This is a genomic window from Methanoregula sp. (assembly GCF_041663825.1).
GTDB lineage: Archaea > Halobacteriota > Methanomicrobia > Methanomicrobiales > Methanospirillaceae > Methanoregula.
Window position 1 is genome coordinate 1 of the sequence record NZ_JBAYLY010000015.1, and the last position, 57671, is coordinate 57671.

Annotated in this window: 41 protein-coding genes and 1 pseudogene (1 of these 42 running past the window's edge); 23 read left to right on the forward strand and 19 right to left on the reverse strand. The window is 52.0% G+C overall.

Annotated features, from left to right (window positions below; all coding sequences use genetic code 11):
- The first annotated feature begins 100 nt into the window (after nucleotides 1–100).
- Nucleotides 101–358 (forward strand): type II toxin-antitoxin system HicB family antitoxin, encoded by a 258-nt coding sequence (locus tag WCX19_RS08265; RefSeq protein WP_373007023.1) that lies wholly within the window; start codon nucleotides 101–103, stop codon nucleotides 356–358.
- 193 nt (nucleotides 359–551) lie between these two features.
- On the opposite strand, the gene WCX19_RS08270 is transcribed toward WCX19_RS08265, so the two are convergent.
- Nucleotides 552–1769 (reverse strand): FprA family A-type flavoprotein, encoded by a 1218-nt coding sequence (locus WCX19_RS08270; protein ID WP_373007025.1) that lies wholly within the window; start codon nucleotides 1767–1769, stop codon nucleotides 552–554.
- 112 nt (nucleotides 1770–1881) lie between these two features.
- On the opposite strand from WCX19_RS08270, the gene WCX19_RS08275 reads away from it, so the two are divergent.
- On the forward strand, nucleotides 1882–2658 hold the full coding sequence (locus tag WCX19_RS08275; protein WP_373007027.1) for a V4R domain-containing protein: 777 nt from the start codon (nucleotides 1882–1884) through the stop codon (nucleotides 2656–2658).
- A 91-nt stretch (nucleotides 2659–2749) separates the two neighbouring features.
- Here WCX19_RS08275 and WCX19_RS08280 read toward each other — a convergent pair whose 3' ends face one another.
- Complete coding sequence (locus WCX19_RS08280) at nucleotides 2750–3466, reverse strand: hypothetical protein (protein WP_373007029.1); 717 nt, start codon at nucleotides 3464–3466, stop codon at nucleotides 2750–2752.
- Nucleotides 3467–3618: 152 nt separating this feature from the next.
- Between WCX19_RS08280 and WCX19_RS08285 the strand changes: the two genes are divergently transcribed.
- Both WCX19_RS08285 and WCX19_RS08290 read left to right on the forward strand, forming a co-directional pair.
- Nucleotides 3619–4572: an aldolase gene (locus WCX19_RS08285; protein ID WP_373007031.1), complete on the forward strand. Its 954-nt coding sequence runs from the start codon at nucleotides 3619–3621 to the stop codon at nucleotides 4570–4572.
- Between the two features lie 234 nt (nucleotides 4573–4806).
- The gene (locus WCX19_RS08290; protein ID WP_373007033.1) at nucleotides 4807–5397 is read left to right on the forward strand and encodes an HdeD family acid-resistance protein; all 591 of its coding nucleotides are present in this window, start codon (nucleotides 4807–4809) and stop codon (nucleotides 5395–5397) included.
- Nucleotides 5398–5505: 108 nt separating this feature from the next.
- On the opposite strand, the gene WCX19_RS08295 is transcribed toward WCX19_RS08290, so the two are convergent.
- The 7 genes from WCX19_RS08295 to WCX19_RS08325 all read right to left on the reverse strand — a co-directional run bounded on the left by WCX19_RS08295 (nucleotide 5506) and on the right by WCX19_RS08325 (nucleotide 13560).
- Entirely contained in the window at nucleotides 5506–6069 is a 564-nt protein-coding gene (locus tag WCX19_RS08295; RefSeq protein ID WP_373007035.1) for a flavin reductase family protein, read from the reverse strand.
- A 162-nt stretch (nucleotides 6070–6231) separates the two neighbouring features.
- A complete protein-coding gene (locus WCX19_RS08300) occupies nucleotides 6232–8811 on the reverse strand; it encodes a calcium-translocating P-type ATPase, PMCA-type (RefSeq protein ID WP_373007037.1) in 2580 nt (859 codons plus the stop codon).
- A gap of 189 nt (nucleotides 8812–9000) precedes the next feature.
- Complete coding sequence (locus WCX19_RS08305) at nucleotides 9001–9816, reverse strand: ABC transporter ATP-binding protein (protein WP_373007039.1); 816 nt, start codon at nucleotides 9814–9816, stop codon at nucleotides 9001–9003.
- 435 nt (nucleotides 9817–10251) lie between these two features.
- Nucleotides 10252–11562: an STAS domain-containing protein gene (locus WCX19_RS08310; RefSeq protein ID WP_373007041.1), complete on the reverse strand. Its 1311-nt coding sequence runs from the start codon at nucleotides 11560–11562 to the stop codon at nucleotides 10252–10254.
- Nucleotides 11563–11721: 159 nt separating this feature from the next.
- A complete protein-coding gene (locus WCX19_RS08315; protein WP_373007043.1) occupies nucleotides 11722–12267 on the reverse strand; it encodes an META domain-containing protein in 546 nt (181 codons plus the stop codon).
- 129 nt (nucleotides 12268–12396) lie between these two features.
- Entirely contained in the window at nucleotides 12397–12744 is a 348-nt protein-coding gene (locus WCX19_RS08320; RefSeq protein ID WP_373007045.1) for a hypothetical protein, read from the reverse strand.
- 321 nt (nucleotides 12745–13065) lie between these two features.
- The gene (locus WCX19_RS08325; protein WP_373007047.1) at nucleotides 13066–13560 is read right to left on the reverse strand and encodes an META domain-containing protein; all 495 of its coding nucleotides are present in this window, start codon (nucleotides 13558–13560) and stop codon (nucleotides 13066–13068) included.
- Between the two features lie 273 nt (nucleotides 13561–13833).
- Between WCX19_RS08325 and WCX19_RS08330 the strand changes: the two genes are divergently transcribed.
- On the forward strand, nucleotides 13834–14058 hold the full coding sequence (locus tag WCX19_RS08330; RefSeq protein WP_373007049.1) for a hypothetical protein: 225 nt from the start codon (nucleotides 13834–13836) through the stop codon (nucleotides 14056–14058).
- Between the two features lie 7 nt (nucleotides 14059–14065).
- Here the strand turns inward: WCX19_RS08330 and WCX19_RS08335 are convergent.
- Nucleotides 14066–14190 (reverse strand): annotated as a pseudogene (locus WCX19_RS08335) (IS630 family transposase); the annotation flags it as partial.
- Between the two features lie 707 nt (nucleotides 14191–14897).
- Here WCX19_RS08335 and WCX19_RS08340 point away from each other — a divergent pair.
- Nucleotides 14898–15272, forward strand: a complete 375-nt coding sequence (locus WCX19_RS08340) for an ArsR family transcriptional regulator (protein WP_373007051.1) — start codon at nucleotides 14898–14900, stop codon at nucleotides 15270–15272.
- Here the strand turns inward: WCX19_RS08340 and rpiA are convergent.
- Nucleotides 15252–15965: a ribose-5-phosphate isomerase RpiA gene (gene rpiA, locus WCX19_RS08345; RefSeq protein ID WP_373007053.1), complete on the reverse strand. Its 714-nt coding sequence runs from the start codon at nucleotides 15963–15965 to the stop codon at nucleotides 15252–15254. The two genes, WCX19_RS08340 and rpiA, sit on opposite strands and share 21 nt — an antisense overlap.
- Before the next feature lie 453 nt (nucleotides 15966–16418).
- Entirely contained in the window at nucleotides 16419–17201 is a 783-nt protein-coding gene (gene surE, locus WCX19_RS08350; RefSeq protein ID WP_373007055.1) for a 5'/3'-nucleotidase SurE, read from the reverse strand.
- A 112-nt stretch (nucleotides 17202–17313) separates the two neighbouring features.
- Here surE and WCX19_RS08355 point away from each other — a divergent pair, with 112 nt between their 5' ends.
- Both WCX19_RS08355 and WCX19_RS08360 read left to right on the forward strand, forming a co-directional pair.
- Nucleotides 17314–18201 carry an ATP-grasp domain-containing protein gene (locus WCX19_RS08355; protein WP_373007057.1) on the forward strand — a complete coding sequence of 296 codons (888 nt, stop codon included), beginning with the start codon at nucleotides 17314–17316 and terminating at the stop codon, nucleotides 18199–18201.
- Entirely contained in the window at nucleotides 18198–19130 is a 933-nt protein-coding gene (locus tag WCX19_RS08360) for a hydantoinase/oxoprolinase family protein (RefSeq protein WP_373007059.1), read from the forward strand. The genes WCX19_RS08355 and WCX19_RS08360 overlap by 4 nt, the downstream gene beginning before the upstream one ends.
- A 111-nt stretch (nucleotides 19131–19241) precedes the next feature.
- On the opposite strand, the gene WCX19_RS08365 is transcribed toward WCX19_RS08360, so the two are convergent.
- A complete protein-coding gene (locus WCX19_RS08365) occupies nucleotides 19242–19817 on the reverse strand; it encodes a hypothetical protein (RefSeq protein ID WP_373007061.1) in 576 nt (191 codons plus the stop codon).
- Nucleotides 19818–20019: 202 nt separating this feature from the next.
- The gene (locus tag WCX19_RS08370; RefSeq protein WP_373007063.1) at nucleotides 20020–21060 is read right to left on the reverse strand and encodes a histone deacetylase family protein; all 1041 of its coding nucleotides are present in this window, start codon (nucleotides 21058–21060) and stop codon (nucleotides 20020–20022) included.
- 549 nt (nucleotides 21061–21609) lie between these two features.
- Here WCX19_RS08370 and WCX19_RS08375 point away from each other — a divergent pair.
- From WCX19_RS08375 to WCX19_RS08385, 3 genes are read left to right on the forward strand one after another with little or no spacing between them, the layout of a single operon-like run.
- Complete coding sequence (locus WCX19_RS08375; protein ID WP_373007065.1) at nucleotides 21610–22488, forward strand: formate/nitrite transporter family protein; 879 nt, start codon at nucleotides 21610–21612, stop codon at nucleotides 22486–22488.
- Nucleotides 22489–22512: 24 nt separating this feature from the next.
- On the forward strand, nucleotides 22513–23037 hold the full coding sequence (locus tag WCX19_RS08380; RefSeq protein ID WP_373007067.1) for a nucleotide-binding protein: 525 nt from the start codon (nucleotides 22513–22515) through the stop codon (nucleotides 23035–23037).
- 41 nt (nucleotides 23038–23078) lie between these two features.
- Nucleotides 23079–23924 carry a hypothetical protein gene (locus WCX19_RS08385; RefSeq protein ID WP_373007069.1) on the forward strand — a complete coding sequence of 282 codons (846 nt, stop codon included), beginning with the start codon at nucleotides 23079–23081 and terminating at the stop codon, nucleotides 23922–23924.
- 1333 nt (nucleotides 23925–25257) lie between these two features.
- Here the strand turns inward: WCX19_RS08385 and WCX19_RS08390 are convergent.
- Together WCX19_RS08390 and WCX19_RS08395 are read right to left on the reverse strand one after the other, a co-directional pair.
- Nucleotides 25258–25887, reverse strand: a complete 630-nt coding sequence (locus WCX19_RS08390) for a TMEM175 family protein (RefSeq protein ID WP_373007071.1) — start codon at nucleotides 25885–25887, stop codon at nucleotides 25258–25260.
- A gap of 262 nt (nucleotides 25888–26149) precedes the next feature.
- Nucleotides 26150–30793 (reverse strand): PAS domain S-box protein, encoded by a 4644-nt coding sequence (locus tag WCX19_RS08395; RefSeq protein ID WP_373007073.1) that lies wholly within the window; start codon nucleotides 30791–30793, stop codon nucleotides 26150–26152.
- 378 nt (nucleotides 30794–31171) lie between these two features.
- Here WCX19_RS08395 and WCX19_RS08400 point away from each other — a divergent pair, with 378 nt between their 5' ends.
- From WCX19_RS08400 to WCX19_RS08420, 5 genes are all read left to right on the forward strand, one after another.
- Nucleotides 31172–32401: an exonuclease SbcCD subunit D C-terminal domain-containing protein gene (locus tag WCX19_RS08400; RefSeq protein ID WP_373007075.1), complete on the forward strand. Its 1230-nt coding sequence runs from the start codon at nucleotides 31172–31174 to the stop codon at nucleotides 32399–32401.
- Nucleotides 32402–32413: 12 nt separating this feature from the next.
- Nucleotides 32414–36109 (forward strand): AAA family ATPase, encoded by a 3696-nt coding sequence (locus WCX19_RS08405; RefSeq protein WP_373007077.1) that lies wholly within the window; start codon nucleotides 32414–32416, stop codon nucleotides 36107–36109.
- Nucleotides 36110–36141: 32 nt separating this feature from the next.
- The gene (locus WCX19_RS08410; RefSeq protein ID WP_373007079.1) at nucleotides 36142–39321 is read left to right on the forward strand and encodes a PD-(D/E)XK nuclease family protein; all 3180 of its coding nucleotides are present in this window, start codon (nucleotides 36142–36144) and stop codon (nucleotides 39319–39321) included.
- Nucleotides 39322–42657 carry a UvrD-helicase domain-containing protein gene (locus tag WCX19_RS08415; protein WP_373007081.1) on the forward strand — a complete coding sequence of 1112 codons (3336 nt, stop codon included), beginning with the start codon at nucleotides 39322–39324 and terminating at the stop codon, nucleotides 42655–42657.
- 168 nt (nucleotides 42658–42825) lie between these two features.
- The gene (locus WCX19_RS08420) at nucleotides 42826–44184 is read left to right on the forward strand and encodes an ATP-binding protein (protein WP_373007083.1); all 1359 of its coding nucleotides are present in this window, start codon (nucleotides 42826–42828) and stop codon (nucleotides 44182–44184) included.
- 864 nt (nucleotides 44185–45048) lie between these two features.
- On the opposite strand, the gene WCX19_RS08425 is transcribed toward WCX19_RS08420, so the two are convergent.
- From WCX19_RS08425 to WCX19_RS08435, 3 genes are read right to left on the reverse strand one after another with little or no spacing between them, the layout of a single operon-like run.
- A complete protein-coding gene (locus tag WCX19_RS08425; RefSeq protein ID WP_373007085.1) occupies nucleotides 45049–47745 on the reverse strand; it encodes a DEAD/DEAH box helicase family protein in 2697 nt (898 codons plus the stop codon).
- A 1-nt stretch (nucleotide 47746) separates the two neighbouring features.
- Complete coding sequence (locus WCX19_RS08430; protein WP_373007117.1) at nucleotides 47747–48565, reverse strand: KilA-N domain-containing protein; 819 nt, start codon at nucleotides 48563–48565, stop codon at nucleotides 47747–47749.
- Entirely contained in the window at nucleotides 48565–50817 is a 2253-nt protein-coding gene (locus WCX19_RS08435; protein ID WP_373007087.1) for a site-specific DNA-methyltransferase, read from the reverse strand. Before WCX19_RS08435 ends, WCX19_RS08430 begins: the two co-directional genes overlap by 1 nt.
- A 367-nt stretch (nucleotides 50818–51184) precedes the next feature.
- On the opposite strand from WCX19_RS08435, the gene WCX19_RS08440 reads away from it, so the two are divergent.
- The 7 genes from WCX19_RS08440 to WCX19_RS08470 form a co-directional block, all read left to right on the forward strand.
- A complete protein-coding gene (locus WCX19_RS08440) occupies nucleotides 51185–54913 on the forward strand; it encodes an SIR2 family protein (protein ID WP_373007089.1) in 3729 nt (1242 codons plus the stop codon).
- Between the two features lie 255 nt (nucleotides 54914–55168).
- Nucleotides 55169–55324, forward strand: a complete 156-nt coding sequence (locus WCX19_RS08445; RefSeq protein WP_373007091.1) for an antitoxin AF2212-like protein — start codon at nucleotides 55169–55171, stop codon at nucleotides 55322–55324.
- A gap of 220 nt (nucleotides 55325–55544) precedes the next feature.
- Nucleotides 55545–55673 (forward strand): hypothetical protein, encoded by a 129-nt coding sequence (locus WCX19_RS08450; RefSeq protein WP_373007093.1) that lies wholly within the window; start codon nucleotides 55545–55547, stop codon nucleotides 55671–55673.
- Nucleotides 55674–56114: 441 nt separating this feature from the next.
- Nucleotides 56115–56672: a helix-turn-helix domain-containing protein gene (locus tag WCX19_RS08455; RefSeq protein WP_373007095.1), complete on the forward strand. Its 558-nt coding sequence runs from the start codon at nucleotides 56115–56117 to the stop codon at nucleotides 56670–56672.
- Entirely contained in the window at nucleotides 56650–57105 is a 456-nt protein-coding gene (locus tag WCX19_RS08460) for a HEPN domain-containing protein (protein WP_373007097.1), read from the forward strand. The genes WCX19_RS08455 and WCX19_RS08460 overlap by 23 nt, the downstream gene beginning before the upstream one ends.
- Before the next feature lie 99 nt (nucleotides 57106–57204).
- Complete coding sequence (locus WCX19_RS08465; protein WP_373007099.1) at nucleotides 57205–57330, forward strand: hypothetical protein; 126 nt, start codon at nucleotides 57205–57207, stop codon at nucleotides 57328–57330.
- A 167-nt stretch (nucleotides 57331–57497) separates the two neighbouring features.
- Nucleotides 57498–57671: the beginning of a 3'-5' exonuclease gene (locus WCX19_RS08470; RefSeq protein WP_373007101.1), read on the forward strand. Its footprint extends 270 nt past the window's final position; the window shows 174 of its 444 coding nt (coding positions 1–174); its start codon is at nucleotides 57498–57500; its stop codon lies beyond the right edge, outside the window.

Here is a 57671-nt window from a genome sequence, read left to right on the forward strand (position 1 = left end):
TATGTGGAACCCGACGGAGTACTAAAATTGCTAATATGAATGACGAATTACGAAAAATTCTCCAGTTGCTTGGGCAGGAGTACGAAAAATATTACTCTTGATGAAAGTACTGCGGAATGTGGGATATACCGTCATCATCGAAACCGGGAAACACAACTGTTCTGCGTACTGCCCGGATCTTCCCGGGGTAATCGCTACCGGGCGAACCCAGGAAGAGACCTTTGAGAATATGAAATCCGCAATAAAGTTCCATCTTGAAGGACTGCTGGAAGACCACCAGGAGATCCCGGACCCGGTATCAAAAGCAAAAACCATACGCATTGCCCGCAAGCATCTCTGCGATACCGTGCCGGCATAATCCTTTTTTTGGCAATTGCGCGGAAGCACATTCCCTCCCGCAGCTTACTTCATCGCAGATGTTGTCGTTATCAGAAAAAATCCCGCAATCAAAACAAAAAAAAGATGCCGTGGCATTGGCATCAGGCCGCCGGTGCAATGCAACCGGCACAAGAGATGGGGCATGTGCATTTAGTGTGAAGGAAAAAGGATGATTACATTGCCTTGACGCGGCGTGCAACATCCTGCCCGAGTTCGTAGCATTTTTTGAGCTCGGCCGCGTCGGGCTTGTACAGGACTTCATAGCCGTCGTTGATCGTCTCGATGCCGGCTTTCTTGAGTCCTTCCGTCATGATCCTGATCGCGCCGCCCTGGCCTCCGTGCGAGCCAAACGCACACCCGATCTTCTTTGCGGTCAGCCGGCCGGGCCGGATACCGTGCAGGTAGCTGAGGAAGTCTGCCACGGTCGGGTAGACTTCGTCCTGGAGCGTGGGGGAACCGACAAGGAGCGCTTTTGAATCGAGGATCTCGGTGACTACGTTGCTCCGGTGCGTCCCTTCAAAGCGCCCGTCCTTTAACAGGCAGATTTTTACCGCGACGCCCTCGGCCATGACGCCTTCCGCAATCATCTGCGCCATGAGATCGGTCGAGTGGTGCATCGTGTCGTAGACGATCGTCACCTTGTTCTTCGCGACACCGTTCGACCAGTTGATGTACGCGTTGATGATATCGCCGGCATACGATCGCCAGATAACACCGTGGCTCGGGGCGACCATGGCGATCGGGATGCCAAGCTTCGTGACCTCGTCGAGTTTCTTCAAGACCTTGGGCGCGAGCGGGACGATCAGGTTTGCAAAGAACTTCTGCGCATGGGCGAGCGCAACCTCTTTTCCCAGTTCGTCATCGAAGCGCTCGCAGCTCGCGATGTGCTGGCCGAACGCGTCGTTCGGGAAGAGGATCTTATCCTCGGCAAGGTAGGTAAACATGGAGTCCGGCCAGTGGAGCATCGGGGCTTCGACAAAGACAAGGGTCTTGCCGCCAAGGTCGAGCTTGTCGAGGCTTTTGATGGTCTTAAAGTTCCAGCCGGTCGTATCGTAGTGCTTGCCAAAGCCGGTGACCGCAGCTTCGGTACAGTAGATCGGGACATTAGGCAGCATTTTCGTGAGCATCGGGAGTGCGCCCGAGTGGTCCTTTTCCACGTGGTTTGCAACGATGATGTCGATCTTTTTCGGGTCGATGATATCCTTGATCCGTTCCATCATCTGGAACTCATGGCCGGGGTACGTATTGTCGATTAAAACCGTGTGCTTTTTCCCGACCACAAGGTACGCGTTATAGGTCGTGCCCGGCAGCGTGTAACCGTGGTAGTCGCGCAGGTTCCAGTCGATGGCGCCAACCCAGTAGACGCCTTCTGCAAGTTTTGTAGCCTTCATGGTAGTTCACCATTTGTCCGGAACTATACGAACATTCTATTTGTTACGAACAGATTATATATCTAGTTTGCGTTTATTGTTATAGGAATCAAGAAGACGGAGATCTTGTCTCATGCCGCCGCAAAGGAAACAATCCCGGAAAAAACAAAACCCGCCAGCCGGGGTCGGGCTGTTTGCAACATCATCCGGTGTCCGGGCCGTGCAGTCGCCGGCGCGTGCACAGATCCTTGCCGTACTTGCGGAACACGAACTCCCGTTTGACGAGATCGTGAAGTGCTCGGGAAAGGCGAAGTCCACGGTCTCGGTCCACTTAAGCGGCCTTGAGCGCGAGGGGATCATTGCCGGGAAACCGGACCCGGCAGATTCCCGGAAAAAGATCTTTTATCTCCGGTCGGAGCGCCTCGGCGATCTTGCCGGGAAAAGACCGGTGTTTCAGGATAACAACGAGATCCTGAAAAAACTCGCCGCTGACCCGGACCCGTTCAAATTTTACCGGCTGATGTTCCGGACGATCCGGGTCTCGCTCTTAAATGAGGGGATCAATATCGACCCGGTGCTCCAGAAGGCCGGCTATCACGTGGGCGAGCGCGTCTACTCTGCGATTGCCGCCCCGGACCTTGCCGATATTCTCGATAAAACCGCAGGGTTCTGGAAGACGAACAGCCTCGGCGTCCTTGAAGTCGAGAGCACGGCCCCGCTGGTCCTCAAAGTCTACGACTGCTTTGAATGCGGGAGCCTGCCGCAGCTGGGCCGGCCGGCCTGCGCATTCGCCTCCGGCATTCTCCAGGCAATCTTTACCCGCCACTACCGGCTGCCGCAACAGGTGACCGAGACTGCCTGCTACGCGATGGGTGACGATCACTGCCGGTTCGTGATCGTGCCAACTTAAAAGCTGACAAAAAAATAACAGGCCGCAAAAAAAATAAAAAACGGTGAACCGGTATCAGATACTACCGGTCTTTTTATCGTGCCAGAAACGTTCAGCGTCTCATGCGCGAAATGGCACCTGCAACAAGTGCGAGGCCGGCAAGAGCGGTTATGATCCCAAAGCCGGGGGCCGGTGTGGGTGACGGCGCTGCTGAGGTAGCGGCAGGTGCCGGAGTCTCTTCTGCGCGGGTTGTCGTGTTAATGGTTATTGCGGTCCCGGTCTTTTCTTTCCCGGTCGCGGTCACGACCGTGTACGAGAGGGTGGCCGAAGGGTTTTCGATGCCCGCACTCCCCATCGCCTTTGTGATCACGGCCGCCTCTTCGCGGTCAGAGGGATTGCTCCGGCTCCAGTTTACGATCACAGTTTTGTTGGCGGCATAGTACAGTGTCCGGCCGGCCTTGTCATAACCAAACCCGAACGTGCCGTCCGGACCGGGGAATGCAGCGATCACCGTATAATTTCCCGGTTCCGCGGTGGAAAGATCCGTGTAGGTAAAGGATGTACCGTTCACCTTCGCGGTCGTCACGTCCGCGCCGCAGCTTGCCGGAACGGACATGATCCCGATAACCTTGTAGCAGGTGAGCGTCCAGACCTGCATCTCCTCGGCACCATCGGGAACAGTGCCCGAGAGCGTGATTGGTGTGCCCGGGGTCACGCGGTCTTGTGAGAGCGAAGCGTTAACGGACACGGGTGCAGCACCCGCGGCGCACGGCAGCAGGATTACTACGAGAAGAACGAAAAGAACAAAAATCCGGTGGTGAAATGTCATACAAGTAAAATTGTCGTATAATGGGATAAAATACGTCGACTGGTCATCCCGCGTTAACCAGCCCGGACCCGGGTTTTGTGCCGGCCGAAAACATCCTTATGCCGGCGCGGATGAATATCACATGAGAATTTTATCCTTGGCGGAGCCGACCCATGCCGTACACCATCTCCCTTATCACTCCTGAAGAAAAAGAGCAGCTGGCAAAGCGCTGTGCCCCGGGGGTCAGGTACGAGATCAAATCCGAGATCTTCGGCTGCTGCATCAAGCTGTTGTCCGACGACCGGGCGCTCCTTGAGACCTGGCAGGAGAACTTCTCCCCGATGTCCCAGAACATCCGGTCGCACGGCCGGCTCTATGTCTTTAAGGATCCCTCCTGCGGCGAAAACACGGTGCAGTTCGACCCGTATTCAAAGACCGCGTTCCTCTTCAACTTCTCGTACTATGGCTGGATCAAATCGATCGCGCTCGGGCTGTGCGGTGACATTCTCGAAGACGAGCATGGTATCAGCTCGGTTCACGGCGCCTGCGTGGATGTCGCGGGAAAAGGGCTTGCCATGGTCGGAACATCGGGGGCCGGCAAGACCACGCAGACCTACGGGCTCCTTCGCGACCCGCACGCCCGGATCATCTCGGACGACTGGTTCTTTGCCCGGGTCTTCGGCCCCGAGATCCTCGCGTACGGCTCGGAAAGGAATTTTTACATCCGCCAGGATCTCTCGGCCATCTGGAAAGAGTTTGGCGGCCTCGTTAACGCTGATGAGTACGACGCAGATGGGCGGGCGGTCGCTGATATCCGGTGGGCTGTGGGCAAAGGCCGGCTGCTGCCGCTCTCCACCTTAAACACGATCATCATCCTCAAACGGGACGCAGCCGACCCGCAGATCCTTACTCCCCTTGAAAATGATGAAGCACTCCGTCTCTTTACCGAAAACGGTTATTTCAACCCGCATCTTCTCGTTAAAAATCCCCGCAAAGATGCACTCCGGAACCGGTACATCGTCGAGCTCATCGAACGGACAGACTGTTACCTGCTCAACACGACCGGGACGCCAAAAGAGACGCAGAATGTGATCCGCGCAATCCTCAAAATGCCGGAAACAGGATAATCCGGCCGGGATTTTCATAAAAAACCCGCATGAAGTCAAAGACTTCGCACCAAAGCAATGAAAATTTTGCACTCCAAACTCGAATTTCCATTTCTCTGCTCTATCGACTGAAGTTTTCAAAATTTTCATGACAATCTCCGGGCAATGCACACTCACCTTACCGGGACCTGCACGAAAAAGCAAGCGTTCAAATACCCCTGCGGCAGATTTTAAATATATAATTTGAGGTATTTTATGGCTGAAACAACTGCAACTCCGGAACCGTGCGGGTGCTCGTGCGGGTGCAATATTGCACCCGGGCTTTTTCCCTGGTGGCTTGTTCTTATCTGGGGATTCCTTGCCCTGATAATCGGGATAATGTTCCTTACAACACCCGGCATGACGACGGTAATCTTCATCACCTTCCTTGGCGCGTACTGGCTTGTGGGAGGTATCTTCTCGCTTGCGAGTCTTGCCGTTGACCGGACAAACCTGGGATGGAAAATTGTCCTTGCGATCTTAAACCTTCTTGTGGGTATCATTATCCTTGCCCATCCGCTGTACAGTACCGTAATCCTGTTGACGTTCCTTATCATCATCGTTGGTTTCTGGGCGTGCTTCACCGGGTGTGTCCACCTGTTTGAGGCGTTCACCCGGAAGGATGCAGGAAACGGTATCCTTGGGATCTTCAGTATTATTTTTGGGATCCTGCTGCTCATCTTCCCGCTGATCTCTGCTGCACTCCTGCCGTTTATTGCCGGGATCTTTGCCATCGTTATCGGTATCGCTGCCATTGTGACATCGTTTGCAGCAAAAAAGGCGACACCGGCAGCACCGGCCCAGTAAAACAGTCTAATCTTTTTTTAATTTCTCCTGCGAGCGTTTCCCTTTTCAGGCATCACGATAGGGTAATATCAGGCAGGTTGTTTTGAGCGTGCGACAAGCAAAAAAAGATCAGGGTTTTTTTATGAGCGCCTTTCCCGTCGAAAAGGCCGCGCCGGCAACGCCCCCGAGTTTCCGGTACGAGTGGCCGGCGAGCAGGAGCGGGTCGATCTTTTTTGGATCGGGAGTGTTGTCCGTAAGGCAGGGAGTGTCCACGTAATATTCGACAACCTCGCCGATGAAGACATCGTTGCTGGGCAGTTCCACCGTTTTTACCACTTTGCAGACTGCATTTACCGGGCACTCCCGAATCATCGGGGCGTGTTTTACCTTCCCGAAGAATGTTGAAAATACCGTGGATTTGTCAGTGTCACGTCCCGAGACAAGCCCGCAGTAATCGGTTTCTTTGACAAGGCCGGCGGAGGGCACGTTGATACTGAAATACCCGGTCTCTTTTATGCCGGCGTTTGTGAAGTGGGCTTTCATGGACGAGATATAGACAAGCGGAGGCTGCATGGACATGATGCCATACGCGCCAATCGCAAGATAGTTCTCCTTTCCCTTCACAAGCGCGCCGGCGATTACGACAGGCATCGGTGCTGCGGGTGCCTGGTTTGGTAACTGGATTTTTTCCATGGTCAACCTCTTATCCCGGACCGGTTCCGGAATCATCAATGTCCGGACTATAAACCCGGGTCGTTACTGTAACGTAATGTCAGAGCAGTATTTACCGATACCGTCAGGACCGGTGCAATCATTCCGGGACGCACCGGTAAAAAAGCGGAACGTTTCCTGCCATTACGTGGTGGCAGGGAATTTTTTTACCGCACGATGCAAGCCAAATGCCCACCGGACCACAAACCCGATGACCAGCACCGGTACCGCCGCTGCAACCGCAACTATCGCCCATTCCGTGGCGGTAAGGGGCACCGTGCCGAAGATTACACCGCCGAACTGGATAATGAGAACCTGGATGAGCACGATCCCGCCCATGACCACAAAAAACGTCGGGTTGCCTTTGAAGAACCGGGGCATCTTCCCATCCATCGCCCGGCAGTTGAACCCGTTTACGACAGCAGCGATGATGAATCCTGCAAAGAAGACCGTGCCAATCTCCGCATCAGTTGTCCCACCCAGGAACCCGGTGCCGAGCTGGAGGAGACCGCCAATGATCAGGAATGCACCGGTGGCGATGATCGAGACCCACATAAACGGCGTAATGATCGGAGCATCGCGCGGGACCGGTGACCGGGCGAGCAGGCCGTGGTGCGGTGCCTCCGAGCAGAGCGCAAACGCGGCAAGCGTGTCCATGATGATGTTGATCCAGAGGATCTCGATGATGCTAAACGGTTCCGGGTACCCAAGGATCGGCGCGATAAAGACGAGGAGACAGGCGCAGAAGTTAATCGTGAGCTGGAAGAGGAGGAAACGCTGGATGTTCTCGTACAGCGACCGGCCCCACCAGACTGCGCTCGTGATCGATGCAAAGGAGTCGTCGAGAAGGATGATGTCGCTTGCCTCCCGGGCCACCTCGGTCCCGGCAATACCCATTGCAAGGCCCACGTCCGCGTGCCTGAGCGCCGGGGCATCGTTGGTCCCGTCGCCGGTCACGGCAACGACTGCCCCGGTCTTCTGGAGCGCCTGCACGAGAAGGAGCTTGTCCAGGGGTTCGGCGCGGGCCATTACGTCAAGTTTCTTTGCGGCAACAACCTGTTCTTCAGCAGAAAGCGTCCTGAACTCTTTACCGGTCATGATCGTTCCGCCCTGCATGATACCGGCCTCCCGGGCGATGGCCTGCGCGGTGACCGCGTTATCCCCGGTGACCATCCGCACCCTGATGCCGGCATGCTGGCAGCGGGCAACAGATGTGGCGATATCGTCCCGCAGGGGATCGCGGATACCGACATACCCGTCCCAGACAAGCCCGGTCTCGTTCTCATCTGCCCCGGTAATTTCCCGGTGGGCAAACGCGAGTGTCCGCATCTCGCGGGAGGCAAGCACGCCCACGCCAGAGAGATCGGGGGCCGTGGTGCAGAGGCCGGACAGGATCTCCGGCGCGCCCTTGACAAGCAGGAATTTGTGCCCGTCTATGTCCACCACTGTCGACATCCGCTTGCGCTTCCCGTCGAAAAGTTTCTGGCGGATTGCCGGGATCTCTTTACGGAGTTCCCGGTAATCGATCCCATGGGCCCGCAGCCACCGGAGGAGCGCTCCTTCGGTCGAGTTCCCGATCACGATCACCCGGCCCTCCTCCCGCTCTTGGAGATGCGCGGTACCGTTGACGGCCGCGTTGAGCGTGATCCATTCAGCCGGGGTTTTCGGGACCGGGGCTGGTCGGGCAGGAGTTGTAACCGAAGCCTCGGCAACTTCCATCTGGTTTTTCGTGAGCGTCCCGGTCTTGTCGGTGCAGATCGATGTCGCCGACCCGATGGTCTCGCAGGCAATAAGGCGCCGCACGAGGCAGTTGGCCCGGGTCATCTTGCGCATCGCAAGGGAGAGCGAGAGCGCAACGCTCATCGGCAGCCCCTCGGGCACGGCGGCAACAACGATCACGACCGCGAGCATGAAGTACTGGAGCAGGAAATCTGCCGTAGCAAGGTTCAGCCCGGTGAGGTCTCCGACAAGGAGGCCCCGGATGATGAGCGTGCCGCAGATGAGGGCTGCCATCACATACCCGAATTTCGAGATGAGTGAGGCAAGGGTTTCGAGCTTGGCTTCGAGCGGGGTCTTTGTCGCATGATCGATCCCGAGCGTTGCGGCGATCACGCCCATCTCTGCTGCATCGCCGACCGCCCCGGCAATCATCCGGCCTTTCCCGGCGGTGACAAAACTTCCTTTGAGGACCTTGTTGCCCGCTTCCCTCAGCACGGGTTCGCTCTCGCCGGTAAACGCCGATTCATCGCAGGAGAGTTCGTCCGAGAGAAGGAGCCAGCCATCGGCCGGGATCGCATCGCCGGCTTCAAGGAGGATAAGGTCGCCGACCACGATATCCCGTGAGGGTACGAGCGTAGGGTTACCGTCCCGGATCACCTTGATCGCCATGTCATCGCGGTGAGCATTGAGGATATCAAACTCCCGGCTGCTCCGGTACTCGTTGTAAAAGGAGATGCCGGTGGCAAGCAGGATTGCAATGATGATCCCGACAGTATCTAATAGCCCGCTTCCTGTCAGGAACGAGACGATGGCCGAGAGCGTAACGGCAAAGAGCAGGATCTTGATAATGGGGTCGTTGAAATTTTCCAGGTACTGTTTCCAGAGCGGCTCCCGTTCCGGCGGCGTCATGACATTTGCGCCATATTTCTTCCGGCTTTCTTCTGCTGCGGGCGACTTTAGCCCGTCTATCCCGGCATATTCCCTGATCTCGTCAAGTGTGAGCATGTATCTGGTTCCTAGAGGGGGATGATATTCATCCCGGATGTGAGACTAGTATTGGTGCTTCGAGACGATAACACCGTATTATGGTCTTTGGTCCCGGGTCGCCCGGCTTCAGAGATTCCTGTGGCAGGTTATCATGGAGCGCAACCGTGATTTTTTCAGGGTAATTATGGAGCCCGTGGGAAGGAGTTTTTAGTATCCTGTGGCATAATACCAGCCGTTCTCTTCTCTTACATGCACCGGTACCGAGAAGAGCCGGCCGATCTTCTCATCGGTCAGCATCGCCGGTTTTGTGCCATCGCCATAGACCTGCCCCCTGTCCATCATGACAACCCGTGAGATCTCCGGGATGATATCGTGGAGCTGGTGCGTGACAAGGATGATGCCGGTTCCGGACTGCGCGATCGTCCGCAGGGTCTGGCGAAACGTGTGAAGGGCAGAGAGATCGAGACTGTTGGTCGGTTCGTCAAGGATGAGCGTGGCCGGATCGAACACGAGAGCCCGCCCGATCAGAAAGCGCCGCGCCTCCCCCGATGACATCTCGTTCATGGGCCGGTCAGAGAGCCGGTCGATCTGGAGAAACCGGAGGATCTCATCTGTCTTATCTTCCATTGCCGGGGTGACTGCCCGGTTAAAGAGCCCGATACTGGAAAAGAAGCCGGAGACGATCACCTCCCGGCCGGTGATGGTCCGGTTGAAGGTGTACTGGAGATCGTTTGAGACGATGCCGACAAACGACCGGAGATCGAAAACGTCCCATGCGTCTTTTCCCCGGAACGTAAACGTCACCGGACCTTCGGAAAGGACCGGGTAATACTCGCGGGTGATGGCTTTTACGAGCGTTGATTTTCCCGCGCCGTTTGGCCCGAGGATGGCAACATTCTCACCTTCGCCAAGGGAGAGCGTGATATGATCGAGCACCCGTTTGTCGCCCCGGATCACAGAGACGTTATTAAATTCAAAAAGCGGGGGAGCGGTATTCCTGTCGGGTACGACGCGTGCTGGCATGATTTCACGAAATATGAGAGAATTGTTTCCTTTTACCGGCTGATATCAATTCCCTTTCAGTGATGCAACCCGTCCGGCCCGTGATTTGAACAATTATATCCTCAAAAGGGCTATACGGGGCCGGTTCACAAAGCGCAAGCATAGCCAGATCCTATGCCGCTCCCTTCCGGTACAGGAGGGGGATTTTTTTTAAAGCAGACGAAATACCCGTGCCCGGGCAGGTCAGACCCTATGAAAGGGGTACCTCAAATTGCCGCAGGAACTTCTGGCGGACTCTAAAACACTTACATCACGTCAGTACTTGACAACCGGGATATCGGGGGGATCTTTCTTATCCGGCAGGTAACTGACGCGGTCACGTACTAGTACGAGCAGGGAAGAAATGTCCTGACCGTAACAAAAAAAAGGAAAACTGCGGGGCCTTGAAATTATTGTTCAGGGCTCCCGGATGATATCCTGGATATAGGCAACACCGATCTTTGCCCGCCGAAGCCGGGTGCTGTCCAGCAGGTGGCGCATATCCACGAACGTTGCATCGCTTACTATCTTTTTTACCTGTGAATTCAGGTCAAGCGATGCGTCGTAGGGCACACCCCTGAATACAACGCCATGGTTGTGGAGGTACATCACTTTTGAGGCGCCCTTGTTCGCCGGGTTTGCGTAGTACAGGGTCTCAAGGTCCTCTTTTTTGTAACCGGTAAGGTCGTTTCCGAGGTCAATCCCGATCCCGAAGCTCACCAGCGTGTCCCCTTTGTAAGACATGCCGGTATCGGATGCCATCCACGTGGCAGACTGTGCAGGGTCCATGATCGAGGCACCTTTGGGCAGATTTGCACTGGCGACCGGTGCTTTTTTGATGCCCGAACTGGCAAGGCCAACGATCACGCCCCAGATGGTGACCGCAATCACACCCTTGTATGTCTTGACGTTACGGTTTTTAGCACCGGTAAAGATCATGCGGTAGATGTCGGTGATACTGATACCCTGCGGATCCTTTGTGTCGAGAGTCAGGTATTCGTTAAACGGCCCGTCCAGCGTGATATTGAATCCCGTGTAAACCGGCACGTCCGTTTCTGTGTCAAGTGGTGTCAGGAAATCCGGGGTGTTGTTCCCGTCCGTCGGCAGCCAGACCATGGAGCCGTACAGGGTGATCATCTCGCCGAGAACCGGCATTGCCTCTTTTTTATCCGCCCCAAGTGCGCCAAGACCAAGCGAGTACGTGATCTCGGAGAACTTCCGCGTCTTAATATCGGCTTCAGTGAGCTGTGCATACAGGAGCTTGTGGAGATCGCCGGTGATATGTAGAGTGGGGGGATTCGTCATCCAGCCCGGTTCTATGGTAAGTGTGACTCCCTCCTCTTCGATCTTCTTATAAAATATTTCGTTAAAGAGCGTCGGGTTCTTGCGCTTTTTCCTGATGTCTTCAACTGCCGCATCGGTATTTGGGAAGATCTCCAAAATTGTCGTGAACCCGGCCATGTCGAGTACTTTTTTTGGGTACTCTCCGACTCCTGCGAGGGCAAACCTCCCGTTCCTGCGTTTCATCTCCTTTTTTAAAATGTTAAACGTCCGCAGACCACCGCTCGACAGGTACGTGGAACCTGACAGGTCGAGCACCAGTTCCTTGTCGTCGTCATGCAGTGCTCCTTTTATCCACTCGTCAAGCTGCTGTGCGCCGAATGCATCCAGCCTGCCATTGATAAAAAAGACGAGTACGCCATCCATTCGTTCGCTTCTGGCTTCCATGGTCCCTTCTTTAAGCTCCTTGATACTATTTCTTGCACCTGCCTTTTTTTAATGTTCGTATTTATTGCCAGTTGCCTCTTTTCGTGCGGCATGGCAGCTGTTTTCCCGGGCATGTCCACGGACCTAAAATTACGTGAGTGGTTAAAAAAAGTACCTGATTTAAGTTTTTGTCTGTTCAAAGATGAGGAGAGGTTTGTCTGCGGTATCGTAGAGGTACAGGTGATCGCTCCGGAATTTCACGGTGGTGGAATTTTCCAGATTGTGCAGGTACGTGGACTCGACCTGCATCACGCCGGGAGCCGTGCAAAACATTTTGGTGGTCACTCCTGAACCACGTGCCAGGGAGAGTGTGGAACTTGTACTCGTGTAACTATAACTGTACCAGTTGCAGCCTGAATGCCCGCCAATGATGGTGCCGTTTTCCCGTCCGAACCGGATTGTTACATCCGTCCCGTTCGTCACCGGGACCATCGTACCATTGTCATTAACATAATAGGTCAGTGTCCAGTTCGTTCCGGTCAGGTTTACCGATACGGGTTTTGTAACGCCCTGAACCTGGGCATATATAATTAAGAGGATAAGCACACCGATAAGTGCCATCACTGCCCAGAACCCCCGACCCATGGGCGCCGCCGGCAGGGGAACGGGATCCGGGTTTACCGGTACATCGGAGCCAGGTGTAATCTCCGCAGGTTCATCATCCATACCTGTACAAAGTTTTAGAGTAAGATAAGCATTCCCGGGCAGGGAATCTTGGTAAAAACCGGGGCGTTTTGGGAAGAAAGGATGTGCGGATCCCGGCAAAATACTTCATTACGGGGGAGGTACCCGGGATTATTCCTCCATCTCATCAATGAGGTTCTCGACAAACGGCTGGATGCGCGGGAGCGTTTCTGTACAGATCTTCCAGATAATCCTTGGCCGGGTAACCGCGTCTGCCAGTTCGACCTCTTCTTTGAGTGCCTGCAGTTCTTTTGACGGCATAAACGCGTATTTCACCTGGATAATCGTTGGTACCTGGTGCGCCATTTCATGGATGGACCTGATGCTCGCCGTAACCTTTGCACAGGTTGGTTCATCCCGGTAAAAATCCTCATACTGATATCCTTCAATCAGTTTGGATACTTTTGTTATTTCGGCAAGAATCCTGTGAAGCAGTTCGATGGTGTTTCGTCCCGGCATATATCTATCCTCCCGTGATTGCCTGCATCATGCCCGTGTTTCCATGCTTTTTGGCAGGAAGTGTCCAGCCGGTATAGTGCAGGAACTCTAAAGAATGATGGAGGGGGTCTTTCGAGAGATTTGCAGGGTGGCCTCAAATACTTTCTTACAGCAGGACGACCCGCGTCAACATCACCCTGATGAGAGGATTTTGATTAACCAGCAGAAATGCAGGATTCACTGTAATACCTGCGACGGGAAAATGAATCGTAGATCGTACAACAAGAGGTTTTTTTAAAATCCTCTTTAAAAAAATGGAAGGGTATTGTCGCACTTCCATGCTCACGCTTTCCGGAAAACAAGGAGGGTATTTCCCTGTGCATCAAGGACGTTTATCTCCGAGGGCCAGGTCTTCTGCGATGCAGCCTTTGCGAGATTATCATAATAGGTCGTTTCCTGCTGCATGACGCCGGTATCCGGGCAGACCAGAGTTGTGTGCTGCGGGTAAGTGATCCTCATCTGATTCCCGTTTTCAAGATACGCTGCGACATACTGGTTGCATCCGGAAAAGCCGGTAACCTTGCTGTCACCTTCGAACCGTGCCGTAATGTCCCCGTAGTTGATAACCGGGATTAGAATACCGGTAGTATCCCGGTACGACATGAGCATCCAGTTCGGGGTAGTACGTAGTGATGAGGGTTGTGCTGTCAGGCCAAAAAGAAAGACCAGTACCAGGACAACTGCAATTACAATAAGTGCGATACTTGCGACTGTCTTAAACCGGTCGGGGGCTGGTTTGTTCTCATCCATCAGGTACACAAAAGCCTTGTACGCCATAACCATTTCGCTCCGATAAAAAACCTATAAAATGAATTTTGTCATGAAAATTTTGAAAACTTCAGTCGATAGAGCAGGCAAATGGAAATTCGAGTTTGGAGTGCAAAATTTTCATTGCTTTGGTGCGAAATCTTTGACTTCATGCGGGTTTTTATAGCAATATACGGGAAAAGAATCATCCCGGGCACCTGTCTTTTTTATAAACATGTTCATGGTTTGAATCCCACAACGCGGTTTTGAGGGTTTTAATACGTAAGAAATCCAACTATCCATATGGACTCTGCTGATATCAAAAAATGGGTGATATTCTTTCTGGGAATCCTCTGTGCCATCATTATCGCAAATTGGATTTCGACTAAAATTGTGGTCTATACAGGAATGACCGGCTGGACGAATTTTGTCGTGAGTTTCATATTGTATGCCCTGCTCTTCTTTGGCATCCTCTATGCGATGGAGAAACTTTTCAAGATTGAATTTTTCGGTTTCGGGCGTACCTGATCTCTCGTCAACTTTTAAGTGTCGGATAAAGTCGGCGTAATTTTATCCTGGCCTCGCCAGTCGTAAATTGCCAATAAACCGTTACACTTTTATTTTTTTTAATTTCTGCCATGCTGCCAATTCTTCCCTGACCGTTTTTTTATATCCAGTACTTCTCTAAAATTTTTCTTTACAAACATCAGAATTTTTTAACAGAACCTGCCGAAGCGATTCCCGGTTCATTGGGGGGTACCCCCATCTGCCAGCCCGGGCTGGCACCCCCGCTTCCAAAAATGAGAGGTACCCCCACACCCCGACCAATTTTTTAAAAGCATGATCCCCCCACCCCCCTGTCCGGGCATAAGAGGTGGCCTACCCCCCTTTCATGCATTTTCAAAACCTGTGCTTCGCGTGATTTTATCGTCTGAATGAATATTTTGCCGGTCGATGACTTGGGGGGTAGGGGCCACTTTTCCTGTAAAGGGGTACCCCCCACTCCCAAAAAGGAGAGGTACCCCCCACTCCCAAAAAGGAGAGGTACCCCCCACTCCCAAAAAGGAGAGGTACCCCCACACCCTCTTGTAGCCTGGGAGGGGGGTGCCTCCCAACGGTCAGGAAAAACGATCGGCCGGGTCTCGCTTTGCTTGCTGGCACTTCCAAGGGGACGGTATTTGTGCCGGAGTGTGCTCCTCGAACCGGCCAGATAATTTTAAATCTTTAACATTTCAATGATTTTAACTGCCATAAAATAACACATATAAAACAAACGTCTATTGCACATCAATAACAGACCCTATATATATCGATTGCAAGATAAATAATATATAAACATCAGAAAAAAATATTGTGGTGTCGATTTCATGAGAACAGAAAATGTAATGTATTTCACAGAGAAGGAGGAAGAATTTGCCAACCTTCTCATCGAGATCGGAACAAAGAAGAACGTGGCAAAGGTGCTGGTGTTTTTAGCTAACATTCCCGAAGCGACCTCACGTGCGATCGAGCGCGGGACCGACCTGCGCCAGCCCGAAGTAAGTATTGCGATGCGCTACCTGATGGATCAGAACTGGATCTCAAGCCGCGAGAGCAAGGCTGAGAGCAAGGGACGCCCGGTCAAGATCTACGAACTTGCCAAACCCATCACCGATATTATGGACAGCATTGAAAAAGAGAAAAAGAAAGAGGCGACCAACCAGCTCGCCATGATACAGAAATTACGGAACTACATCAGCTGATGTCAGTACCTTACACTTTTTTTCATTCCCGATAATAACGGTTGTATTATTAGAGAAACGGGTAAAGAGTCCGCTCTCAATGACACCCGGTATCATCACTATTGCCGCTTCAAGCGCGGCAGGATCGACAATCTCATCAAACTGGCAGTCGATAATAAAGTTCCCGTTGTCTGTGATGACCGGCCCATCCTTTTTTACTGCTTCACGGATAAACGGCCGGCAGCCCAGTCCGCGCAGCTGCGCCATCGCAGTCCGGGTCGCAAAAGGTAGTGTCTCGACCGGCACCACGCCAGAGAGCCGGGGGACCATCTTTGCATCGTCAGCAACCACAATAATCCGGAAGGCTGCAGCGGCCACGCATTTTTCCCGGGTAAGTGCTGCACCCCTTCCCTTGATCATCCGGAGCTGCGGGTCAATCTGGTCGGCGCCGTCAATGGCGAGATCAAGCACCGGGTTGTCGTCAAGCGTTGTCAGGGGAACCCCGTACTCCCGCGCCCTCATGGCGGTCTGGTAGGATGTCGGGACACCCGCAACCGAAAGCCCGTCCCTGATCCGGCCAGAGAGACACTCGATCATGTAAAAAACCGTGGAGCCGGTCCCGAGGCCGATCACCATATCGTCCTCCACCATATCTGCTGCATGATATCCGGCCGCACGTTTTGCTGCGGCAACTGATTCTGTTGTGCCAGCCATGTCAATGATAGATTTCGGTGCCGGGATAATTAAAACTGGTGAATATTTTATGCCGGGAAAATTCCTGTTTTTGGCTCTTCGTTGAAATTACGCGGGTAAATTCATTCCCCTTCATATAAGTTCACATGGGTTGACGTCCCCCAACCCCCATTACGATGGACTCCACTGCCACCCTTGTGGGTTGCCTATTGGCTGATCAGTAACCAATTCTTAAAAAAGGTCATCGTGCCCGCTGTGTCCCGGAAAGGCCCTGATGCGGGATCTATCTCGTTTTGGTTTCACTCATTTCAGGTACGGAAGCGAGAGTCTATGGTCATGCCCGGTTCTTCCGTGCTTCAACATGAATAATCCGGGCTGATGCATCAGATCTCCCTGTATACCGGGAATAAGAATCATATTTGCCCAATCGCTAAAAAAAATCGCTGAAAAACTCCCGACCCCGCCCGGCATTATTTAGTCCAAAAAGATCTTCTTTGTCTCATTCTCGGCCGCATACGCAGTGCAGTCAAGGGTAATGGGTGTAATCGAGACGTTCCCCTTCCGGACCGCATGCACATCCGTGCCCTCTTCGGCATCTCCAAGGAGCGGGCCGTTGATCCAGAAGTATGGACGGCCTCTTGGATCAAGCCGTTTTTCGACACCGGTATTGAAGAGCTTGCGGGCAAGCCGGGTCACTTCGTAGCCTCCGCTGACTTTTGACGGGATGTTCACATTGATCACGTCAGCATGCGGGCAGAATCCTGATTCAAGAATGCGGCTGACCACGTCACGCACGACCTTCTTTGCCTCATCAAAACTCTGCGCAGACTGGCCAGGGTCATCAAACTTGTCCCCTTGATCTTCTACCTGTAAGGAGAATGCAATACCCTTGGTACCCTGGTTGGACGCTTCGAGCGCCGCGCCCATCGTGCCCGAAGTCATGATGGATTCATAGGAAAGGTTCTCGCCGATATTTATCCCGCTCACCACAAGCGCCGGTGCAAGTTTAAGCGCGTACAGACCGATGATTGCCGCATCGGTTGGCTTACCTGCGACCGCCCACGCGGGGATGCCGTTGATTTTGATCCGGTTTGCCCGGATGGGTTCAAAGATCGAAATCGAGCGGCCGACTGCGCTCTGCTGGGTTGCCGGGGCAACAACCGTCACATCCGCGATCGGGGCGAGCGCTTCGTAGGCCGCCCAGATGCCAAGGGAGTTCACACCGTCATCATTGGTGAGCAGGATCGCGGGTTTCATAACACGGTACTCTTTAGCGCCGCCTTATCAAATAACTCACCGATCGATCGCAGGCACGAAAATGGTGGAAACGGATAGGGTAATTTTATGCGGGTGCAAATAAGTACTTGCGATGAAAGTCCTGCTAGCCGAGTATGCAACCGCCCGTGATCCTGTCCTTGCCCCCGAGGGGGCAGCGATGCTTGATGTCCTGCACAAGAGTTTTGCCCGGTGCGGCCATGAAGTGGTACTGCCGGGCACCGGGGATTTTTACGATGAGATAGTACGGCTCGCTCCTGCTTGCGGGATGGGTCTTGTGATTGCACCCGATCCCCTGCTTGCAAAATTTACCCTCCCGGTTGAACAGCACTCCCATAATCTCGGCTGTGGCAGCATGAACATAGCACTCTGTGCAAACAAGGTAACGACGGGAAAACTCTTAAAAAGCCACGGAATTCCGGTGCCGGCAGATGCTTCCGAAGGCCGGCATGTAGTAAAACCGGTGAGCGGCTGCGACGCGAAGGGCGTGCGACTCACGACGGATGCTCCGGGCAAGGGAGAGTTTGCCCAGGAGTATATTAAAGGTGAGCATTTCTCGGTCAGCCTTGTCATGAGCCGGGTCGTGGGTGAGGCCTGCCTGTATTTTTCAGGCAACCCGCCGCTTGTCCTTGCCATAAACCGGCAGTTTGTTACCCTTGGTGCCGATGGTGCATTTACCTACTCCGGGGGGGAAACCCCGGTCTGCCACGCACGCGGGCAGGAGATCATCGATACCGCAGTAAAAACAGCGACCGTGCTTGGCTGCCAGGGATACTGTGGTATCGACGTCGTTGTCGCGGACAAAGTCTATGTCGTGGATGTGAACCCCCGGATCACGACAAGTATTGTCGGGATCGCTGCCTGCATGAAAGAGGAGATAGCGGCGCTCCTCGTGGAAGCTTCGCATGGCAACGCGCCAAAAGAGGTTCATCTCACCGGGAAAGTACGGTTTGACACGCACGGGACGGTAAATCCGGCATGATCGGCATTGACGTCGGGGGCGCAAACCTCAAGGTTGTTGACAAAAACGGTGTCCACATCCACTACTGCCCTCTCTGGACCGGTGCCCCGATACCAGAACTGCTCCGGCAGTACGCAAATGGCAGCGATGACGAGGCAGCAGTCGTCATGAGCGGCGAACTTGCAGACTGTTTTGAAAATAAGATTCAGGGGATTACCTTTATTGCAAACGCGGTGCGGGAGGTCTTTTTGTCTGCCCGGTTCTACGGCACCGATGCAAAATTCCACGACGGCCCGGTACCGGCGCTTGCCGCCGCAAACTGGCTGGCTTCCGCAGATTTTTTACAGACGAAGTACCCGGATGCGGTGTTGCTCGATATAGGAAGCACGACGGCTGACATCATCCCCCTTTCCCGGTTCCCCTCGCTCATGGGCCTTTCGGATCTTGTGCGGCTCCAGAAAGGTTACCTCGTGTACACCGGCATGCTGCGGACGCCGGTGGCAGGTATTCTTTCATCAGTGAACCTTGCGGGGACTGCAACGCCGGTCAGCACGGAATATTTTGCCGCAAGTGCCGATGTCCACCTCGTACTAAACCATATCACACCGGAGGAGTATACCTGCGACACACCGGATCACAAGGAGAAGACGCCTGATGCATCCCGCCGTCGGCTCGCGCGGGTGGTGTGTGCAGACCTTGAAGAGATTGGCAACACCGGGGTCATGGAGATCGCTGAAGCGTTCTGGGACCGGCAGCGGGCGCTCGTCTGCAACACCGTGCGTCGTGTGACAAAAGAAAGTGGAGCTTCGTCAGTTATTGTAGCGGGTATCGGTGCTTCACTCTTTGCCCGCGAATGCGGCGGGATAAATCTCATGCAGGCACTTGGGCCGGCTGCAGATGCATTACCGGCCTATGCAGTCAGGGAGATCGCATTACGGACGCAAGGGTAATACACCTTATCCTCCTTTCAGGTTGCCTGGCACTTGGCATCACAGCGGTATTCTGGTGTTTTAGGTGCCGTCCTTTTTCTCTTTTCTTCATCATTTGGGTCTTCCCGGTTTTTAGGGGGAAGCGGCAGGTGAGGCACGGCCCGGTTTTTTGGACGGGAAACCACAGGCAGCAAGAACGTCTGCCCCTTCAACGAGAGAATGTTGTCCGGCCCGGGCTCCAAGGGTGGAGAGTGAAACCACGGAACTCGGAATTTTAATACCGAAGAGATCGGTCATGGGGATTTGCCGGGGATGCTTACGGACGTACAGCCGGCAGCTGGTCCGGTCCACGATCACGCCCATGGCGTCAAGGTAAGCTGCCGTGCGGTTCACCGGCATCGTGGTGGCAAGGGTGAGACAGAGATCGATAACCGGCGAACCTATCCGGGTACGGGGATAGAATGGTTCATCGGCGTTAATGATGTGATCGCAGTTGCGGCAGAAAAACCGCTTTACCGTTACCCTGATGATGCGTTCCTCCTCCTCTTCACGGATGATCGCAAACACTTTCTTTTTTGTATCGTATCCCGATACCGGCCCTCCGCAGACCGGGCAAGCTCCAAGCTCACAAAAGCACACTTTATCGACTGCCACAAGCCCGGTCTGGACAACGGTGGACAGCATCGGAAGGACGCGGGGGGGTTTCATAGTACCTGGTGGAAATTTGCGGGACAGGAACGAGGCATGGAACCGTTCATGGTCATCCTGCCATCCCGGGTTTTATCTAACATTTTTGTGCCGGTATGTAGGATTCGTAAATATTCATTCGCGATCGCCATCGGGGAGTTTCCCGTCATTTATGGCAACACCTGTCCTTGTGCAACGTCATAGATCCTCTCTTATAGGTCCCTCATCGGAGGCCATGTAGTTTCCGTAACATCTGCACCCGCTCCCGGGCCCCGGCTGAGGGTTCCGGCACCGGCCCCGAACTTCGTTTTCCACTCACCGCCGCGAAGATTGCGTTGATGGCGGCAGGCTGTGACGGGCCGTACCCGCCTTCAAGCACGAACGCAGGTGGCAGATCGAGTGCATCGAGGAGCAGCCCGGCAAGCGTGCCGTAATCGGCCGGAAGAAGACTCATGCCACTGACCGGATCGTCCACGAGCGCATCCTGCCCGGCAGAAACGATAACAAGATCGGGATGCTCCCGTTCGAGCAACGGGAGAAAAACATCAGAAAAAATATGCACGTAATCCCCGATAGTGCTCTTCTGCGGCAGCGGGGCGTTTGCCGTGTATCCTGTGCCGGCCCCGGTCCCGGTCTCGGTTACTGCACCGGAGTGGGGAAAGAAATCCTCCGCGTGGACAGAACAGTACAGCACCCGGTCATTCCCGTAGAAGATCTCCTGCGTCCCATTCCCGTGGTGCACATCCCAGTCGACGATCGCCACGCGATCCACGGATGTGAGCGCCTTTGCTGCTGCTATCGCTGTATTGTTGATGAGGCAGAAGCCCATCGCCCAGTCAGATGCGGCGTGGTGGCCCGGGGGCCGGACAAGCGCAAAACAGCTCTCGCCATCCAGCGCACGCTCCGTTGCGGCAATCGCCGAGCCTGCCGCAAACGTGGCAACTTCGTATGACCGGGGGTTGATGTAAGTGTTTTCATCCAAAAATCCCGACACATATGTATTCCCGGTGAAGTACCCGCCGGTGCACCCGTATTCGTCAACCGTATCGTACTCGCTATGGATGGCGCATTGCCGGTGGAGCCATGAAAGATAACCGGGCTGGTGGACACGTTCAAGATCTTCATCTGCCGCAGCCACCGGGGCGCGGACAGGTATACCTTCCGGTAACTGTGCGGTAATCGCGCGGAGGCGGTCGTAACATTCGATATGACCCGGACGGTTGTGATATTCAAAGACCGGCCCGGTGATGAGAGATTGTTTCAAAGGAAAACCCGGTTTATGATTGTAATAGTAGAGTATCAACCGATTCACCAGATGAACATTATGGACAAGGACCAAAACATTCCCGGACACATGGCGGATAGAAATGGCCCCGGGTTTGTCCTGAAGAAACAGGTGTTACCAGGATTCCGGTTTATTTTAAAGAAATGTAAACTACCCCTTGTCAACCGGGGATTTCCTGAACGTAACGCGCATATGGTCCCTTCCCAATCCTGCTTTTTAAAGATACAATATATTTTTTATAGTGGTTCAGGAACCAAACTCCCTTTTACCGGGGTAAAGTAATTTTTTTAATGAGTGTTTTTATCACCGGGGCACTGGTAAAACACCCGGGACAGTGATCGGAAACATATTTTATAATCAAAGTATTCTCCGGCGTGAGCCTACCGGAAAGCATTTAGAAAGGTATTAATAACGACAAAAATGATTATAATTTCAGCCTATATCGAGCAATGGTGATACTCTCTGGTTATGATCAGATGATACCGGTTGCTTGAATAGGTTGAAACGTTTCAAGAGGTGTGTAAGAGAATGGTGTTTCATCCTCCGGTCGCAATTGTCGCCAAAGCCGGCGACGCCGGAAAATACAAAGTAGGCTTGCCCACATGGAACATGCTCGTCCGTGGATTTATGTCCGGGGCGTACATCGCGATGGGTGGAGCTCTCGCAACCGTGTGCAGCACAGGGATTCAGGCAAGTGACGCCGCACTTCGGTACGGCACGGCAAGCGCCGGGTTCTCCCAGTTAATTCTGGGTGCGGTCTTCCCGGTTGGGCTTATCATCACTGTGCTGACGGGTGCAGAACTCTTCACCGGTGACGCAATGCTCGCTCCGATGGCAGCATTCATCCACAAGATCAGCTGGATGCAGGTCATCAACCTTTGGGTATGGGTGTATATAGGGAACCTTATCGGCTCCATTGTATGGGCATACATCTGTGCGAACGGACCGTTCGTCTCGTTCGACGCTGCCGGCGTTGGTACGGTCACCGCGTTTGGGACACGTGCTATAGCAATCGCCACGGCAAAGACCAGTTATGTAGGCATGATGGGATTCTATTCGGCATTCCTCAAGGGTATTGCCTGCAACTGGCTTGTCAACCTCGCTATCCTGCTCGGGATATGCGCTGACGATCTTGTTGGCAAGTTCTTTGGGATCTGGTTCCCGATCATGGCCTTCGTTTCGAGCGGATTCGAACACTGTGTCGCAAACATGTATTTCATCCCGGCAGGTATCTTTACGCAGGGATTCATCGCCGATGCGACCAAGCACGTAGCAAGCGTGAACTGGGTCACGATGTGGACAAGCAACCTTATACCGGTCACGATCGGAAACATCGTTGGCGGCTTGTTCTTTGTTGGTGTCGTCTACTGGGTTGCGTTCAGGAAAGAGATCGCAGCACTGAAGTAGATAGACTCACATAACTCTTTTTTAATGAAGATTGGTAATGTTGAAGTGAAGGTCTCAATCCTCTCGATTGGGGTTTTTGTGGTCTTCACTATCTTTTTGCTGGTTGCTTCCGTATACAGTGCTGAAGTACGGTCGCAGCTCATCTGGCTGATCCCGGGACTTTTCATGTTGCTTGTGATCCCTATTGCGCTCAACTACATGAGCCGCAGAGAGTACGCGGATATTACCCCGGCCTACGAAGCAGAGGCAAAGACCGTCCGGGTCAAGCTGATAAACGAGAACATGATCGGAAAACCGGTCCGGATTGAAGGTGTTGTCGAGAAAGTGCGTTTCCGGTTCCTGAACCGGCCGCAGTTTATCGTTGCCGATCGGTCGGGCGAAATATCGTGCAAGATGTTCACGAATCCTATCGAGGATATTCATGAACATGACGTGGTGGAAGTGCTCGGCATGGTGATCCACCGTTATGTTGCAGTTGGCGACCCGGTGATCAACTGTGTCTCGATCAAAAAAATTGAAAGGAAGTCCGGGCCTGAAAAAGAGCGCTGACGTGCGTTTTTTGTGCGTTTATTCTTTTTAAGGAGATTTTTATGTCACAAACTGATATCCCGACAAAGAAAGCTGCGGTCACTCCGGCATCCCTGGAATGGGCCGTGCCAGTGTTCTCATTTGGTGGCGCGGCGGTTGCGATTCTCATATGGATGTCCGGGATTGTAATCGACCTGCGCTTTACTGCAGTCGGTTGCGTGATTGCGTCGGTTGTTCTCGCGTATCTCGCATGGATCCGGCCAAAGAAGGATATCGTCGCGCTGACAACCCCCATCTATGCCATCATCTTCTTTGCCGTGCCGCTTGATGATGCGGTGGCGACGCTTGTCCTTGAACTGCTCTATGCAGTGAGCCTTTCGATCCTGCTCGTGCGGCTGAAGTCCCGGTTCGGCGCTGCCGCTGTTATCCCCCAGGATGGCACCCTTTCCGGTCCGCTCGGGGATTATGTTGAGAAAATACTGCCCGCCTGCACCAGCCTGCCACCTGCAGCGGCGCACAAGGCTGCGGTGACATTTATGAGATATGCGGCCGGTGAATACGGCGATGTGCAGGATGAGGCCCGCGAAGGGCGCTTTGCGCTTGATGGTTCGGGCAGTGCACCGGCCTTCTCGACGGCGTTTGAGATCCTCGCTGAGCAGGCAGAAATCACGGAAAAGTCCCGGCCCCACACGGAGTGGTACAAGCAGTTTACATCGGCTGATGAGGCGCTGCTTGCCCGGCCGGTGCCGCCCCGGAAGAAAAATGATGAGGGATTCGATGCAGGATTCGATGCGGCGCTCGACAACGCACTGCTCCTGCTCTATGCCGCTGCGTGGAATGCCTCGTCAGCAGATCGCCCGCACCTGCGTACGGCAGAGACGTTTGCGGCGAAGGTGATTGAGGGGTAACCTTCGTCACCGGATTTATCCTTTTTTAGAGATGCGATACACGATCTTCACCGCTAAATCGTTAAGACCGGTGAAAATGCTGGTTTTTCCCGTATCAGGGCCCCCTTTCGTGATACGTCACAAGGTTGAGTCCCGGTTTTACCCGTTTTTATTTGCCGGGCTGACCTGTCGCCATGGTATCATGCCGGGAGCCAGTACTTCTCTAAATTTTCCTTTGTAAACATCAGAATTTTTTAATAGGACTTGCCGAAGCGATTCCCGGTCTCTTGGGGGTACCCCCTCCTGGCAAGCCCTGGGTGGCACCCCCCACTCCCAAAAATGAGAGGTACCCCGCCCCCCCAACCGATTTTTTAAAAGCGTGATACCCCCACCCCCCTGTTCGGGCATAAGTGGGGCCCTACCCCCCCTTTTCCAGCATTTCCAAAACCTGTGCTTCGTGTGGAGTTATGGTCTGAAGGTATATTTTGCCGGCCGATTGCTTGGGGGGTAGGGGCCTCTTTTCTTGCTAAGGGGACCCCCCGCTCCCAAAAAGGAGAGGCCCCCCCACACCCCGACCTATTTTTTAAAAGCATAATACCCCCACCCCCCTCTTGTGGCCCGGGGGTGGGGGGTGGCTGTCAAAAAAGATACTTCCGCTTCCAGATCTGGCTTATACGAATTTTTGGTGGTTGTTCATCCAACTTGAAAATAGGGAAGTACTGGGAGTGGGAACATTACCTGCCGGTCAGGGATATCGGGTCCGGGCTAAAACCTCACTTATAACGATGGGCCGGACCGACCGTATCCGGGGGTCCATTCTCCGACGAAAGAGTATCCGGGTCGGTACCGGATCATGACATCTCCCGTGGAAATGGTGCCAACACGTTCCACGAATGTTGTTATTAACCGGTATTTTAGGAAACGGGCCGTTTTAATCAGGAAAAAACCGTGCAATTTAGCGGCCTTCCTTTGGTCGCGAAAAAACCGGCTACAACCTTTCCGGAAACCCGGCCGGGCCCGGAGCCCTACTAATGCCAAAAAACAAAGGGTTTTTTTAATAACGCAAGGGATCTGCCACGGGTATCATTTTGTGGTGACAAGGAGGGCATCCGGGTACCGGGGGTGAGTGAAGTTTTACGGTTACTCCTCCTCCACAGGGGCTTCCTGCCGGGGGCGGTGGCACTCATCACTCGTATGAGGGAGATGACGATCCTTCAGGGTATCCTCGCAATTGCCGGGGAAAGTTCAGGGAAATTTGCCAGACGATTTTTTTGGATTTAAACTTCCTGAAGCAAGAATGCCGGGGTCCCGGCCATGTTTTCTCCTCATAAAAAAGTATTGCGCGACCGCACGATCACGCCAGATTCTTCCAGTACAGGAATGCCATGATAATTGGGGCAAGAATGTAGATGCCAACACTCCCGGGAATGTGAATGAAGGCAAGAGCGATCCCGCCAAGGGATAGCAGGGGAAAGACGAGCGACCAGGTGATCTCACGGTTGATGTGCGCCAGGTTGAATCCGGGGATGAGGTATGTCGCCTTGTTCCGGATATACATCCACTGGGCAAAGGCGATCATTCCGATTGCAAGGATGTTGATCTCAAAAATAATGGATCCAAGGGTATCGAACGGGTAGTCACCGGCAATGTTGGTGGAGAAAGGGATCAGGCAGACAAAGACAAGACTTGCCATGTTCATACAGAGAAGCGGGCGGTCGAGATGACGGAGATACTGGAACCGCTGGTGCTCGAAGTACCAGAGAATCGCAAGCATGACAAATGCAATAAAAAAGTGGATAAGATCCGGGATGATGGCGAGCATGATCGAGTGGACGGGTGCGATGTCATGCGCATGCTCGTATTTTGAGGGGATATCAATGGTGACAACGAGCAGGGTCATGGCAAACGCGTAGATCGCGTCGTTGAGGGTACAGATCCGGTCTTTTGGGAGGGGGTTGCAGGAAGGATTCTGGGGTTCGGTCATGGAATTTGTGCCCGCTTTTGTTATTATAAAAAGAGATTAAGATGGCGATGTTCTTAAAGCCGGGTGATTCGTGCATCCGGCATGGGATTTTGGACCGTGACCCGGAATTTTGGATCGCCGGTAGTCCTTTTCCTGACGAGGTCTTTAAAAAGGAGAGGGAAATTCCGATTACCGGCAAAAATGCAGGATTCGCTGTAATATCTACGCCGGAAAAAACGAATCACAGATCAAAAAAGGATTATTTAAAAATCCCCGTTAGTATTCATTCTCCTTTGGAGTTTCGCCACGCCTCCTTTGGCACGTTGATCTCAAAGCGTGCTCCCTTACCCGGCTCGCCGGTCTCGGTGATGGTGATGTTTGTTATGGAGAGGATCTCCCGGGCAAGATAGAGGCCCATTCCGGTATTCTTCCCAAATCCCCGATCAAATATCCGCTCCTTGTCTTCAGGTAAAATCCCCACCCCGTCATCCTCGCAGATAATACAGCAGCCATCAGCAGATTCCTGCAGAGAAAACTGTATTTTAGAGATCTTTACGCCATATTGGTGGGCATTATCGACCAGGTTGTAAAAGACCTTGACAATCAGAGGATCGGCAAACACTTCGGTATTTTCGGGAAGATCGTTTTTCACGAGCACGTTCCCGGGCAAGATATCTTTTACTGCAGTGTCTACGAGCGTCCGGCAATTCTGCCAGACCGGGGCACTCACGCCAATTTGTTCATAATGTTTGGTGAACTGGATCATGCCAAATATCCGGCTCCATGCTTCTTCGATCCGGGTGAACTCTTTCTCATAAGCAGGATCCGGAATTTTCTGGTGTAATATCTTAAGAAACCCACGCGCTACCAATAGTTGGTTGTTAATATCATGTCGGGTGATACCGGAGAGCAGGTTCAGTTTTTTGTTTGCCTGTTTGTAGGCAGCCTGGGCCCGGCTGAGTTCGGCTGTTCGTTCACTAACCCGCTTATCCAGTTCATCGTATAACGTCTGGAGTTCGCCTTGTACCTGTTTCTGTCCAGTCATGGCTCCTGCGAGTTTCAGGTTACTATAACTGAGCCGGGATATGAAACCGGATAATTTTACCAGGTAGTCCATCAGGCGATTAATCTGTTCGTGGCTGAAACGGGGGACAGCACGTAAGGCTGCCATATATTTTTCCCGGTCAAACCCGAACTCTTCTGCCTGGGCAATAAAGACCGTGTCTTCGATGATCTCATCATCATAAAAGAACTGTCCCGTATAAACATTGCCGACATGCTTGTCACCGATAAAGAGCGGGGTCACAACGTCACGTAAGTTATTCCTGCACTTGTATTCGACATATTGGCCGGGTTTAAGATTCCGGGCTAAATAGAGGTCACATTCTATGCAGAATCCTGCCGATTGTTTATTGATACGGTGGAATTTTGTGCAGATATCCTGCCAGCCTGATGATTCAATCACGTTTCCCTTCAGATCAACGATTGCAGTTACCATACAGGTCAGCCGGGAAAAATCATCCATCATTGACTGGATTTTCGGGATATCGAGGATGTTGATAAGTTCCAGGTCACTGATATCCGTATCGGCCATTAAAATTGAATCCAGTTTTAACTTCAGTCTTTCCTCGCTCTCACGCAGAGCTGCGGTCCGTTCCTGCACCCGGATTTCCAGGTCGTCATGGGCTTTTTGCAAATCCTCATCCGCGCGTTTGCGCTCGGAGATATCTCTGATTGATCCGATATTTACCCTGCGGCCATTCCAGGTAAAAAAACTGACCGTGATTTCCACCGGGAAGACGGTACCGTCTTTTTTCCTGTGGTACCGCACCGGTACCTTCACACGGTCCTCCGAATCGATTGCCATGATCCCCAGTGTTTTTTCCGGCTCGGCCGAGAGATCGCTGTTGCACAACGTGAGCAGTTCGTCATGGGAATACCCGTACATTCTCGTAGCTGCCTCGTTGACCTCGATGATTTTCCCGGTCACGTTCTCCGTGACAAACAGGGCGTCACTACTAATCTCGAACAGCTGCCGGTACTTCTTCTCGCTCTCCCGCAGGGCCTCCTCCACATGCTTCCGTTCTGTAATGTCCCGTGAAATTCCGAGGATGCCCGTGGGCCGGCCGGCAGCATCCCGCAGAAGGGCCACGGAATTCTCTACGAGGATGGTTGAGCCGTCCCTGCAGTACTCCTCGGTCTCAAACGAGACCCTGCGATGGGGATCTTTAGTCCCGGACTCTTCTTGTTCTATCTCTTTTTCAAACAGGCGCCGGACGGCCGCAAGGGAATCGGGCGTCATATGCCGGTCAAGGGGCAGTGCCATGGCTTCCTCGACCGTGAAGCCCCGCATCTTTTCAATGGACGGGCTTATGTACCGGAGCCGGAAGTCCATGTCGAAGATCCAGATGGTGTCGGTAGTATTGTCTGCAATGAGCCGGTAGTTCTCCTCGCTCTTCCGCAGAATCTCCTCCGCTTTCTTCTGTTCGGTGATGTCGCGGGCGATACCATAAAAACCCACGATTGTACCCGTTTCATCCTTCAGGGGAACAGCACTTGAGCTGTGCCAATACCATGTCCCGTCTCTATGCTTTACGCGGTACTCGATTCCCTCTTGTCGTTGTCCCTTGAGGATCACAGAGCGAAGGAATGCCATGCACCCGGGAATATCATCCGGATGGACAAATTCCATGAATGGGTGTCCGGTTACCTGCGTTACCGGGTGCCCTAAGAGGTTTGTCCATGCAGGTGAAACGAAAATAAAGACGCCTTTTGCCGTGAGTGTGTAGATGATGTCATGGCTGTTCTCAACAATGAGACGGAACTTCTCTTCGCTCTCCTTCAGGGCCTCTTGTGCCCGCTTCATTCCGGATATATCCCGTATCGTGATAATCAGGTATTCCGTCCCACGGATATGGATCGTTGATGCGGAACATTCAGCATGAAAATTTTCTCCGTTTTTTCTTCGGAGAATAATCCCGAAACGGTCAACACGCCCTTCCTTTTGGATCCTCTGTGTCAAAACGGTTCTGTCCTCCGGGTTCACCCAGATTCCGAGATTAAGAGAGTTCCTGCCAATGAATTCCTCACGGGTATACCCGAATATACGTTCTGCGGCATTATTCACATCGATAAACCGGCCGGATTCCAGTTCGCTTATCCAGATGACGTCCGGGCTCTGGAGATAGATCGTAGAGAACTTTTCCTGGGCGGCTCGAATTGCGTCCTCATCCATCTTTCGCCGGGTGATATCCCGGAAGAACCATACCCTCCCGAAATATTCTTCCTCTTCCCCAAGCATCGGGGCCGAAAACCATTCCAGTACCCTCCCGTCCTTAAGCAGCAGATCTTCGAAACTCTTCGCTACTTTTTGATCGTAGACATCCTGGACCCGGGTAAGAAATGTATCAGGATCGGCTACCTGTCCGGCCATATGCCGGAGAACAGGCTCATTTGTTCCGGTTGCAAGAAGATCAAGGGGAATTTTCCAGATCGCGACAAAAGTCTGGTTATAATTGAGGATCTTTCTCTGTTCGTCAACAGTCAGGATCCCATCCGGGGAGATTTCCTGCTGGGTCTTTAAGATCATATTGGAGCGCCGGATTTCTTCCTGTGCCCGTTTCCTGACCCGGATCTGCCACCAGCCCTGCATCAGGAGCTGCAGCTCGTGAACATCTCCCTCGTTGTAATTCGTATCTTTGTTACCCACCCCGGCAACGGCAACGATATGATCCCCCTCAAAAACAGGAATATTCATATGCCGCACAAGAGGAACATGCCCGTTGGGCATACCATGTTTCAGCGGGTTTTTGGCAGCATAATCTTTGGTTATCACAGGCTTACGCTGGCGGACTGCTTCGCCCCACAGGCCGGTTTTTTCCACGGAATACACGATCGGTTTATTGATAATTTTACAGGATTCATGCGCAGATGTGGACCAGTTCTGCATGGTTATGACGGATTCATCGTCATTTACTGTGGTGAGGTACCCGATAGTACTCCCGGTCAGCCGTATGGCATCCTCGATAACCTGCGCGGATATCTCTGCATCGGTCCTCGTCTCCATCCGGTTGAGGGAGAGCAGGGACTCGATGCGCTGTTTCTCCAGGTTCAGCGCCTCTTTCGCCCGTACGCGTTCGGTAATGTCCCGGATAGATTCGATTGCACCCGTAAGATTCCCGGCGGTGTCATAGAGCGGGGATGCGGTAAACCAGAGATGTGCCCCCCTGCTTTTATTGAAGTGGGGGATATAGATCTCTGAGAACAGGGAGCTGCCGTCCTTTTTCATGACCGGATATTTTTCAATAACGGACGGGTCATCGTGAAGGACGAGATCGACCGTGACCGGACGCCGTTCGTGGTAGAACGGGAGAGCATATTCATAATCGGCTTTCCCGATAATCTCCCCAACCGGAACACCGGTCATCTCCTCAATGGCACGGTTCCATGCAATCACTTTTCCATGGATATCGATAGCAAACGTTGCATCCGGCAGGAAATTGATAATCTCCGCTTCACGCCGCTCATGGTCGCGTATCATGAGCTCGGCCTGTCTCTTCTGGACGGATTGCCGGATCTTGTGCGCGAGTTCGGCAAACTGCGAAACCGGTTCCCCGCCTTTCTGGAGGTAGAAATCCGCCCCTTCGTTTAAAGCCTGGATGACAACCTCTTCACGTCCCCGGCCGGTGAAAAGGATGAAGGGGATGGTATTTCCTGAGGTCCGGACCTTCTTGAGAAACCCGATACCGTCCATGCCCGGCATCTGGTAGTCCGAGATGACGGCATCGTAATGTGCCGATGCAAGGAGATCCAGACCGGCGGACGCAGAGAGACTGGTGTCTACACTGAACTGTCCTTTCTCCTCCAAAAAAAGTTTGCCGATCTCAAGGAGGGCCGGCTCGTCATCGACATAGAGGATGCGGTACATAACAGGTAAGTTAAGCTTACGTAGCATCGTCTAAAAAATGTATTTGTTGATTCGTGGATGACGATCTTTTCTACCACCTGTTACAAAGGTATGAAAGATAACAGGGAATAATTAACGGGCGATAAAAACAAGCGCCCGATGCGCTCTTTTGACCCGGTACCGGGATATCACGTATTCTCACGGATACGGCTCTGCGTTATCTTGTGCCCATCTCGATTATGAGCGTGTTCGCAAACCCGCCCTGCATCTCCGGAATAATGATAACACTGTCCCGGTTGAGTCAGATGGAGTTAACCGCGTATAAAAGGGATAAATAATTCACCAGTAACGATCAACTACCATTTGTAGCATATTTTTCCTGCCAAATGTGTTGTCCCCATGAAAATCCTTCATACTTCCGATTGGCACTTAGGCAGCTCGCTTTACGGGCATAAACGCTATGAGGAGTTCGAGGCTTTTTTAAAATGGCTTGATTCCTTAATAAAAAAGGAACATATTGATGTATTTCTCATTGCCGGCGATATTTTTGATACCAGTACTCCCGGTAACCGGGCACTGGCACTCTATTACCAGTTTCTTAGTCTGGTCACCGCAATACCGGGTCTTCAGGTTATAATAACTGCCGGCAATCACGACTCCCCGTCGTTCATCAACGCACCGCAGGATCTCCTGAAACATCTCCATATTCACGTCTTTGGATCGATCCCGGATGACCCGGAAAAGGAGGTCATTATCATCTACGACAAGGAGAGACAACCGTCACTTATCGTCTGCGCTGTGCCATATCTTCGTGACCGGGATATCCGGCTTTCTGAACCGGGCGAAAGTATTGAAGACAAAACCCGGAAACTTGAGGAGGGTGTGCAGGAACATTACCGGGAGGTTGTCGGAATTGCGCGATCATTGCGGGAGAACCTTGGTGGTTCTATCCCGATCGTTGCAATGGGACATCTTTTTGTCTCGGGCGGAAAGACGGTGGAGGGCGACAGCGTCCGCGAACTCTATGTCGGAAACCTTGCACGGATCCGGGCAGAGACGCTGTGCGACGGAATCGATTATCTTGCGCTCGGGCATCTCCATGTACCCCAGATGGTCTCCGGTAACAACACCATGAGATACTGCGGGTCACCGATTGCTCTCGGGTTTGGGGACGCCGGCCAGCAAAAACAAGTGGTGATTATCGATTTTAGTCCGGAAACTCCGTTAATCCGTGAGATACCGGTCCCAGCGTTCCGGGACATCCGTACACTTAAAGGGGATATCGGTGAGATTGAACGGGGGATTGGGTTGCTTACGCGACTTGACCATACGGTCTGGATTGAAGTGCTCTTTTCCGGGGCGCTTTCGGCTTCGGCCGTGCAGTCACAGTTCCGCGAGCTTACTGAAGGGACAAATGTCGAGATTATCCGGACACGACCCATTGAATCTACAAATTTTGTTTTTAACCCGGACGAAGAGGGCCAGTCGCTTGAAGAACTGTCCAAAACGGATGTGTTCCGGCGCTGTATGGATGCAGGGGATATCCCGGCAGAAGAACGGCAGGACTTAATGGACGCATTTTCTGAGATCATGCATGATATGGACGAAGAGGACACGCTTGCAGAGTGAGGAATACTATAAATGCGCATCCTGTCCCTTCGCTTTAAAAATTTAAACTCCCTTGCCGGTGAGTGGAAGATCGATTTTACCGATCCGGAATACGTGTCTGCCGGGATCTTTGCCATCACCGGTCCTACCGGGGCCGGGAAGAGTACGATACTTGACGCGATCTCCCTTGCCCTTTACGGACGGACACCCCGGCTCGGGAAGATCTCAAAAAACGCCGGTGAGATCATGTCCCGGCAGACCGGGGAATATTTTTCCGAAGTGGAATTTGTTTCCGATAAAGGACAGTACCGGTGTACGTGGAGCCAGAACCGGGCACACAAAAAACCGGATGGCGATCTCCAGTCCCCCAGGCACGAGATTGTCGATGCAAAGACCGGTGTCCCCCTCGAATCAAAACAGGCGGCAGTGCAGCAAAAAGTCATCGATGTGACCGGGCTTGATTATTCACAGTTTACCCGGTCCATTCTTTTGGCACAGGGAGAATTTGCCACGTTTCTTGATGCAAAAGCAGAGGAACGTGCGCCCATTCTTGAAAAAATTACCGGCACGGAAATCTACGGGGAGATCTCAAAAAAAGTTCATGAGCGTTTCGTACAGGAAAAAGGAACGCTTGACGATCTGGCTGGCAGGGCGGATACTCTCGGGACAATTACCCCGGAACAGGCCGCAGTTCTCAAAGAAGAAAAAGAGCGGCATGAAAGGGAGATCCGCGATATTACCGGGCAGTGCAAAGAGCGGGAGATGGCGGTGGCGTGGCTGGATACCCTCGCAGCGCTTAAAAAAGAGCTCGCCGATCTGCAGGAACGAGCCCTGACGCTTGATGCACGAAAAACTGCTGCTGCTGACGATCTTTCCCATCTGTCCCTTGCCCGGAAAGCCCGCGACCTTGAGGGGATGTATTCAAGTCTTGCCTCGCTTCGGGAGCAGCAGGCACAGGAACGTAAAGAAAAAACGGCATATGAAGAACGCCTTACAGGATTTTTCACTGCATGTACTGACGCGCTCGAAGCATTTCAGCTTGCAGAGGAACGCTATAAAGCAGCAGCGGGGGAAAAACAGCGGGAAGATGAGCTCGCCCGGCGCGTCCGCGATCTCGACACCCGGATCCGGGAGGTCCGGACCCGATGCGAAGAACACACCAGGGAAAAAAAGCAGCTGGAAGAAGAGACCGGGAAATACCGGGAGGCAATCCGGGCCGCAGAAGTGCTGTCGGAAGGGATCAGGCCGGATCTTGCAAAGGTTGCCGGGTACCTCAGGGAGCATCCTCTTGACGAGAAACTGATCGCCACCCTCTCCGGGATTGAATCTGCCATCCGGCAAATACACGCAACTGAGGAGACTGCTGAAAAGAAACAGGGAGAACTCCGCGATGTGGAACATGCGCTTGCCGATGCCGAGCAGGTTGTTTTCCGGAGAAAATCCAAACTGGACAAGGCTGCAGAAAAGGTGCAGTCGGCTATCGCCTCATCAGACCGGATAAAAAAGGAGATCGCAGAAATTACCGGTGGTCGTGACGGTGCCGCGCTGCGGCTGCTTGCCGAAGGGGATGCCGATCGCGAGCACGGTCTCAAAGTTCTTCTGGATCTTCTCGTGCGGATCGAAGAAGACACGGCCGGCCGGGAGAAACTTGCAACAGATCTCGATGTCGCCAGGGGCCGGCGGATAGTGGAGGAAGGGCGTCATGCCGCGCTCATAAAAGAGGCGGAACAGGCCGCAGATCTCCTCAGAATGTCTGAAGAGAACCGTGTCTACCTTGCACGGATAAAAAGTCTCGAAGATGCCCGGCAAACGCTTTTGGACAACAAGCCCTGCCCGCTCTGCGGTTCGATCGATCACCCGTGGTGCTCCGGCGTTGTACCGTTACCCGGCGATGCAGAGAAGAAATTCGAGGCCTACAAAAGGGAGAACAAGAACCTCCAGGTACAGGTCAGGAAAAGCGAGGCAGACCTTGCGGGAATCGATGCAGGAATCCGGGCCGGCGAGATTGCGCTGCGGGAACGTGAGGAAAAGGCTGGAAAAGCAGCCGCAGAACTGGAGGCCGGGTGCCTTGCCCTTGGCATCCCGTCCGGGCCTTCCCAAAAGACCCCAATCGCTGCAGCACAGGATGAGTGCAGAGTCCGGCTTAAAGAGACCCGGGCCATCATTTCCCGCGCAGAAGAAAAAGAACGGGATCTTAAGCGGGTGGAACAAACTCTTGTCAAGGAAAGAGATGCCCGTGCAGCGTTCCAGCGGGACTTTGACGAGGCGTTCAGCTACCGTGACGCACAGAACGCTGAACGTAACCGGCTGACCGCTGAGATCGCCGCGACGGGTGAAAACGCCCGGCGGCAGAAGGATGCGCTCCTTGAATCCGTGCAGGAGTACGATGTCCTCGTCTTCAGCAGGTCAACCATGACCGAAGAGATACTTGCCGCGCTCACCAGCCGCCGCGATGAGTATGTCGCATGCCTTGCACGCGGGCAGGAACTACAGGACCGGCTCCGGCAGTGCGAAGCCGGCATAGACCGGGACCGGTCTCTCCTTCTTGCAGCAGAAAAGAGACTCGCGACCCTGTTGGAAAACCTTGACGGGATTAAGAAGGAATTTGCAGACAATTCTGCACGACGCCGGGAACTCTACGGGGAAAAAGTGCCGGATGCCGAAGAGGCCCGGGTCGCGGGGCTGGTAACAGAGGCAGACAAGGCACTCTCTGCGGCAACAGAGGCAAAAAACCTCGCGGACACCCGGAAAACAACCTGCGGGGAGCAGATCCGGGTACTTGCCGCAAAAATTGATGCACGTGTCCCGGTGCTCGCAGGATGGGAACAGAAATTTTCCGATGCCCGTTTCAAAGCCGGGTTTTCCCGTGAAGATGATTTTTTGTCCGCCCGCCTCGCCCCGGGCCGACTAACCGGATTAGAAACACTCGAATCGGATATTAAGCGTGAGGAAATGGAAATTTCCGTCGGTCTCAAAGAACGAACAGAAAAACTGGCGGCAGAACAAAACCGTGCCCTGACGCAGGAAAAACGCGAAGACCTATCCCTTGCCATAGAAAACGACAAAAACCGCATAACCCGGTTCCAGATCGAGATCGGAGGGATCCGGGCGCGGCTCGGACAATACGACGAACAGGTGGAAAAACTCCGGAAACTCCTAGAAGAGATTGCAAAACAGAAAAAAGAATTTTCCCGGTGGGAGAAACTCCACGACCTCATCGGTTCTGCTGACGGCAAAAAGTTCAGGATATTTGCCCAGGGACTGACATTTGAGACCCTTGTTGTGCAGGCTAACCGGCACCTTCGGACCATGAGCGACCGTTACCTTCTTATCCGGAACAAGGGATCGTCTCTTGACCTGGATATCGTGGACAATTACCAGGCCGGGGAGATCCGGACAACAAAGAACCTGTCCGGAGGGGAGAGGTTTATTGTGAGCCTTGCGCTTGCGCTCGGCCTTTCCGGAATGGCAAGCCACAACGTCAGGATCGATTCGCTCTTCCTGGACGAAGGGTTCGGGACGCTTGACGAGGACACCCTTGAATCAGCACTTGAGACGCTCTCAAAACTCCAGCGGGAAGGAAAGATCATCGGGATCATCTCCCATGTTGCGGCGTTAAAGGAGCGGATACCGGTCCAGATACAGGTCGAAAAGACCGGGTGCGGGCGGAGCAGGCTTTTCGGGCCCGGGTGTTCAGGCCCGGTAAAAAGACCGGAATCGCATCATTAACATTCCGGCAATGCACATTTAACGATAACCACATGCCCGCACTCCATCTCCTCCGGGGCCTTCCGGAAAAAGGGCCGGAGGATTTCCTTGACCGGTTCGTATCGGCATCTGCCGCCGATCCATTCTCATCGTGGCTTATCCTTCCCACCCGGCGCCTCGTACGGACCGTAAAAAATACCTGCGGCAAAAAAAATATTCCTCTCATCCCATCCCGGATCTGCACGCCGGACGATCTCTGCCTCGCGTATTTTGAAGAGTACAGGAGAACAACCCGTCTCCTCTCAAAGCCGGAATCAAAAATACTCCTTTCACGGATCATAAACGATCGCAAAAAAGATCTCCCCCTCTTTTTTTTCCATGGCAAGGTATCTCCCGGGACTCTAGAGAATTTCCGGGATTTTCTTAATGTTATTACCCGGAGAAAAATTGCCTATCCTGAAGTGCTCGGCGATCTCCAGAGTGATAAAAGCCGGCAGATCGGTTTTGTGGTAAAAGCGTACCGTGATTATCTTGGTACCCATGATCTCGTGGATTCCGACACGATTCGCACCTGGGTCATCCGGGATCTTGCAAATGTATCTCATCAACATTTATTCAGGCAGGTGTTTATCTACGGGCTCTACAAACCGCTCCCGCTCGAACAGGAACTCATCCTTGCGATTGCCTCTGTTGCGGAGTCCTGCACAATTGTCGTCCCGGAAGATCCAAATCCCGGATCGGACCGGGCCGGAACCCGGTGGCTTGAAGAGTCCGGTATCCCGGTGACAATTACGGAGGGGAAAATTGCGGGCCGGCCCCTTGCCGGGCTTTTTTCTCCTACGAGCGGGCGGATCGATACAACGCAAACAATCCGGACCGCGTTATTTCCTACCCGGTACGCAGAGGTTGCCGGTATCGCAGAAGAGATATGCCGGCTTCATGCGACAAAAGGAATCCCGTTTTCCGATATGGCTGTCACATTTCCCGAAGTCCGGGAATCAGTAAGTCTTGTCCGGGAACTATTCTCTGACTATGCAATCCCCTGGACCACAACAACCGGGACGCACATCTCCCATACTCCTGTCGTAGAATTTCTCGTTCATATTCCCGGGATCCCGGTCGGGCAGTTTGCCCGCGAAGAGGTAATGCGGTTCATTGCAAATCCGTATTTTGTGAACCGGAAACGAAAATCGTCTCCCGGTGCTCCCTTGTCCGGCTCGATAGATATGCCGGTTCCAGCGTGCAGCATCGATCCGGATCCCGGCACCGTCGATCTGGTTTGCCGGGTTGCACAGATTGAAAAAGGTCTTGACCAATGGAAAAAGGGTTTTGACCGGCTGCTTGCCCGGATCGCCGGGCAGGAGAAAGATGACGAGAGCCCGCTCATGCCGGTACGTCAGGAAACCGTGGACCTCGTGCAGCGCTGGATTCTCCCGCTGCTCTTGGATCTCGCGACGCTTGACGGGAAAAAATCCCTTTCCTCGCACCGGAAAGATTACCAGAAGTTCCTTTCCCTATGGGGACTTGACGAGCTCCCGGATTTCCCGGGTGAAACCCTCCGCAATGAAGAATCCGCAGCCGTTGAAAAGTTTTTACGATGCCTTGACCGGCTCGACGGGATGGCGGGTATTCTCGGCGATCGGCCCATTACAACAGCGACATTTTCCCAGATCCTTTCCACGCTTGCAAAGGAGACCGAGATCTATCCGGACGGTGACCGGACCGGTGTCGCACTGCTCGGTCTCCAGGAATGCATGTACCAGCAGATCCCCTGCCTCTTCATCGCGGGGCTGACCGAAGGCGACATGCCCCGGCTCACCACCCGGATCCCGTTCACAAATACGCTGGAAAGCTCCCGGATGGGAACCCGGTCGCTTGCGGAGATCCTCGATGAGAACCGGTATTATTTTGTCGCAGCGCTCCTTGCCGCAACGGACACGCTGTACTTAAGCACCCCGCTTTCCGATGGAGAAAACCCGCTGCTCTCTTCCGCATTCTTCGAACGGGTAAAGGAGAAGACCGGGGCCGGGACGTGGGGTGACGAGGGTGCAGCATACGACTGCTCGGACCGGGCCGGCGCGGTGCACGCCGGGACGCTTCTTACTCGGGGGGAGGTCTGCACGGCACTTTCATTCCTGCCGCCCGACGGCACGGTTGACCAGATTATCGGGCGCGTCAACACCGGGCGGTACTACCGGCAGGGTGCGGCTGATTCGGTTTTTGACGGGGTATTGTCCGGGGATGAAATGATCCGAGCCGTCCTTTCCAACCGGTTCGGCCCCCTGCACGTATACTCGCCGACAACGCTTGAGACCTACGCGGTCTGCCCGTTCCGGTTCTTCCTCGAAAAGATCCTCGGCCTTTCCCTGCTGCCCGATGTCGAAACGAGTCTTTCCGCAAGCGACCGGGGAACTGCGGTGCATGCGGTGCTCTCTACGTTTTACCGGCGCTGGAAAGAGCAGGGGCATACAAAAGTTCTCCCCGCAGAACTTGTCGATGCCGCTGTGCTCATGACGGAGATCGCAACGGCGGAACTCGCAAAAAATCCCTTTGAAAGCCCGCTCTGGAACGCGGTCAAGATCCAGATGCTGGGCGGAGCTGGCGCCGGACCGGGGATCTTTGCACAGTTCCTTACCCGTGAGGCGGCAGAATCGTCATCGCCACTCTCACCCTCGCACTTCGAACTGGCGTTTGGTATGAAACCACGCGGGGCTGACGACCCGGCCTCCGTCGCCGAACCGGTGGAACTTGCCGGCCGGGAAGGGACAGAGACGATCCGGATCAAGGGACGGATCGACCGGATCGATGAGACCCCGGAGGGGATCTTTTCCATTTCCGACTACAAGACCGGTTCGCAGCTTGCCGGGGTAAAAGAGGTGACAGAGGGAACCGCGCTCCAGCTGCCCCTCTACCTCCTCGCGTATGAGAAGATATCCGGGAAGACCGGGGTTGCTGCGGGATACTACCGGATCCGGCGCGAGGTCGAAAACAAGTACGTGCTGCTCGATGAACCGGCCCGGGACCTGATTGTCTCCTCGCACCCCAGAGCGACAAAGGACTTCCGTGATGTGCTCCTTGACTCCCATGCGCACGCGGCCGGTTACATCCGGGAGATCCGGGCCGGGAATTTCCCGCTGCAGACAAACGAAAAATGTGGGAACCCGTACTGCGAATTCAAAACGGTCTGCCGGTTCGATCCGCTGCGGGCGTTTTTTCCCGGGAGGGATGCATAGATGGCGGCAACCGAACGGCAGAACACGGCGATTACCCGCCACGACCGGAGCATGGTTGTGACCGCAGGAGCCGGGACGGGAAAGACCTTTGTCCTCGTGCAGAAGTATCTCGATCTTCTGAGAACAAAGAAGGTATCCGTTCCGGAGATCCTTGCGCTTACCTTCACGGACAAGGCAGCAGCGGAGATGAAGGAGAGGATACGAAAGGAACTTTCCCGGCAGTCCGGGCCGGCCTGGGAAAAAGCGACCGAGGATTTTCTTGTCGCTCCGGTCCAGACCTTTCACTCGTTCTGCGCACAGGTCCTCCGGGAGTTCCCGCTCGAAGCCGGCCTCGACCCGGGTTTTAGCGTCCTTGACGAACGGACCATGGCCCGGATCCATGCCGACATCTTTGACGAACTCGTGCAGCGGGTGCAACCGGAGCCGGCAAACTCAGGCGTGATCCGGCTACTCTCGGTCTTTGACCAGTACACGCTCCGGGAGATGCTGGGCGCGATGTACGAGCGGCGCGACCAGTACGCCCGGTTTTTTGAGGCATTTGGTACCGATGAGGCCGCCGTCCTCTCGTTCTGGCAGGAAGAAGTCCACCGGTTCCGTGACGCGGAACTTTTTGCACTCGCGGCCGACCGGGATTTTTCCGATCTGGTAAAAGAACTGCTCGGGTTTGCCGATACGTACTCTGGAGCTGATGACAAAGCGGCCGAATATGCGACGTTAATCCAACCGGCGCTTGCGGTACTTGCCGGACCATTTTCCCCGGACCGGTTCTCTGGAGCAGCGGCAGGCATCCTTGAAACCCCGGGGCCAAGAGGCGGGAGCAGGAAAGTCTGGCAGGGCGACGATCTCGCCCGGTTCAAGGCCGCACGGAAGCGCCTGGCCGGGATCCTCGAACAAAAAGCGCCGCTCTTCCGGCTGACCGTGGACCCGGCCGACCCGCTTCTTTCCGGTTCCGTATCGCTCCTGCATGATCTTTCTAACGTTTTCCCGCGATACCTTGCTCTTGTCGAGGCACAGAAATCCAAGGAGGGCGGGATCGATTTCTCGGACCTCGTGCTCTCTGCCCGGAACCTCTTTGTACATCGCCCGGACCTTGTCGCGATGCACTTTGCCGGACGGTACCGGTACATCCTCGTGGACGAGTTCCAGGACACCGACCCGGCGCAGTTCGATATCGTGCTTGCCCTCGTGGGTAAACCGGGGGAGAACAACGACAGTCTCTTTATCGTGGGCGACCCCAAGCAGTCGATCTATCTCTTCCGGGACGCGGATGTGACGCGCTTCAAAGCCGCGCAGCAGATCATTGAATCGGCCTGCAACGGTTCGACCGTGGATCTTGATACGAGTTTCCGGAGCACGGGTGCGGTGATCGGGCTTTCAAATAGTATTTTTACTACGCTCTTTTCCTCCGTGAAAAAACCCTGGGAATTCGGGTACCAGCCCATCGTTCCCTCGCCGGCCCGGGCCGGGCATGAGGGGACCGTCGAACTGATGCTCCCGACAAAAGGCGATACGAGCACTGCGACAAAACAGAACGAGGCGGATATGGTGGCCCGGAGGATCCAGAGCGTTGTGGTTTCTGCGCCGGCCGATGTGTACGAGGAGCAGCCGGATCATACGTTTATCCGGCGGAAAGCCCGGTACGGCGACATCGCGATACTCATAGAGCAGCGCACGAACCTCCCGCAGTACCTCGCGTTTTTGTCCCGGTACGGTATTCCGTATTACGTGCATGGCGGGACCGGGTTTTACAACCGCCAGGAGATCTACGATCTCTACAATTTACTCTCGTTTTTCTTGAACAACCACAACGATGTGAGCCTTGCAGGAGTGCTCCGCTCGCCCTGCTTCGGGCTCTCTGACGCAGAACTCTTCTTTGTCTCGCAGGAGAAGAACGCGACATTCTTTGGGAAGCTCAAGGGTTTTGCGGAAAAAACCGGCACGCTTTCTGCTGTGCGTGCTGTCCGGCTCCTCACATCCTGGCAGGAGTACGCCGGCCGGGCCGGTCTTGTTTTTTTCATCCGGAAGATCCTTTGGGAGTCCGGGGTCTACACCGTGTACGGTGCGATGCCGGACGGGGAACAGGTCCTTGCAAACATCGAGAAACTTGTCGCGATCATCCGGGCCCGGGAAGAAAAAGGGCTCTACAGCCTTGCCGATCTTACCTCCGAACTCCGGCTCGCGATGGACGAGGAGGAACGCGAGGGTGAGGCACATCTCGATGCGCTCGCTCAGAACGCGGTCAATATCATGACCGTCCACGCGGCAAAGGGCCTTGAATTCCCCATTGTCTTTGTGCCGGACATGGGCGTGTCGTTCCGGGACCGCCCGGAGACTATCATGATTGGCGACGACCCGCGTCTTGTGGGAATCAAGGCCCCGGACCCGGGTAATAATTTTGTCCCTGCCGAAGGCCCGGTACTCACCGCACTCCGCGAGGTGAGGCGCGAGAAAGAGCGGGCCGAAAAGAAACGCCTTCTCTATGTCGCCCTCACCCGGGCCCGCGACCACCTGTTCATGAGCGGCACGATGCCGGACGACCCGGAGGTTCCTCTCCCCTTTGCCCGGACCCGGATCGCGTGGGTCTGCACCGCGCTTGGGATCACGGACGACGCAATAAAAGCCGGTGGGATCACACTCGAACCCGGGAACGGCATCGCACCGTTCCGGATGGCTATCGTCACCGATCCTCTCGCGATCCCGGCAGAGCTCACGGGGGCGGAACCGGAACTTATTGGTGTCCCTGCGGACGGTAGTGGGAAGACCGGGACCCGGGTCCGGCCGGTGTACGAACCGGAGACGGACCCGGACCGGGAGATCACGGTCTCGGCACTGGAAGAGGAACTCGCCGGGCGAAGAGCGAAACGGGAGCCGGGCGTGCCAAAGTACCTCACGGATATTTACCCGGGCGAGAAACGCGGGACGATCATTCACGAAGTCCTCCGGGGCCGGGATGCGGCAACCGTGCTTGAAGAGTACGGGGAATTTTCAGAGCAGCATCTCTGGCAGTGCGGGGAGATCCGCACTGCGTTCTTCTCTTCGGATCTCGTGAAGCGGGTGAAGCGGTCGTATTGCGAGGTGCCGTTTTCTATCTCTTTTGAAGGAAAACGGGTGACCGGCACGATCGACCGGCTCTGCGAACTTGAAGACGGGTCGTGGGCCGTGATCGATTACAAGAGCGCGGCGGCCGGGCCGGAGGGATATGCGGCGCTCGCGGAGGAGTACCGGAAGTCGATGGAGATCTATTGCGAGGCGGCGAGGGAGCTGGTGCCGGGGAAGGAGGTTGCCACTTATTTGTACTTCACGGAGACCGGGGAATTTTTACCGCTGAAGTCCTGAAACGATTTGGATCTTTTTTCTAAACCCATCGAATTCGATGGGATTAACACGGGGTTTTTCTTGACCGGGTATCGGCCTCCCTCTCCGTACATTCACGGAATTAGCCCCCCAAAAATGATCCTGCAAACGGCGATACCTTAATAATCCTAATCGTGATTAGTACTAATCATGATTAGGGAGTTCATCGACCGCGATGAGGAGCGCTCGCTGCTCGAACGCGAGTGGCAGAGCGAGGGGGGGCGGCTCATCATCCTCTACGGCCGCAGGAGGATCGGGAAGACCCGGCTCATCGATGAATTCATCCGGAACAAGCCCGGCATCCTCTATATCGCAGAAGACGCGTCCCCGCATATCCAGATTGCCCAGCTCAAAAGCCGATGCGCAGAATATTTCGGCGATTCCCTCCTTGCAGAGCTGGATATAAAAACCTGGGACCAGCTCTTTACCTATCTCGCACAAAAGCCGCCCGGGAAAAGAACGTACCTTGTCATCGATGAATTCACGTACCTGATCAAAAACGATCCTTCCATCCTTTCTGCGCTCCAGAAATCATGGGACCGGAGTTTCCGCACTTCCGACTGGTGCATTCTCCTTTCAGGCTCGATACTCTCGCTCATGAGCGATCTCGCCCTTTCGTCCACATCCCCGCTCTATGGCCGCAGGACCCGGGACATGCTGCTTCCCCCGCTCCGGTTCTCCGATGCACGGAAGTTTTTCTGCTTCCCGTTCCGCGATGCTCTCAAAGCGTACCTGTCGATTGGCGGCGTACCGGAATACCTGCTCAAGGCCGGCGCATACGATACCAGCGACGCATTTTTCAAATCAGAATTTTTCAACCGGTACGGGTATTTTTACCACGAACCGTATTTTCTCCTCTCTCAGGAATTCCGGGAGCTCAAGGTATACCAGTCGATCCTCCACGCGCTTGCACTCGGGAGTACGTCCCCGACATCCATCGCCCAGTTCTGCGGTCTTGACACCCGCCACGTGTACCCGTACCTTGACTCCATGATCCGGCTGGGCCTGGTAGAAAAAGAAGTGCCCGTTCTCGGGAATCCCCGGCAGGGAATTTACCGGATCCGCGACCGGGTCTTTGATTTCTGGTACTGTCATGTTTTTCCGCGCAGGCAGGAGATCGAGACCGGGCACGATGACGCACTTGTACCTGACCTGAATCCGTTTTTTGGCCGGCAGTTCGAATCGTTTGTGCGTGACGAGTTTGCCGGGATCGTGCTGCCGGGGTACCGTACCGGCCACTGGTGGTACAAGGAAGACGAGATCGATTGTGTGGCCCTTGACGATACTTCGTCTGCCGTTGTCTTTGGCGAATGCAAATGGGGGGATATCGGATACGGGCAGGCAAAAAAACTTCTTGCGGGCTTGAAGGCCACAGCGAAGCTCGTCCGTGCAGATGCATATCTCCACCGGAAATACGCTCTGTTCTCTGCCGGGACCATTGAAGGGAAGGACCGGCTGCAAAAAGAGGGGTACCTTGTTTTTGACAGCAGGGATCTGGAACGGATCTAAAAAAAACGGGCTGAGGACAAAACCCAAAACAGCCTTTCTTTTCATTCCCGCGTGCCCCTGCCCAGTCCATAAAAAGATCGGGCCTCCAAACAAGCCTAAATACGCTTGTCCGGAATTCCCCTTTCTCCGTCGTAAATTCTAGGGAAAACCGGGTTATTTATCAAAAACTGACTTGGTTTTTTGCGAAACTGACTTGTTTTTGGTGGGGATTTACCCTCTCGCGATAGAGGTCTCCGACGGAGAATCTTTTCATGGAGATCGTATCTCCCAAAGAGAACCCGGCCGGATCCGCGACCTCCCAAAAACGGCCCCTCTTTTCCAGCCACGTGCAGGACCCCATCAGAGAAAAATATCCTCCGCGCAAACAAGCCTAAATACGCTTGGTCAGACCGGGTGGTTCCACCGACGTAAAATGTGCTGTTTTTGACAAGCCGTAACCGGAAACTGACTTGGTTTTTTGCGAAACTGACTTGTCCGGGTGAGAAAAACAGGTGATCCGGGGTCGTGCAGGGCCCTGATTATCAGTACTCTTCCGTGAGGGATCAGGAAAGTGCAGTACCCGGCCAGCTGGCAGACCGTATCCCGGATACGCCCGATACGGCCCCGGATTGCCAATCCGGCGATCCCGTTTTCCGGTTCCACAGGAAACGGTGTCCACGCCCACGGAAGAAACGATATTACGGGAGTATTTTCGAAAACCGGGCAAAAAGAGGGGCACTTCAACCTGCAATACAGCGGGCCTGTACGGGCCACGGTTTTCCAGAGGGGTTATTGTATGGGGGAGGGGGTAAAAAGGGCGATATTGGCTTCGGGATTTGCCGGGCCGGGATGCAATGACCGTGCTCAAAGAAGAGGGGGAATTTTTCACTCTTTCAAAACCTGTTGAGATCCAAATGATTTTATCAGACCTTCAAAATTCTTTGGAGTATATTTCCTGAATTCCTCTTCACGTACCAATAACCATCGATAGGTAACCAAAGACTGGATTTTGTTGATATCCTTACACCATTGATCTAGCCGGGCAATTTTTAATTCAACATCAACATCTTCGAGCCCTTTTGTCTCTACAATAAAAATTTCTTTTTCCGATCTCTTGATGATAAAATCCGGGTAATAATTCGAAATATCTCCCTGGTGGTTTTGGTAATCTATCTTCAGGTTGACCGCGAAATAATTCTTGACATACGAGATGATATCGTCGCAGTTCTCAAGGAAACCGGCAAAATCCAGTTCAAGCGGGCTGTCTCCAATAATTTTGTTGAATACGCTCTTTTTTGGCAGCAGGTATCCCTGATCTTTTGCCACGAATGGCCGGCACTGGCTGATCTTGATGTAATCCCGGATCTCTGCCTCTCCTCTCTCCCTAACGGTGAGTTCGTTGATTTTCGTTTTGAACGTTTCAATAATGATCTTCGTGACTTCAACTTCAGAGAGATTACGTAAGAGGTTCAGATCATCTATAGAGACTTCGTGATCAAAGAGTCCGGTGCGGATGAACGTTTTGACTTTTCCATACAGGATATCATACCCGCTGACGAGCCGGAGTTCTCTCATAATAACCTGTGAGAAATAGCCGACAACGTTCTGGTAGTTTGCAACAATAGTGTTATCGAGCAGGGTTTTGTGGGTAATTTTTTCCGTGGTGATGTCCCGGAAAATGATCTCGCGCTGCTGTTCCTCCGTGAATTCTTTTACCGGGAATTTTTTGTTGCCAAACCGGGTGATATCAAGTTCGGAGAGATTCTTGTATTCCCGGAAAATTCTCGGCGAGAGTACCGGGATCTGGATATCAAGGCGATCAATATCTTTTTTCGTGTTTTCCCGGTCAACTTCAATCACGAGCGGAGCTTTGGGCGCCGTCCCCTCTCCCATCTTGCGCCGGTCAAGCTCGACACCTTCGTTCTTGATGGATTCGACAAAATCCATGAAGGCATCGGTACCGATCACGCTCACCATCTCTTCGACATGTTCCTGACCCCGGTACATCAGCCTCAGGCCCCGGCCCAGTGTCTGTTCCGGCAAAATATTACTTTTCGAGCTGAAAGCCCGCAGTCCTACAATGGTTGTGACGTTTTTCACGTCCCAGCCTTCTTTCAGGACAAGGACGGATACAATTGCTTTGTACCGGTTGTTGTCTGAGTCAACTTCATTGGCGGCTTTCCGGAGTTTGTCGAGTTCGTCATCCTTCTTACCGGAACTTGATTCTGAGATGTACCCGTTATTCTTGGTATGGATGACAAGGACGGCACCGTTCAGTTCCGGATACCGGTTTTCCAGATAGGCTGCGACTTCATCACAGTTCTTGGTGTCATCGGTCATTACGAAGAGGACTGCTTTCTTCCCGAGTTTCCGGTGCTCATCGTAGACTTTTTTCCATTCGAGATAGCCAAGGTGGATGTAGTCTTCGTACTTTTCGGAATACTTCGAGCTTTTCTTCTCGCTGAGTTTTGCCCTGCTCGCTGCATCGGGTAGGACCGGGTGCTTGACAATATTCTGGGAGATTGCTTCGACCAGCGGGTAATCGGATACGGTCTGGACAAAGATCGCCCCGTTTGTGTGGCGCGGGGTTGCGGTGACATCGATCTGCATTGCAAGCCCGCTGTCTTTCTGGAGGAGACGGTTGTGGATGTCCTGAATGGATTTGAACCACGCAAGTTTCTCGTCATGGACATGGTGCGCCTCATCGTTCATCACCAGCAGTTCGTCGATGTCCCGGACAATGTCGCCGAGATCGAGTTTTGAATCGGTGGTAGCGCCGACCGGTTTTTTCCCGAGAAAATATTCCATCGTGTCCTCATCATCGGATGAGGGTTCCCGGGTGTTGCTGTCATAAACCCGGTGAATGTTTGTCAGGAAGATATTGCCGGTCTTTCGGGTAATGTGGACATTGTCCTGGATATGGAGCGTGAGCTGGAAGTCGTTTTTCCAGTCCTGCCCGGCATAGCCGTTATCCGGGAGGACAGGATCTTTGAAGAAAATTTTCAGGCCATCGAAATCTGCCCGTATCCGGTCGAGCACAATGATGTTGGGTGTGATGATGAGGAAGTTCCGGGCGAGGGTTGAATCTTCTTCGTATGTTTTATGGAAAAAACTCCACGCGAGGAGGAGGCCCAATACTTTTGTCTTGCCGCTGCCGGTTGCCATCTTGATGACATACCGGTTCCATGTCTCAGTGAACATGCCTGCCGAGACTGCCCCGGAACTGTCGTACCGGAGAAGATCGTACTTGTCCTTGATCTGCGCGATCTCATAGAGGTAGATAATTGTCTCAACGGCTTCGCGCTGCGCGAAGTAATACCGGAACGGTGTTAAGGTTCCATCGGCCTGCTCTTCGTAGTGTTCGGTTGCGAACCACCAGTTGAGAAGCGCGGCACTCGTCGCACTCGCACCTTCATACCCGCTGTCCCGCCAGGTCTTGACTTTCTTCCTTAGTTCGGCAACGAGCGGTGGAAGAAGTTTTTCCGCCCCCTGCGCCCGCAAGGTTTCATCGGCAGGGAACCACCGGATTGCCGGGTCGAGCACGACATAGGGATCGGTGGGGAAACCGGGATGGAGCGCCATGTTATTTTCCCCCGCTGATCAGTTTGATATTTTTATCCTGCGTGAGCAGGGTCATCTGGTGGATGGCAATCGCGTTGAGTTTTTCCAGCCGTTCTGCCTGCGGAAGTTTCTCGCTGATGAAATGGGCGTTAAGGTTTTCAAGATTGGAGAGGCAGACAAGCTGCGAGATATCGGCGTAATCCCGGATGTTTCCTTTTTTGTCCGGGTTGCTGTCCCGCCATTCCTTTGCGGTGAGCCCGAAGAGTGCCATGTTGAGAAGATCGGCTTCGGATGCGTACACCCGGTTGATCTGCGATTTTTTGAGTTCTGCCGGGATCAGGTTCTCTTTGATTGCGTCCGTGTGGATCCGGTAGTTGATCTTTGCGAGGTTGCGCCGGATATCCCAGCCAAGAAGTTTGCGTTCATCATCCTTGAGCCGCTGGAATTCCTTGATGAGGTAGAGTTTGAATTCTACGGAGATCCACGAGGCGAACTCGAATGCAATATCCTTGTGGGCGAATGTGCCGCCATACCGTCCCGTTTTTGAGATAACCCCGATGGCATGGGTCTTTTCGATCCATTGTTTCGCCGTGAGAATGAAACTGTTGAGTCCTGCCTGTTTTCTAATCCCATCGAATTCGATGGGATTAAAATCCGGGTTGTTGAGCTGCTCCCAGATGCCGATAAACTCGATGGTGTTACGGTTCCGGAGCCAGTTCTGGATCAGGTAGTCTGTCCTGTCGGGATCTTTGTAGCGTGCAATGTCGGTAATACAAATGTAGTCCTCATCGTTCTGGACATACACAGCGACTTCCTTATCAAGGACATTGATCTTCGCCATCATTTGCCCCCGATATTCACATCGAGGATCTTCATGGTATCGTTGCCGAAGATATCGACGACTTTGACGGCAATCTTTCTCCGGCCCGGCCGGCATTCCTTATAGATACTGGTGAGTTCGAGGCTCCGGTCTTTTTTGGTGCGGAACGATTGCCATTCGTTCTCGAAGATATAATCGCCGGTCCAGTGCTCTTCAAACTCCCCGTCAGGGTTCTTGATCCGGATGATCTCCCGTTTGCTTTCGAAGTCGAAGTCCACCGACCAGTAATCGATCCAGTCTGTCCATGATTGCGTAAGCTGGACGTTTCGCACGATGCCGCTCTTCTCTTTGATCACTTTGATTATCTGGCCGTTCTCAACCACGATTTTGTTGGTGCCATCCTTGATCTCAGCTGCGGCTTTCTTGCAGGTATCCTGCTGATAATGGACGGAGAAGTCCGAGAGCTCGATTGCTATTGAATTTCCTTTGTAGTGCGGGGTGACTTCGATGTATGCAACATCATAGAATACTACCTGGTTCTTCTCGACTGCCCGTTTGTCGAAGACCTCGCGGGGGATGCATTTGAGGGCGAGATCGATCCCTTTTGCCTTGGCCTCTTCCTGTACGGCGGGGAAAAGTCCCATTTCGAACTCGAAACCGAGGATATCGATTTTAGTGATGTACTTCTGCCGGCATTCGCTGATCACTTCTTCGACAAAAAGCCTTGTTACCGGAAGGTTGACCGGGCCAACAGCCACGAGCCGGTTTAATTTTTTGCCGCTGAAGGTCTCGAAGTTTTTCACCGGTTCGGCACGGTATGCCCGGAGGATGAGATCGACAAATGCAGCCTCTTTCTTTTCGAGTTGTTTGCGTTTTTCCTCATCGCGGAGGCTTTCGTTGATGCCGATATAATGCTGGCGCTCGTACTTGCCGAGGTTGAGAATTTCGAAGGCACGGAAGTCTTTTCCCGCGTTTTTCATCTCACGCTGGACACCGATCATCCGCTTGCGGGTTGTGTGGATCGCGAACTTGCCGAGATCGGAGCCGATCCATTTCCGCCCGAGTTTCTCCGCAACGGCAAGGGTAGTGCCGGAGCCGCAGAAGAAGTCGGCAATGAGATCGCTTTCGTTGGAGGAGGCTTTGACGATGCGTTCGAGGAGGGTTTCGGGTTTCTGGGTGGGGTAGCCTAAAGATTCTCCAGCCTGTGAATTTACTGGAGGCAAATCGTCCCATAATGCACTAACGACACGCCCTTGAAGAGTATCTAAATATCTTTTAAATCTAGGGCGATCGTTTGAAGTCATCACTATCAAACCTTTTTCACACAAATCATCAATATTATCTTGAGAGTAGCGCCAATGAGTTCCGCTTGGGGGGGCGATAATTTTGCCGAAGAAAGATCTTTCAGATCCTGAGCCGGTAGCGGTTAAATCACCAAGGGTATATCTTCGTCCTTTTTCATCGATGTTTGAGTAGTATTTATCGATGTGTTCTTTAGAATGCGGTTCGAATTGGGGATTCCAGATGAACGAATCTGATTTTTTTCGGTAGAGTATCAAGTAATCATGGACAATCCCAAATGATTGTTTTTGCGCATGAGATGTTGTTCGTTTCCAGATTATTTCACTCGAAAAATTTTCAGTTCCAAATATTTCATCCAACACGGCTCGTATGTAAATATTCACTCTATAATCACAATGCACATAGATGCTCCCATCCTCCGCGAGCAGATCCCGCATCAGCACTAAGCGCTCATAGATCATCGAGATGAAACTGTCCGCCCCTCTCCCCCAGGTGTCCCGATATGCGATCTCTTCCAGAATCCCCGGCTGCTTTGTGAGCGTCTCGTCCCCGATCTCGATGTTCATCGAGAAGTCCGCCCCGACATCGAATGGTGGATCGATGTAGATCAGTTTGATACCGCCCTGCTTCTCGATCTCTTCCCGCAGCGGCCCGTTTTTCAGGCTGGAGAGGATTAGTTTATTGTCGCCCCAGATCAGCTTATTCGTCCAGCCTTTGATCTGCCTGCCCCGGTCATCTAGGTCAAATAAGGTCTGCTGAATCTTTGTGTCCGTTTCCTTTCGGGGTTCGTCCACCTGCTCGATGATCTGGAAGGGGAGAACAACATTGCAGACTTCGTTTGTTTTTCCGTTCCAGACGAGTTCGACTTCGCGCTTGTCGCCAAAGAGGAGGAAACGGTAGGAATCCGGGAGGGGTTTGCCGGATTCGAGATACCGGTTGATGTCCCGGATTTCGTTATCGGTGAGTTTCATGGGGGTGCTCGTTGATTGCCATATCTTTTTTATAGAGCGAAAAAGGTTGGGATTTTGGAGTGAAGAGGATGTGGGACCGGGATGCCCGGGTAGAGACAGTGACTGATTACACGAGCGAGGCTGTTTCTTCATCAGAGTATTCTTTGGTGGTGTGGAATAGATTGGATCGATAGCGGTGTACTGCGAGGCGGGCAGGCAAATTTTGGAGGAGAGGGCTATCGAGGGGTGGCTGAACTTTACGAAAAGGGGGGGGTTTGGATGATACCAGTTCGATAATACAGTCATTTGGGAAAGAATTCGGAATGAAATTAATTTGTTTCAATAAGTATATTCCATTGAAAATCATTTCATCATTAAGGTCCATTTAATGTTTTATCCAATTACAGAGACGCAAGAGATCCCACAAGAGATTCTAGATGCTATCATTCAAAAAAAGTTGGTCATTTTTATTGGAGCTGGTGCATCAAGAGTTATCGGTTGTAAAGGATGGGCAGAATTAGCAGATAATTTGATTGAATTATGTTTTGAAACACCAAAAAAGATCCCTTCGAATGGATCCCTTATAACCTATAAAGAGCGAGAATCATTAATCAAACTTGGAGATCCGAAAAAAATTATTACAATTTGTGAAAACATTTTGAAAAATAATGGATATCCAGAAAAATATATTCAGATTTTAAAAGAAGCATTGAAAGAAAAAGAAGATCTCCGTCTTTTACGCGATATTTACAAAGAAATTTTTGGAATTCAAGCAATATTCGTAACAACAAATGTGGATACACATTTGCATAAACAATTTGATCCAAATCTCGATTTAACAAATATTGTTTATAAAGACGCCTCATTTGATCCTAAAAAAATTGACTTATCAAAAATTTATCAAATACATGGTACTATTCTTGATCCTGGTTCATTGGTTTTCACAGTTTCTGATTATTTAAAACGCTATAATAGCGATTCGATTAGGAAATTTCTCGAAGAAATATTTTCAAATTATGTAATCCTTTTCATCGGGTATGGATTAAGTGAATTTGAAATTCTTGATTTTTTAGTGCTAAAAAATGATCCGATTCAAAATCGAGAAAAAAAACATGGGCGACAGGAGAGATATATCGTTCTACCTTTTTCTACTGGCGAAGAAAATATTCGAGAATTTATGAATTATTATTACAGTGCTTTTGGGATAGAGGTCATTCCATATGCAATCGATAGAAATGGACCTAATCAGCTTTATGAATTTATCAAAGACTGGAACTCTCAAATTCAAAGTAAAACACCAATCATTATCGAATTAAACAAAAAAACGGATGCGATTCTAGATCAATTCGATCCTGAAAAAATACAAGAGTTATTTGGATCTCTTAGACCCAACTCTCCACAGGAGATTTATTTTCTTTCTCAACTTGGAAAAATTAAAAATCCCCAGGATTGGTTTGGAATTCTCAAAGAAAAGGGGTACTTTGATCCAAAGAATAATCCTAAAGGGATTGAGGCTCAACGACGCATATGGTTAATATTAATTTATTTGGAAAACTTCTCTAGTTACATAATTTCTCATCCAACTGAAAGTGGGTATACCTCACTAATGGGAATAATCGACACAATTATTGGCTATAAGGATGAGGCCGGCCAGCGAGTTGAAAATGATTATACAGACTACAAATTATTTTGTATCATCTTTTCACTGCCTCCGGAAAGAATTTCAAATAAATATTTTGATTACTTCAGGGAATGTCTTAAATTACAAAATTCGTGGACGTTAATCTCATCTGAAATTTCTCAAAATGTAATAGGAAGATTTTTGAAAGAAAATAATCGTGATATCACATTAAAATTGATTGACATCATTTTTGATTTCAAAGAAGGATCTGATTCGGCTTTGAATCGGATACAGTCATTGTTATACGATAATTCCATTCAAGAGTATTATTTATTTGAAATCCTTGAAAAATTTACAGACGAAATTATTCGAGTTTGTGGAGATGCTGCGTTTAATGTGGCACTTAAAAAAATTGAACATATTATTGAGATTCACCCGCAGTTATTAGAGTATTATATTATAAGAGGGATCAATGCATCTTCAAAACCTGCACAAAATGCAAGTTATCCTTCTTTGATGGTGCAATTCATTGGAAATTTTTTGACCAAGTCCGAATCAACACAAATTAAACCGATAATTGAAGATTTCATCGGCAGAGATCATTCAATTTTTAAACGGCTTGCCTTGAGCACAATTAATCACAATTATCCTGATTTTAAAGATATTTTTTGGAATTTTAAAGGAAATCTCTTCGACATTTATGAAATTAAATCAGAATTGTATACTTTATTAGATAACAATTGTCCCTCATTTAGTATTTCTGATATAAATAAATTAGTCGCGTGGATAGAATCAATGGATTTCTCTAACGTATCCAATAGAAATATTGATCCTGAGGAAATTAAGCGGTACAAGGCTCAATCCAAGAAAACTTGGTTATTCGCATTAGTAAAAACGAAAAATCCTGAAATCCTTAAAAAAATCGATGAATATAACAAAATATCACCAGAGGAAATTACATCACCTGTAAAAGAGGATACCGCGTATGCACAGTTTGTGGATATAAGTCCAATTGAAGAAGAATCTGAATTTTTAGAAATGTCAAATGAAGATATCGTAAAATATCTCAATAATTTTAAAAATGAAGGCTTTTTAAAACCTACTAAAGTTGGATTAGCTGAAACACTGAAAAGTGTTGTATCGTCCAAACCAAAAAAATTCACAGACAATATTTACCCATTTCTCTCAATTCAGAGAGTCTACATCCGCTCATTTCTTTGGGGCTTCTTAGACGCATGGAGGTTAAAACAGGATGTAAATTGGGCAGTCATTTTAAATTTTATTTTTGATTTACTTCAATCGAAAGAAATTTGGTTGGAAAGAACTTCTGACGAAGAAGATGATTACAAATATGAAATTATCTTAGTTGTTTCAGATTTAATCCACGATGGAACAAACAATAATGAACATGCGTTCAGTTCAGAATTATTGCCCTTATCAGAAAAAATTCTCTTATTGCTAATTGAACAGAATGACTCTGAAATTTCAAATACAGACAATTTAATTCAAACCGTAGGAAACTCTCCAAAAGAAAGGATTTTATCAGCGATGATAGGTTATTCTTTGAGACATTCATTTATCGAAAAAGAAAAAGGCGGGAAGATCCAGTGGAATACTACAATTAAGAATTTTTTCACCGCTCATCTTGATCCATCAATAGATGTGTCAATGGACTTTCCCTATGTACTTGGAAAATATCTAAGGCACATCGTATTTTTAGATAAAGACTGGGTTAAAGAAAACCTCACCAGAATATTTCCAGAAGACAATCAAAATCGCTGGAAAGCGGTCATGACGGCATACTTGTTCTTCTCACCACAGTTAACAAAAACATGCTTCAATCTGGTAAAGGAGAGCAATAATTATTCAAGAGCCCTTCAATTTAATTTTACTGAAGATTATATCGAGGAACATCTCGTTTGGCATATTGCAGTCGCATATCTAGAGTTGGAAGAAATCATTGATGATGAAAAAAGCCTCATAGCACAATTATTGAAAATTGAATCAACGAGAAAGATCGAAATTCTTATCCAATTCATTTGGATGCATAGAAAAGAAATTTCGGCGGAAAAGAGGAAATTAGTTCAAAAGTTATGGTTTAAAATTGTTGAAATTCTCAAGCCTCACGAATTAGATCCACAGTATACCAAAGTGATAATTAGTTTGTTACGATGGATTGAATATATTGATGAGTTTGATTCCAAAACAATTGAATTATTGAAATTTTCAACTAAACATATGGTTTTTGGATATGAATTTTATCATATACTTGATAATTTCATAACATTTGCACAAAAATATCCCAAAGAAATTGGTGAGATTTTCATTGAGTGCATCAAATCCGGAAATATCCAATATCACGATGAGAAAAAAATGATAGAATTCGTAAAGCTTCTCTACGAAAAAGGTGCCAAAGACAATGCAGATATCATTTGTTGTAAGTTTGTCTCAAATGGATACTCTTATTTGCAAGGGATCTACTTAGAAAATAATTGATCGTTTAACCGGTTAAATGTTTCAACCCCTCCAAATCCCATATTCGATCTCACCCCTATCAGCCAGATTATTACAGTGGACGCCCGCCCGACCCCTGAAGAGGTCAGGCAGGCCGTATCAGATGCCAAAAAATTTATCGGACGCATGGACCTGCTCCTGAAAACTCCGCGTACACAAATCCTATAATAATTCCCGAACAAGACCCAAGTATACTAAAAGGGTGAACCGGCATGGTCAGGGCAATTGAATGCATCTATGAGGACAATATTCTATAAACCGGTTGGAAAGATCCAACTCAAAGAAGGTGAGCGGATCCGGGTGACCATCGAGAAGAAACTCAGCTTTGAGCCTATTCGTCTCAAAAAGAAAATTACATCGGATCGCATCAGTGCTCTCCGGGATGAGTCATAGACCTCTTCCCGGATACTTCTATTATTATCCCACGAGCACACATTCGCAAAACCGGCAGCTCATACACTCCCTCAAGACCGGGCCGGGAAATACCTTGTCCTCCCCGTGTTCCTCATCGCAAATTTTATGTGTATTAACTCCAGGAAATATCCGTTTTAAAAACTCTCCTGAACTCCCAAACCCCCAACCCCAAATACAATCCCCTCCAAAATTATCCCGGATGTTCCTCTTTCTCGACACCGAAATCACCGGCCTCCCAAAATACTCCGCAACAAACGACCCCATCGAAAAATGGCCCCGGGTCGTCCAGCTCGCATGGGCGCTGTACTACAGTGACGGGGAATCGTGAGAGCCGGAACAGTTTCATCATTTACTCGGACGGACTTTTCCATCCCCATGGACTCTGCCCGGATTCACGGGATCACGACCGGGTGGGGGGTGCCCCCCTTATAAAAAAAATCATGGGCGGGGGGTGATCCCCACTCGCAAGCCAAAGTGGGGGAGGGGGTACCCCCTCACCCCCCTCCCCCCTCCGGCCGTTTCCGGCACGCACGCTCCGTCGAGGACTCTACGCGAAATGCAGGATTGTGGCGCTGGAACCGGAGGGGGGTACCCCCCACCTTCACGCACACAAGGGGAGGGGGGTGATCCCCCACCGGGAAAAAAGATGATGGGGGGTAGGGGGATCACCCCCCTCCCCCATGATCGCGAGCGGGTTATCGTGGGCAAACGTTTGTTCACGGATCGCAAACATTTTGTTCATGGAGCGTGAACCAATAGTTCAGGGACTATGAACGAACGACTGCATGATCTCTCTGCGCTCTTCCGGACCAGGGAACGTATCACCCTGCTCAGGGCAGCCCTCCTCGTACCGGCATGCACCGTGCAGCAGATCGCCGCAAAGACCGGGTTGTCAAAAGGCCTTGTCTCCCCGTACCTTGCCCTGCTCGAACACGAAGGACTGCTCGAACGGATCGACCGTACGTACCGGCTGAAGTTTTCCCCGGTAACGGTTGCGGTAAAACGACTACTTAATACCAATCTCGTCGCTGCCGCATTCAAAAAACCGGCATGGGCATCCGGCACCGGGATCTACGGGAGCTGGGCTCTTGGGACAAACACGGAGGAGAGCGATATCGACCTCTGGGTATACGTAAAAACCCTGCCATCTGGTGTGATGGTCGCAGAACTTGAGCGGGAGGTATCTCGTGCAGTTTCTGCCGAAGCTCATATCCTGGTCCTGACAAACGAGAAAATGGCCGGGCTCAAAAATACTGATGAACCGTTTTACCGGTCATTTGTAAAACAATCGATCACGCTCGAAGGTGAATCCCCTGACACGTCTTGACGAATGTTACGAACGCGGACTTTTGCGAAAGGTTGCACCTTCAAACGAGAAGGCGGTGCAATCCCTTGCACAGGCCCGCGAGTGGGTGATCGAGGCCGGGTATGACTGCGATGCCGGTGCGGTACGGTCTGCACTGATAGCGGCATACATGGGATATTTCCACGCGGCCCGTGCAATTATCATCCGTGACGGAATCCGGGAGAAAAGCCATTACTGCATTGGCGTGTATCTCGAATCCTACCGGGAAGCAGGATTGCTGGAAGACGAATGGGTACTACAGTTCGATCACATGCGGGGCTTACGGCAGGACGATCAGTACAGCCTGGATGCCCGCCCGACCCCTGAAGAGGTCAGGCAGGCCATATCAGATGCCAAAAGATTTATCGAACGCATGGACCTGCTCCTGAAAACTCCGCGTACACAAACCCTATAATAATTCCCGAACAAGACCCAGGTATACTAAAAGGGTGAACCGGCATGGTCAGGGCAATCGAATGCATCTATGAGGATAATGTTCAGGAAACCGGTGGGAATGATTCAACTTAAGAAAGGTGAGCGGATCCGGGTGACCATTGAGAAGAAACTCAGCTTTGAGCCAATCCGTCTCAAGAAGAAAATTACATCGGATCGCGTCAGTGCTCTCCGGGATGAGTCATAGTCCTCTTCCCGGATACTTCTTTTATTATCCCGCTCCTTATCGAGACCGATACGACACCGAAGGCCCGGGATTTTCCACCAGCATCAGGAGCCGGTAATGCGACCAGTTTAATCCGCTACACACTGTGTAGCCAACCCCAAATACCATCCCCTCCAAAATTAACCCGGATGTTCCTCTTCCTCGACACCGAAACCACCGGCCTCCCAAAATACTCCGCAACAAACGACCCGGTCGAAAAATGGCCCCGTGTCGTCCAGCTCGCATGGTCCTTATACGACAGCGACGGGATCCCGGAAAGCCGGAACAGTTTCATCATTTACCCGACGGACTTTTCCATCCCC

Coding starts and splice junctions, on each gene's coding strand:
- WCX19_RS08270 (WP_373007025.1), bottom strand. CDS start 1,769: ATGAAGGCTACAAAACTTGCAGAAGGCGTCTACTGGGTTGGCGCCATC.
- WCX19_RS08430 (WP_373007117.1), bottom strand. CDS start 48,565: ATGGCGAAGATCAATGTCCTTGATAAGGAAGTCGCTGTGTATGTCCAG.
- WCX19_RS08315 (WP_373007043.1), bottom strand. CDS start 12,267: ATGGATGATGAACCTGCGGAGATTACACCTGGCTCCGATGTACCGGTA.
- WCX19_RS08465 (WP_373007099.1), top strand. CDS start 57,205: ATGATTCAACTTAAGAAAGGTGAGCGGATCCGGGTGACCATTGAGAAG.
- WCX19_RS08305 (WP_373007039.1), bottom strand. CDS start 9,816: ATGCCAGCACGCGTCGTACCCGACAGGAATACCGCTCCCCCGCTTTTT.
- WCX19_RS08365 (WP_373007061.1), bottom strand. CDS start 19,817: ATGAAACCCCCCCGCGTCCTTCCGATGCTGTCCACCGTTGTCCAGACC.
- WCX19_RS08290 (WP_373007033.1), top strand. CDS start 4,807: ATGGCTGAAACAACTGCAACTCCGGAACCGTGCGGGTGCTCGTGCGGG.
- WCX19_RS08275 (WP_373007027.1), top strand. CDS start 1,882: ATGCCGCCGCAAAGGAAACAATCCCGGAAAAAACAAAACCCGCCAGCC.
- WCX19_RS08450 (WP_373007093.1), top strand. CDS start 55,545: ATGTTCCTCTTTCTCGACACCGAAATCACCGGCCTCCCAAAATACTCC.
- WCX19_RS08385 (WP_373007069.1), top strand. CDS start 23,079: ATGTCACAAACTGATATCCCGACAAAGAAAGCTGCGGTCACTCCGGCA.
- WCX19_RS08425 (WP_373007085.1), bottom strand. CDS start 47,745: ATGGCGCTCCATCCCGGTTTCCCCACCGATCCCTATGTCGTGCTCGAC.
- WCX19_RS08285 (WP_373007031.1), top strand. CDS start 3,619: ATGCCGTACACCATCTCCCTTATCACTCCTGAAGAAAAAGAGCAGCTG.
- WCX19_RS08325 (WP_373007047.1), bottom strand. CDS start 13,560: ATGGCGTACAAGGCTTTTGTGTACCTGATGGATGAGAACAAACCAGCC.
- WCX19_RS08395 (WP_373007073.1), bottom strand. CDS start 30,793: ATGTACCGCATCCTCTATGTCGATGACGAGCCGGCCCTCCTTGAGATC.
- WCX19_RS08380 (WP_373007067.1), top strand. CDS start 22,513: ATGAAGATTGGTAATGTTGAAGTGAAGGTCTCAATCCTCTCGATTGGG.
- WCX19_RS08360 (WP_373007059.1), top strand. CDS start 18,198: ATGATCGGCATTGACGTCGGGGGCGCAAACCTCAAGGTTGTTGACAAA.
- WCX19_RS08310 (WP_373007041.1), bottom strand. CDS start 11,562: ATGGAAGCCAGAAGCGAACGAATGGATGGCGTACTCGTCTTTTTTATC.
- WCX19_RS08445 (WP_373007091.1), top strand. CDS start 55,169: ATGAGGACAATATTCTATAAACCGGTTGGAAAGATCCAACTCAAAGAA.
- WCX19_RS08435 (WP_373007087.1), bottom strand. CDS start 50,817: ATGAAACTCACCGATAACGAAATCCGGGACATCAACCGGTATCTCGAA.
- WCX19_RS08265 (WP_373007023.1), top strand. CDS start 101: ATGAAAGTACTGCGGAATGTGGGATATACCGTCATCATCGAAACCGGG.
- WCX19_RS08355 (WP_373007057.1), top strand. CDS start 17,314: ATGAAAGTCCTGCTAGCCGAGTATGCAACCGCCCGTGATCCTGTCCTT.
- WCX19_RS08280 (WP_373007029.1), bottom strand. CDS start 3,466: ATGACATTTCACCACCGGATTTTTGTTCTTTTCGTTCTTCTCGTAGTA.
- WCX19_RS08340 (WP_373007051.1), top strand. CDS start 14,898: ATGAGAACAGAAAATGTAATGTATTTCACAGAGAAGGAGGAAGAATTT.
- rpiA (WP_373007053.1), bottom strand. CDS start 15,965: ATGGCTGGCACAACAGAATCAGTTGCCGCAGCAAAACGTGCGGCCGGA.
- surE (WP_373007055.1), bottom strand. CDS start 17,201: ATGAAACCCGCGATCCTGCTCACCAATGATGACGGTGTGAACTCCCTT.
- WCX19_RS08415 (WP_373007081.1), top strand. CDS start 39,322: ATGGCGGCAACCGAACGGCAGAACACGGCGATTACCCGCCACGACCGG.
- WCX19_RS08375 (WP_373007065.1), top strand. CDS start 21,610: ATGGTGTTTCATCCTCCGGTCGCAATTGTCGCCAAAGCCGGCGACGCC.
- WCX19_RS08300 (WP_373007037.1), bottom strand. CDS start 8,811: ATGCTCACACTTGACGAGATCAGGGAATATGCCGGGATAGACGGGCTA.
- WCX19_RS08320 (WP_373007045.1), bottom strand. CDS start 12,744: ATGCCGGGACGAAACACCATCGAACTGCTTCACAGGATTCTTGCCGAA.
- WCX19_RS08455 (WP_373007095.1), top strand. CDS start 56,115: ATGAACGAACGACTGCATGATCTCTCTGCGCTCTTCCGGACCAGGGAA.
- WCX19_RS08420 (WP_373007083.1), top strand. CDS start 42,826: ATGATTAGGGAGTTCATCGACCGCGATGAGGAGCGCTCGCTGCTCGAA.
- WCX19_RS08295 (WP_373007035.1), bottom strand. CDS start 6,069: ATGGAAAAAATCCAGTTACCAAACCAGGCACCCGCAGCACCGATGCCT.
- WCX19_RS08405 (WP_373007077.1), top strand. CDS start 32,414: ATGCGCATCCTGTCCCTTCGCTTTAAAAATTTAAACTCCCTTGCCGGT.
- WCX19_RS08400 (WP_373007075.1), top strand. CDS start 31,172: ATGAAAATCCTTCATACTTCCGATTGGCACTTAGGCAGCTCGCTTTAC.
- WCX19_RS08390 (WP_373007071.1), bottom strand. CDS start 25,887: ATGACCGAACCCCAGAATCCTTCCTGCAACCCCCTCCCAAAAGACCGG.
- WCX19_RS08330 (WP_373007049.1), top strand. CDS start 13,834: ATGGACTCTGCTGATATCAAAAAATGGGTGATATTCTTTCTGGGAATC.
- WCX19_RS08410 (WP_373007079.1), top strand. CDS start 36,142: ATGCCCGCACTCCATCTCCTCCGGGGCCTTCCGGAAAAAGGGCCGGAG.
- WCX19_RS08440 (WP_373007089.1), top strand. CDS start 51,185: ATGTTTTATCCAATTACAGAGACGCAAGAGATCCCACAAGAGATTCTA.